The organism is Pseudomonas sp. o96-267 (genome assembly GCF_003935465.1).
GTDB classification, from domain to species: Bacteria; Pseudomonadota; Gammaproteobacteria; order Pseudomonadales; family Pseudomonadaceae; genus Aquipseudomonas; species Aquipseudomonas sediminis.
In genome coordinates this window covers 1-42,389 of record NZ_RHQP01000019.1, presented here as the reverse complement: position 1 = coordinate 42,389, position 42,389 = coordinate 1, and the positions used below count along the sequence as shown (strand labels likewise).

Genomic DNA, 42,389 nt, shown 5'->3' with positions numbered 1-42,389 from the left:
GGCCCGGGGGGCCTGCGGGTTGGGGCCTGTTGCCGGCGGCGGGTTGGGGGGCGCTGCGCCCCGGGCGGGTTTTGCTGGGGGGGGGCGGTGCGCACGGCGCACCCTACGTTCGGCGGTGGCGCTCAGCGCAGCGAGATCACCGGCCAGCCGCGCTCGACGGCGGTGGCGCGCAGCACGTCGTCCGGGTCGACTGCCACGGGGTTGGCGACTGCTTCGAGCAGCGGCAGGTCATTGCGTGAGTCGCTATAGAAGTAGGCCCCGTCGAGGTTGTACCCCGTCTCTGCCAGCCACTCGTTCAGCCGCGTCACCTTACCGCCCTGGTAGCACGGCGTACCGGTGATCTGCCCGGTATAGCGGCCGTCCTGCATGCCGCATTCGGTAGCGATCAGCGTCTCCACGCCCAGGCGTTCGGCGATGGGCGCGGTGACGAAACGGTTGGTGGCGGTGATGATCACCAGCTTGTCACCTGCGGCGCGGTGCTCGGCCAGCAGTGCCTCGCCCTTGGCAAGAATGATCGGCTCGATCACCTCGGCCATGAACTCGCGGTGCCACTGCGCGAGTTGCGCCATGTCGTGGCGGCCGAGAATGGCCTGGCTGAAATTCTGATAGGCCACCACGTCCAGTTTGCCGGCACAGTAATCGGCATAGAAGGCATCGTTGCGCGCGAGGTACTCGGCTGCGTCGACCAGGCCGCGCTGGCAGACGAATTCGCCCCAACTGTGGTCGCTGTCGCCAGCCAGCAGGGTGTTGTCGAGATCGAAAAGGGCCAAGCGCACGGTTCGTTACCTGTTCTGTGGAAAGGGGAGGCGCGCCAGAATAGCCGCTTTGCCGGGGCTTTCAAACTGCACCTAAACCCGCGTTGCTGCTGTCGCCGGCTTTGTGGAACAATGCCGGAACTTGCGTGTACGAGGTTGCTTGCCGTGATCGATTCTGATGGTTTCCGCCCGAATGTCGGCATCATCCTGACCAATGATTTCGGCCAGGTGCTCTGGGCCAGGCGTATCAACCAGGATGCGTGGCAGTTTCCCCAGGGCGGCATTAATGATCGTGAATCGCCGGAAGAGGCGCTTTACCGTGAACTGAATGAAGAGGTCGGGCTCGAAGAGCAGGATGTGAATATCCTCGCCTGCACCCGAGGCTGGTTGCGTTATCGTTTGCCGCAGCGTCTGGTGCGCACGCACAGCCAGCCGCTGTGTATCGGACAGAAGCAGAAGTGGTTTCTGCTGCGTCTGACTGGAGCTGAAGAGCGCGTACGCATGGACCTGACCGGCAAGCCCGAATTCGATGGTTGGCGCTGGGTCAGTTACTGGTACCCGTTGGGTCAGGTGGTCACATTCAAACGCGAGGTCTACCGCCGCGCGCTCAAGGAACTCGCCCCGCGCCTGATAGTGCGCGACTGATACGGACCCCAATCGAGCATGCTCAATACGCTGCGCAAGATCGTCCAGGAAGTAAACGCCGCCAAGGATCTCAAGGCGGCGCTGTCGATCATTGTGCAGCGGGTCAAGGAAGCGATGGGCAGCCAGGTCTGCTCGGTCTACCTGCTCGATGCGGAAACCAACCGTTTCGTATTGATGGCCACCAACGGCCTCAACAAGCGCTCCATCGGCAAGGTCAGCATGGCCCCCAGCGAGGGCCTGGTCGGCCTGGTCGGTAGCCGCGAAGAGCCGCTGAACCTCGAAGACGCCGCCAGCCATCCCCGTTACCGCTATTTCGCCGAGACTGGCGAGGAGCGCTACGCCTCCTTCCTCGGCGCGCCCATCATCCACCATCGCCGGGTGATGGGCGTTCTGGTTGTACAGCAGAAGGAGCGTCGCCAGTTCGACGAGGGCGAGGAAGCCTTCCTGGTCACCATGAGTGCGCAGCTCGCTGGCGTTATCGCCCATGCCGAGGCGACTGGCTCGATCCGCGGCTTGGGTCGCCAGGGCAAGGGCGTGCAGGAGGCCAAGTTCGTCGGCGTGCCGGGCGCGGCGGGGGCAGCGGTGGGTACCGCTGTCGTGGTGCTGCCCCCGGCCGATCTCAATGTAGTTCCAGACCGCAGCGTCGATGACATCACGGCGGAGCTGGAGCTGTTCGACAAGGCGCTCGGCTGGGTACGCGAGGACATGCAGGAGCTGTCCGAGAAACTCGCCACTCAGCTGCGCAAGGAAGAGCGCGCGCTGTTCGACGTCTACCTGATGATGCTCGAGGATGCTGCGCTGGGTAACGAGGTGCGCAAGGTCATCCGTACCGGCCAGTGGGCGCAGGGCGCCTTGCGCCAGGTGGTGCTCGACCACGTCAATCGCTTCGAACTGATGGACGATGCCTACCTGCGTGAGCGCGCCAGCGATGTACGCGACCTCGGTCGGCGCCTGCTTGCTTACCTGCAGGAAGAACGCAAAACCACGCTGGTCTACCCGGATAACACCATCCTGGTCAGCGAGGAGTTGTCGCCGGCGATGCTCGGCGAAGTGCCGGAAGGCAAGCTGGTCGGTCTGATCTCGGTGACCGGTTCGGGCAACTCTCACGTGGCGATTTTCGCCCGCGCCATGGGTATTCCCACGGTGATGGGCGTGGTCGATCTGCCGTACTCGAAGATTGACGGGATCAAGCTGATCGTCGATGGCTACCATGGCGAGGTCTTCACCAACCCCAGCGAGCTACTGAGCAAGCAGTACGCCGAGGTTGTCGAGGAGGAGCGCCAGCTCACCGAAGGGCTCGATGCCCTGCGTGCGTTGCCGTGTGAAACGCTCGACGGCCATCGCATGCCGCTGTGGGTCAACACCGGTCTGCTCGCCGATGTGGCGCGCGCCCAGCAGCGCGGCGCCGAGGGCGTCGGCCTGTACCGTACCGAAGTGCCGTTCATGATCAATGAGCGCTTCCCCAGCGAGAAGGAACAACTCGCCACCTATCGTGAGCAGTTGCAGGCCTTCCATCCGCTGCCGGTGACCATGCGCACTCTGGATATCGGTGGCGACAAGTCGCTGTCCTACTTCCCGATCAAGGAAGAGAACCCCTTCCTTGGCTGGCGCGGCATCCGCGTGACCCTCGATCACCCGGAAATCTTCCTGGTGCAGACTCGCGCCATGCTCAAAGCCAGTGAGGGGCTGAATAATCTGCGCATCCTGCTGCCGATGATTTCCGGTACGCAGGAGCTGGAAGAGGCGCTGCACCTGATTCACCGTGCCTGGGGCGAGGTACGTGACGAGGGCACCGATGTGCCGCTGCCGCCTATCGGCGTGATGATCGAGATCCCAGCAGCCGTTTATCAGACCCGCGAACTGGCGCGCCAGGTGGACTTCCTCTCGGTCGGCTCCAACGACCTGACCCAATATCTGCTGGCCGTAGACCGCAACAACCCGCGTGTGGCCGATCTCTACGACTTCCTCCATCCGGCGGTGCTGCAGGCGTTGCAGAAGGTGGTCAACGACGCACACCTCGAAGGCAAGCCGGTGAGCATCTGCGGCGAGATGGCGGGTGATCCGGCTGCGGCCGTGTTGCTGCTGGCGATGGGCTTCGATTCGCTGTCGATGAACGCCACCAACCTGCCCAAGGTGAAATGGCTGCTGCGCCAGGTGACCCAGAGCAAGGCCAAGGAGCTGCTCGGCCAGGTGATGACCATGGACAACCCGCACCTGATCTACAGCACCCTGCACCTGGCGCTGCGTAACCTGGGCCTGGGTCGGGTGATCAATCCGGCGTCCAATATCCAGGCCTGATTCGCCTGTGGAAGCGAGCTGACTACCTGCTAAAGGCGACCTCGCCCAGCACGGCGCCATGCGGGCCGAAGCTGCGCTCGATGATGCTCCAGCCGCCATTGCGCTCCAGGCTCAGCACCGTGCTGGCGCGGGTGCCATAGGCGGCGCTGGCGATGAAGACGCTCGACAGCAGCCGCTCCGTCGCCAATCCCACGCCCGTATCCGGCAGCAGCTGATCGTCCGGCTGGCTACTGTCGCTCAGCAACCCCAGTAGCGCTTCATCCCCGCTCTCGACTTGATCGCTCAAGGCATTCTTGGCACGCAGCAGCTTCGGCCAGGGCGTGTCGAGGGTAGCGTTGGACAGGCCATAAATGCCGCTCTGCAGTTGCCGGGGCCGGCCTTCCGCAGAGTTGAAGTGCCAGAGCTGGTGGCGGTCGCCAACCAGCAGGTTGAACCCGGCATGGGCTGCCGAGTCACGCATGATTCTGTCGAGATAGGCCGGTGCCGACTCCTGGCCCAGCAGGTAGTCAGCCGTCAGCGCGCCACGTGAGCGCGGCCCGGCTTTCTGCCTGGGGTCGCGGATGTTGGTCAGCGCCGCGAAGCGACCTTGCGCGGTAACGCCGAGCCAGGTGCCGCCGGCCTGCAGGTCGCGGCCAGCGAATACGCCAGGGGAGTCCTGCCATTCACCCAGTGCGGCGCTGGGGCGCTCGTAGAATTCGTCGCGATTGGCTGCAAGGCGCAGCACCGTCTGGTTTTCGGGCTGCCAGGCAAAGACGATCAGGCACATGCGGATTCCTCCGGTGGCGGAGTCTGGCAGGCTAGCGAGCTCAGCCAGGGGCGGCAACCGTTCCGTCGACCCGTGTGCCGTTGTTAGGGTCTGTTGCCGTTTCGCGCACGGCCGCGACGGAGCCAATTTTTGCGTGGAGCTAGGCGCGAGACGCGAAGTTTGGTCGCCCAAATGAGCCGTCGAGCAACGACGCACCACGCAAAAATTGGCCCGCCCCTTCGGGTTGCGCGGCAAATTGCGCCATGTGTCGTTGTGGGATTTGGCAAGGGAACGACCATTACCTGCATCCCACGCCTAACCTGGCGCAATTTGGCGCAGCAACGCGGCTCGCGTCGAAATGGCAACAGACCCTAGGGCATTTCCGCTACCATGCCGCTTTGTTTTTGGGGGTGTCGATGGAGCTGCTGCTCTACCTGGTACTGGGCTCGGCTGCAGGTGTGCTGGCCGGTCTTTTTGGCGTGGGCGGCGGTCTGATCATCGTGCCGGTGCTGGTGCTGAGTTTTACCGCTCAGGGCATGGCGCCGGAAATCCTCACGCACATGGCCGTGGGCACGTCTCTGGCGACCATCGTCTTCACCTCGATCAACTCGCTGCTCGAGCATCACCGCAAGGGAGCGGTACGCTGGCCGCTGTTTCGCTGGCTGACGCTGGGTATCCTGCTGGGTGCAGCGCTGGGTGCACTGACCGCAGCGCTGATCCAGGGGCCTTGGTTGCAGAAGATCATCGGTACCTTCGCCATCGTCGTGGCGGTGCAGATGGCGCTGGATCTGAAACCCAAGGCCAGCCGTGGTGTCCCAGGCAAGCCCACATTGACCGTGGCTGGCGGGGTAATCGGCTGGGCCTCGGCAATTTTCGGAATCGGTGGTGGTTCGCTGACAGTGCCCTATCTGGTCTGGCGCAGCGTGCCGATCCAGCAGGCGGTGGCGACCTCGGCCGCCTGTGGATTGCCGATCGCTATTGCCGGAGCGCTGAGTTTCATGTTCACCGGCTGGGGGAATGCGCATCTGCCGCCATGGAGCGTCGGTTTCGTCTACCTTCCGGCGTTGCTGGGTATTGCCGTGACCAGCATGTTCTTCGCCCGTTTTGGTGCGCGCCTGGCCCATCGCCTGTCGCCACTGTTGCTCAAGCGTCTGTTCGCCCTGCTGCTGTTCAGTGTGGGCCTGAGTTTTTTCATCTAAGGAGTCCTGGATGCTGCCTTATCCGCAGATCGACCCGGTGGCCATCGCCCTCGGTCCCCTGAAAATCCATTGGTACGGCCTGATGTATCTGGTCGGCATCGGTGGTGCCTGGCTACTGGCATCGCGCCGGCTGGAGCGTTTCGATGCGACCTGGACCAAGGACAAGCTGTCCGACCTGGTGTTCTGGGTGGCCATGGGGGTGATTCTCGGTGGGCGTCTGGGCTACGTATTTTTCTATGATTTTGCCGCCTATATCGCCGAACCGGCGAAAATCCTCCGAGTCTGGGAAGGTGGTATGTCCTTCCATGGCGGCCTGATCGGGGTGATGCTGGCGACCTGGTGGTTCGGCAAGCGCAATGGCAAGAGCTTCTTCGAGCTTATGGACTTTATCGCACCGCTGGTGCCGATCGGTCTGGGTGCCGGGCGCATCGGTAACTTCATCAACGCCGAGTTGTGGGGCAAGGCCAGCGACGTGCCTTGGGCGATGATCTTCCCTACCGACCCGCAGCAGTTGGCGCGTCATCCGTCGCAGCTGTATCAATTCGCCCTGGAAGGCGTGGCGCTGTTCACCATCCTCTGGTTCTATTCGCGCAAACCGCGGCCGACCATGGCCGTTTCCGGCATGTTCGCTGCCTGCTACGGCGTGTTCCGCTTCATCGTCGAGTTCGTCCGCGTGCCCGATGCCCAGCTGGGCTACCTGGCCTGGGGCTGGCTGACCATGGGGCAGATTCTCTGCCTGCCGATGATCCTTGGCGGTATCGGCCTGATCGCCTATGCCTACAAGCGCCAGCCCGTTCAAGGAGCCGTCTGATGAAACAGTACCTCGACCTGATGCGCCATGTGCGTGAGCACGGCACCTTCAAGGAGGACCGCACCGGCACCGGCACCTATAGCGTGTTCGGCTACCAGATGCGCTTCGACCTGGCCGACGGCTTCCCCATCGTTACCACCAAGAAGTGCCACCTGCGCTCGATCATCCACGAGCTGCTGTGGTTCCTGCAGGGTGACACCAACATCAAGTACCTCAAAGACAACGGCGTCAGCATCTGGGACGAGTGGGCCGACGAGAATGGCAACCTTGGCCCCGTCTACGGTTACCAGTGGCGCAGCTGGCCGGCGCCCAACGGCGAGTCCATCGATCAGATCGCCAAGCTGATCGAGATGATCAAGAAGAACCCGGACTCGCGTCGCCTGATCGTCTCGGCCTGGAACCCCGCGCTGGTCGAGCAGATGGCGCTGCCACCGTGCCACGCGCTGTTCCAGTTCTACGTCGCCGACGGCAAGCTCAGCTGTCAGCTCTATCAGCGCTCGGCCGACATCTTCCTCGGCGTGCCCTTCAACATCGCCAGCTACGCGCTGCTGACGCTGATGGTGGCGCAGGTCTGCGGCCTGCAGCCGGGCGAGTTCATTTGGACTGGCGGCGACTGTCATCTGTACGCCAACCACATCGAACAAACCGATCTGCAGCTCACTCGTGAGCCGCTGCCGCTGCCGACCATGAAGCTCAACCCCGAGGTGAAGGACCTGCTGGCCTTCAAATTCGAGGACTTCGAACTGGTGGGTTACGAAGCGCACCCGCATATCAAGGCGCCGGTGGCGGTATAGGGAAGCGGGGGCTGGGCGTTTTCCGCGTCAGCCCACCGGTTGCATGGAAAGGTCGCTGCGCAGGCGCTCTACCTGTTCGGCGCGTTCGGCCTCTTCCAGGCGTGCGCCTGGATTCAGTGACGACCATTGCGGGTGAGCGCGTGCCACGTTCAGTGGTGCGGGCAGCTTGCCCTGGCGCCACAGGGTTTCCTGCGGGGCGTTGAGGCTGATGGCATCCATCGCGGCGTGTCCGCGCACGTCCAGTGCGGCCAGCAGTTGCTGCTGACGCAGGGCGAGCAGGCGCAGCACGGCGTCGTCGACGGTCAGTTCGCGCTGGCCCCTGAGTTTTCCCTTCAAGCGCTCCCCGTAGTTACGCAGGGTCTGCGCGCTGCCGCCGATCACTGCGCCCAATGCGGCAGCTGCGCCCATGGTGAGACCGCCGACCAGCAGATCTACGCCGACGCCCGTGGCGGCGCCGGCTGCCATGCCGCCACCGACCTTGATGCCGAGCTGCTTCAGTGTTTCCGGGTTGAACAGGTCGTCGCCCCAGCGGCCGTCGAGCAGCGGCAGGTCAGCCGCTTTGGCGTCACTGCTGCGGAAGGCGTACAGGCGTAGCAGGGCCTCGACGCAACGCTGCTCGCGCTGGCGAATGGCCGTGCGCAGCTCGCTGATGGCGCCCTGTTCCAGCACGGGTTGGGCGGCGACGCTGCGGCGGCAGGCGGCGCAGTCGATCAGCAGCTCGGCGATCAGACGGTTGCCGGCCTGGCGCCGGGCCTGGCGCTGGGCTTCGTGATCCTCGATCAGTCGTTGCAGCTGCGGGCGCGAACGCTCCAGTAGCAGGGCCAGGCTTTCGTACAGACGTCGTTCGCCGTCTGCAGGTGGTGCCACGCTGTCGAACGCCACCAGGGCATGCAGGCCGAGGCGGGCCAGGGCTTCGCGCCACTCCGCTTCGCGGTGGCTGGCGCTGGCGACGAAGTTGAGTACCGGCAGCAGCGGTCGGCCGCACATGGTGAGTACTGCCAGCTCGTCGCGGTACTTGGCCAGTACCGGCTCGCGCACGTCGATCACGTAGAGACCGGCATCGGAGGCCTGCAACTGGCGCAGTACCTTGGCTTCCTGTTCGTAGCGCTGGCGTGCTTCGCTGCCTTCGAGAAAACGCGCCAGACGTGCCGGGCCGTCCAGCCGCTCGCCGGGGCGGTCGAGACGCTCCAGGTAGTCGAGCAGGGCGATGGCGTCTTCCAGGCCGGGGGTGTCGTACAGCTCCAGCAGCGCCTGGCCATCCACCGACAGGCGCGCACCTTCGACATGGCGGGTGGTGCTGGCGCGGGGCGAGACTTCGCCGAAGTCGACGTCGCGGGTCAGGGTGCGCAACAGCGAGGTTTTGCCGACGTTGGTGTGGCCGACCAGGGCCAGTTTCAGTGGCTCAGTCATGTCCGCTCTCCAGCCAGTTCAGCGGCGCCGTATCGCCATGCTGCAGCTCCAGGCTGGCGATCGCCTGATGCCAGTCCGTCAGGCGCGCACTGTCCAGGCTCTCACCGGGTGTCGGCGGCAGCAGCCAGATGCGCGTGGCCGAGGCCGAGCGCGCCAGTTCGCCGATCAGCGCCAAGGTGCCACGATCCGGTGAGCGGCGCGGGTCGCAGGCGATGGCCAGGCGTTCGGGCGGGAAGCGGGTCAGCTGTTCGAGTAACTGACGGCGCTGTTCGCGGCTGTCGATCACCCCGGCATCGGCCACACCCTTGGGCAGCGACGCAGGCGGCCAGGGGCGGCGCTCGTCCAGTTCGATGCCGAGCAGCAGCGCGCCGCTGCCAGGTTGCGCGCTGGCGCCGCCTTGCGGTTGGTGCAGGGCGGCGGGCGCCAGGTCGCAGATGCCCAGGCGTTCGCTGTCCGGTTGCAGGCGTTGGCGCAGCAGGCCATAGCCGGGCAGGTCGAGATCCAGGCGCAGCGCGCCTTTGCCGGACTGCCAGCGCCATAGGCACAGCAGCATCAGCAGCAGGCGTGGCAGCAGACCGTAGACCAACACCACGCCGACCAGCCAGCCGGCCCCGCTCTGCCGGGCTGCTTCGCTGGCGATAGCGGCAGCGCCGCTGGCGCGAATGACGTCGATGTCTGGCAAGCTGAAGCCGAGCAGCGCGGGCAGGGCGCCGATGGCCTGGGTCAGGGCGATGAAGGTGTCGCCACCAAGAATGGTGGTTTCCCAGACGAAGCCGTAGCGGCGCGTAGCGAGTAGCAATAGCAGGGTGGTCAGCGCCGCGAGCATGGCCAGCGCCCACAGACCGTTGATCATTAGGCCCAGTCCCCAGCGGGTCAGACGCTGGCGTTGCAGCATCAGCAGCAGAGCCGGGGCCAGTTGCGTAGCGCTGGCATCACGCGCCAGTTTTTCGCTGAGCCACAGCCACAGGCGACCCAGCGCGCCGGGGTTGTCACGGGTCAGCAGCAGGCCCAGCAGCCAGCCGAGCAGCATCAGCAGGTTGAGCCCAAGCAGACTGCCCAGTGCCCAGAACACATTGACCGGTTGGCGCCCGTCACCCAGTGCCGCGAAGGCCAGGCCGAAGCCGCTGAGCAGGGCCAGCAGTGCCAGCAGCACACCGGCCAGGCGTGCGCCCTGCAACCAGTGCAACAGCGCCTGCCACTGACCATCACGGCGGGCCAGGTGCAGGGCGCGATGCTGGATGCGCTCGGCCAGTTCAACCTGTTCGGCACGGGCCAGGCGATTGGCCTCGCTGTCTTCGAGCGGGCCGGCATGGTCCTCGCGCAGGCGAATGGTTTCGCTGAGCCAGAGGCGTTGGAAGGGGGTAGGGGAGGAGGCGTCTGTCACGCGGCGTCTCGTCATTCGGATCAGGGGTTGAGAATAACCCCTGATCCGCTTCGGTGCGAATCAGCGCTGCTCGCGCAAACGCACGGCGATATCCGGCTGGTCGATGAACAGGCCATCGATACCGGTGGCGAGGAAGGCACGCAGCTCGGCGTTGATATCGCCGCGCTCGCTCGGTTCGCTGCCGTTACGCAGACGGGTGGGCAGGAAGGCGTTTTCAGCGCGGAAGGTGTAGGGATGCACCTTGAGCCCGGCCGCATGGGCGTCACGTACCAGGCTGGTCGGCGCGGTCAGGTTACCGGCGGCATCACGCGGGATGATCATGCCTTTCTCCGGGCCGATGCCGCTGGCGTAGCTCGCGATGGTTTGCAGGCCTTCTGGCGTGATCATTTGCTGGTAGCCAAGGCCGCTGCCAAGCACCTGCTGATCGTAGGGTTGGCCTTCTACCCACAGCAGTTGCACCAGGCGGATCGGTGTCAGCGTGCTCAGCGCCTTGAGGTTTGCCACTTCGAAGGACTGGATGAAAACGGGCGCGTCGGCGCTGTCGTAGCCGTTGCGTTCGAGCACCGCCAGCAACGGTTTCTCCATGGCCAGGTCGAGTTGCTGGAAGTGGGTGGGGTGCTTGGTTTCCGGGTACAAACCCAGGGTTCGTTGCTGAAGGGCTTCCAGACGTTTCACCAGATCGATGATCTCTTGCAGCGTGGGAATCTCGAACTGGCCATCGAAGCGGGTATTGCCCGGTCGCTGCTGCGGGATACGTTCGATGGCGCGCAGGGTTTTCAGCTCGGCCAGGGTGAAGTCCTCACTGAACCAGCCTTCCAGGCTGCGCCCGTCGACGCTCTGGGTGCGTTTGCGGTCAGCGAATTCGGGGCGCTGCGCCACGTCGGTGGTCAGCCCCAATTCGTTGTCGTGGCGGGCGACCAACTGGCCATCGCGAGTCATCACCAAGTCGGGCTCGATGTAGTCGGCGCCTTGAAAGGCTGCCAGCGCGTAGGCCGCCAGTGTGTGCTCGGGCGCGTAACCGCTGGCGCCCCGGTGGGCGATCACCAGGGGAGCCTTGCTGTCCCAGTTCTGGGTTTGCCTGACGCTGGGTTGCTGCTGGGCCCAATCGATGGCGGCCTGTACTTTATCCGGGGCGGGGCTGGCGAAGACCGCCAGTGGCAGCAGAGTGACGCCCAATACCCAGGCAGAGAGTGATTTCGACATGATGCTGGCTCCTTGCTCGTAGAATCAGCCCTTAGCCTGCTACGGCGAATGTGACGATACGACGACAGCGCTGCTGCAGCCACTGATGGGCTGCGAGGCCGCTGGGGGCTCTGTTATGCTCGCGGCCATGAAAACGACTCTACCTCTTTCTCTGATCGCCGCGCTCGCGCACAACCGCGTGATTGGCCGCGACAACCAACTGCCCTGGCACCTGCCGGCGGATCTCAAGCACTTCAAGGCGATGACGCTCGGCAAGCCGATCATCATGGGGCGCAAGACCTGGGATTCGCTCGGGCGCCCGTTGCCGGGCAGGCTCAATATCGTGGTCAGCCGTCAGGCCGGCCTGACCCTGGAAGGTGCCGAGGTATTCGCGACGCTGGAAGAGGCTATCGAACGAGCTGACGCCTGGGCGCGTGAAGAGAATGCCGAGGAACTGATGCTGATCGGCGGCGCGCAGCTCTATGAGCTGGGCCTGGCCCAGGCTGATCGTCTTTACTTGACGCGTGTCGGCCTGGATCCCGAGGGTGATGCCTTCTTCCCCGAGGTCGACGAGGCCACCTGGCGTATGACCTCCAGCGTCGAGCACCCGGCTTCGGCCGAGACACCGTCTTACGCCTTCGAAGTGTGGGAGCGCCGCGGCGCATAATCCTGCCTGGCGTTCCGGCCATTTCTGCCGCCAGATTCTCCTGCGCGGCGGGACGGCCACTGCCTTGCCTCTGCCGTAATTTTCTTTCGTGCATCCTGATGCAGGTTTTTACATGTCTGAGCAATCGCCCGTCGACGAGCGCCCGAGCGCCGTCGCTGCACTCTTCGTACGCCACCCACTCTGGGAAGATGCGCTGGCCCTGCTGTTCGGCACCGCTCTGGTGGCGCTGGGCATCGCCTTCTACACGCATGCCGGCCTGCTCACCGGTGGCACTGTCGGCATCGCCTTTCTGGCCAACTACCAGGCCGGCTGGTCGTTCGGTCTGGTGTTCTGCCTGGTCAATCTGCCGTTCTACCTGCTCGGTATCTGGCGCATGGGCTGGGCTTTCACCTTGCGCACGGGCTGCGCGGTGATGCTGGTTTCGCTACTGGCCGAGCTGACGCCGCACTGGGTCGCCTTCGCCCACCTCAGCGCCGTGTATGCTGCGCTGTTCGGCGGCGCTGCGATGGGGCTGGGTTTGCTCATGCTGTTCCGCCACCGCGCCAGCCTGGGTGGGGTGAATATTCTCGCGCTGTATATGCAGGAGCGCTTCGGTTTCCGCGCTGGCACCGTGCAGATGGCTATCGACGCGAGCATCGTCCTGGCGGCGATTTTCGTGGTGTCGCCAGACAAGGTGCTGCTCTCGGTGCGGGGGGCGGTAGTGCTCAATCTGGTGCTGGCGATCAATCACCGGGCGGATCGCTACGTCGGCGTTAGTTGAACGCATCAACGAACGAGGGGCTGCCTCGCTGGAGACAGCCCCTCGTAGTTTCGTTTTTCGCGGAGGCGAGAATCAGATCACTTCAGTGAACTGGATGATCTCGACCCAGTAGCCGTCCGGGTCCTTGATGAAGGCGATATCGCGCATGCGGCCGTCGGTCAGACGTTTCTGGAAATCCACTCCGAGGTCTTCGAAGCGCTGGCAGGCCGCCTTGATGTCCGGCACCGACACGCACAGGTGGCCGAAGCCACGTGGGTCGCTGTTGCCGCTGTGGTAGGAAAATTCCGGGTCTTTCTCGGTGCCGTAGTTGTAGGTCAGCTCCAGCACGCCGGGGATCGACTTGCGCCATTGATGGCGAGCAGCCGGGTCAGCCGGGATCTGCGACTTGTCGTTGATCAGGGCGAGGAAGTACAGGCTGAACTCGGCGTCAGGGAAGTCCTTCTTCTCCAGCAGGGTGAAGCCCAGCACGCGGGTGTAGAAATCCAGCGATTTGGTCAGATCCTTCACGCGGATCATGGTGTGGTTGTAGATGAAGTCGGCGGTGGCAACGTCGGGCTTGGCGGTCACGCCGGGGATGGCGTTGAGCTCGTCGAGGGTCATGGGGTTCTCCATCAGGCGGGAAAAGGCTGTATCTACCTATATGGACGCGGTGGCCACGTTTTTCAAGGGCGTGACCTTGATCAGGCAGCGATGCCGGGGCGTTTGTAGGAGCGGCTTCAGCCGCGATTGGCTTGAGGGCGCGAAGCATCGCGGATGAAACGGACTGCCGCCTAGGGCTCCTCCGGTCCGTGTCAGCGCGAAGGTTGGCGGGGCGGTGGACGGGTGAAGCGTCGTCCACCCGATGGTCATCAGACCGGCAGCGTGATCAGCTCGGCCTGTACCCGCCCATCCTCGATATGCAGGATGCCCACGCCGATGGGCAGCTTGAAGCGCCGTGGCCCGGCGCTGCCGGGGTTGAGGTAGAGCACGCCGTTGCGCTCTTCGTGCAGTGGCTTGTGCGAATGGCCGGCGATTACTACATCGATTTCAAGCGCTCTGGGGTCGATGTTCAGTTGCTTCAGGTCGTGCAGGACATAGAGCGTGGTGTCTTCGAAGCGCAGCGTCAGCGTCTCGGGAATGTCATCGGCCCAAGCCTCCTGGTCGTTATTGCCGCGCACCACCGACAGCGGCGCGATGCGTTCCAGTTCGGTCAGGATGTGCGGCCCGCCGATATCGCCGGCATGGATCAGATGATCGACGCCTTGCAGCGCTGCCAGCGCTTCGGGGCGCAGCAGGTTGTGGGTGTCGGCGATCAGACCAATGCGCATGATGAGGTCCTGAGTATGAGATGTAGGAGCCAGCTTGCTGGCGATCAGCGTCAGGTGCAAACCCTCCGACAACAAAAAGCCCGGCAAACCAGGCCGGGCTTTTCGCTGCAGCAACGCTGACGAATCAGTCGTCGAGCATCGCCTTGTTGCGCACCGCGCCCTTGTCGGCGCTGGTGGCGAGCAGGGCGTAGGCCTTGAGCGCGGTGGTCACCTTGCGGGTGCGCGGTGCGGCCGGCTTCCAGCCTTTCTTGTCCTGCTCGGCACGGCGGGTGGCCAGTTCTTCGTCGCTGACCAGCAGGTTGATGCTGCGGTTGGGGATGTCGATGAGGATCTTGTCGCCGTCGTTGACCAGGCCAATGGCGCCGCCTGCTGCCGCTTCCGGCGAGGCGTGGCCGATGGACAGGCCGCTGGTGCCGCCGGAGAAACGCCCGTCGGTGAGCAGGGCGCAGGCCTTGCCCAGTCCTTTGGACTTCAGGTAGCTGGTCGGATAGAGCATTTCCTGCATGCCCGGGCCGCCTTTCGGACCTTCGTAGCGGATGATGACGATGTCACCTTCCTTCACTTCGTCATTGAGGATGCCGCGCACCGCGCTGTCCTGACTTTCAAAGACCTTGGCGGAGCCTTCGAAGACGTGGATGGATTCGTCCACGCCAGCGGTTTTCACCACACAGCCATCGAGGGCGATGTTGCCGTACAGCACCGCAAGTCCACCCTCTTGGGAATAAGCGTGCTCGACGCTGCGAATACAACCATTCTCTCGGTCATCATCCAGGCTGTCCCAGCGGGTGCTCTGGCTGAACGCGGTCTGGGTGGGGATACCGGCTGGACCTGCCTTGAAGAAGTGGTGAACCGCTTCGTCGTTGGTCTGGGTGATGTCCCACTGGGCGATGGCCTCAGCCATGTTCGGGCTATGGACGGTGGCTACATCGGTGTGCAGCAGGCCGCCACGGGCCAGTTCGCCGAGGATAGAGAAGATGCCGCCAGCGCGGTGCACGTCTTCCATGTGGTACTTCTGGATGTTCGGTGCGACTTTGCACAGCTGCGGCACCTTGCGCGACAGGCGGTCGATGTCGCGCAGGTCGAAGGCGACTTCACCTTCCTGGGCGGCGGCCAGCAGGTGCAGGATGGTGTTGGTCGAACCGCCCATGGCGATGTCGAGCATCATGGCGTTCTCGAACGCCTTGAAGTTGGCGATGTTGCGCGGCAGTACCGACTCGTCGCCTTCGCCGTAGTAGCGCTGGCACAGCTCGACGGCCAGGCGGCCGGCGCGCAGGAACAGCTGCTCGCGGTCGCTGTGGGTGGCCAGGGTCGAACCGTTGCCCGGCAGGGACAGGCCCAGTGCTTCGGTCAGGCAGTTCATCGAGTTGGCGGTGAACATGCCGGAGCAGCTGCCGCAGGTCGGGCAGGCGCTGCGCTCGTACTCGGCGACCTTTTCGTCGGAGGCGCTGGAGTCGGCGGCGATGACCATGGCATCGACCAGATCCAGGCCATGGCTGGCCAGCTTGGTTTTACCCGCTTCCATCGGCCCGCCGGAAACGAACACCACCGGGATGTTCAGGCGCAGGGCGGCCATCAGCATGCCGGGGGTGATCTTGTCGCAGTTGCTGATGCAGACGATGGCGTCGGCGCAGTGGGCGTTGACCATGTACTCCACGGAGTCGGCGATGATCTCGCGGCTCGGCAGCGAATAGAGCATGCCGTCGTGGCCCATGGCGATGCCGTCGTCGACGGCGATGGTGTTGAATTCCTTGGCCACGCCGCCGGCTTTCTCGATCTCGCGGGCGACCAGCTGACCCAGGTCCTTCAGGTGCACGTGGCCGGGCACGAACTGGGTGAAGGAGTTGGCGATGGCGATGATCGGTTTCTTGAAGTCTTCGTCCTTCATCCCTGTGGCGCGCCACAGGGCGCGGGCGCCGGCCATGTTGCGGCCGTGGGTGGAGGTCTTCGAGCGGTAATCGGGCATGACGGTATTCCTGCGACTAATTCGGTTGTGTGTGCGGTGAGCGTCGTCGAGCGGCAGATCGCCGCGGTGTCAGGAGGCTGCATGACGAAACGGGATCACCGTTCGTACGGCCGGGGCTCACAGGCCCGCCGGAGGATGCCGGGCGGGGAATGGGGCGATTCTACGCCCGCCAGGGCTGGCGGGGGAAGGTTGCCGGTCGTGCGCAGGTCCGTGACGGCTCAATGCGGTATTTCGATCCCGCGCATCCGCTCGGCACGTCGGCGTAGCAGTTCCAGGGTGACCAGAAGAGCGATGGACACCAGAATCAGCAGGGTGGCGATGGCCAGGATGCTCGGGTTGATCTGCTCGCGCAGGCCCGAGAACATCTGCCGCGGAATGGTGCGTTGCTGTGGCCCGGCCATGAACAGGATCACCACCACTTCATCGAACGAGGTGATGAAGGCGAACAGCGCGCCGGAAATCACCCCTGGGCGGATCAGCGGCATGATTACATCGAAGAACACGCGAATCGGCGTAGCGCCGAGGTTCAGCGCTGCGCGTGCCAGGCTGTAGTCGAAGCCGGTCAGCGTGGCGGTCACGGTGATGATGACGAACGGCGTACCGAGCGCGGCGTGGGCCAGGATCACCCCGAGGTAGCCACCGGCCAGACCCAGGTTGGAGTAGAAGAAGAACATCCCGGCGGCGGTGATGATCAGTGGCACGATCATCGGCGATAGCAGCAGGGCGGTGATGAAGCGGCGAAACGGCATCTCATCGCGGGCTAGGCCTATGGCGGCGCAGGTGCCCAGAATGGTGGCGAGGATGGTCGAGAGGATGCCGATGAAGAAGCTGTTCTTGATCGCCAGTATCCATTTCGGATCGTTGAATATCTCCCGGTACCAGCGCAGCGAATAGGCCTCGGGGTCGAGGGTGAGCATGCCTTCGGTGAAGCTGAAGAACGGCTCGGCGTTGAACGACAGCGGCACGATCACCAGGATCGGCAGGATCAGGAACAGCAACACCAGCCAGGAGCTGACCTTGAGTAGCCAGTGTCCAAGGTGGTGCCAGAAGCCGTAGTAGGCGGGGATCTTCATCGTCTCATCATCCCAACTTGATGTTGCTGGCGCCGACGAAGCGGTCGTACACCCAGTACAGCAACAGAATCAGCCCGAGCAGCAGCGAGCCCAGTGCGGCGGCCAGCTCCCAGTTGTTCGAACGCTGCATATGGAAGGCGATGATGTTGCTGATCATCTGTCCGTCGGTGCCACCGACCAGTGCCGGGGTGATGTAGTAGCCGACCGAGATGATGAACACCAGCAATGCTCCGGCGCTGAGCCCTGGCAAGGTCATCGGGAAGTAGATGCGGGCGAACGCAGGGATCGGTTTTTCGCCCAGGCTGAGTGCGGCGCGCATATAGCTTGGGTCGATGCCGCGCATCACGCTGTACAGCGGCAGGATCATGAACGGCAGCAGGATATGGGTCATCGCCACCACGGTGGCGAACGAGGTGTAGAGCATCTCGAAGGGCTGACTGATCAGGCCGATGCCCATGAGGAAGGAGTTGATCACGCCGTTGGTCTGCAGCAGCGCGATCCACGAGGTGGTACGCACCAGCAGCGAGGTCCAGAACGGCAGCAGCACCAGCACCAGCAGCAGGTTGGCGCGGTTCGACGGCAGGCCGGCGAGGTAGTAGGCCAGCGGGTAGCCGAGCAGGGCGCAGAGCAGGGTGATGACCAGTGCCATGTTCAGGGTCTTGGAATACAGCTGCAGATAGATCTGCGTGTCCTGGCGCACCTGGATGCCATCGTCGGGGTGCAGTTCCAGATCCAGAGCCGTCAGGTAGTAGTCGTAGGTGTAGACCTTGCCGGAACGCTCGATGGCGTACCACAGCTCGGGTTTGCTCCAGTTGCGATGGCTGGCGAGCAGGGCTTCGACGCCCTCGGAGGACAGCGCTTCGGCATCCATCCGGCCGATGCGCCGCGCGGTGGATTTGACCACGCTGGACATGCCCGTATAGGCGCGGTTGAACTCCTCGGACAGCTTGCCTGACAGGCGCTGCTCGTTGAGCGTGTGCAGTTCGCTGACGAATACCTGCAGGGTCTTCTCGTCTGGCAGTTGCTTGTGATCTTCCCAGCGTTCGAGCTCGGCCAGGGTCTGCGGAATCAGTTCGGCCACGGTCGGGTGATACACGCTGCGCCACAGCATGGTACCGATGGGGGCGACGAAGGTGACGATGATGAACAGCAGCAGCGGCACCACGAAGAGAAAGGCGGCGAGGCGTTTCTTGCGACGGGCGCTGGCGGCTTGGCCGGCTTCGCTGGGGGTCAGGGATGACAAGGTGTTACTCCGGTGGATTCAGCCCAACTGTTCCCCCCCGACTCCCGTAGGCGGTGCTTCAGCGGCGACGGTTGCGGCTAAAGCCCCTCCCACAGGTCGGGGGAGACAGGATGCTGGTGCTTTACTTCAACAGCCACTCGTTGAATTTCTCACCCAACGACTCGCCATAGTCAGCCCAGAACTCGGAGCCAGCCTGGATGCCTTTATCCAGGTGAGCGGTCGGCAGGTGCGGCGTCGCAGTCTGGTCTGCCAGCGGCATGGACGACTTGCGGGTCGGGCCGTAGGCGACGTCCGGCATGCCCGCCAGCGGCTTGGAGCTGGTGGCGTACTTGATGAACTCCATGGCCAGCTCTTTCTTCTTGGTGCCCTTGACGATGGCCCAGGCGTCGAGGTCGTAGACGTGGCCGTCCCAGACGATTTCGAAGGGTTTCTTCTCCTGCACGATGGCGTCGTAGAAGCGGCCGTTGGCCGATTGCACCAGTACCGCGCCACCGTCGTTGAGCAGTTGCGGCGCTTGCGACCAGGAGTCGAACCAGACGATGTCTTTCTTGATGCTGGCCAGCTTGTCGAAGGCGCGTTGTTGGCCTTCCGGCGTGGCCAGCACTTCGTAGACTTCCTCAGGCGCAACGCCATCGGCCATCAGCGCCCACTCCATGTTCACCTGCGGGCGTTTGCGCATGGCGCGCTTGCCCGGAATCTTGGCGGTGTCGAAGAAGTCGCCAATGCTGGTGGCCTTGGTGCCGCCGATGGTGTTGTCGTTGAAGGCGAACACCACCGACCAGACGATGTTGCCCACCGCGCACTCACTGGCCAGTGCTTCGGGAATGAAGTCCTGTGCTGCTGCGGTGCCGTCGATGCCGGCCGGCAGCACGCTGTGGTCGAGGGTTTCCAGCAAGCCTTCTGAGCAGGCGCGCTCGAGGTCGATCACTTCGAAGTCAACCACGTCCCACTGGATGTTGCCGGATTCGACCTGGGCCTTGATTTCGGCAACGCCACCCGAGTAGTCCTCGAACAGTACCTTGACGCCGGATTCCGCCTGGTACGGGTCGATGACGTGTTTCTTCTGCGCGGCGCCGTAGGACCCGCCCCAGGAAACCACGGTAAGGCTGTCCTGGGCGGTGGCGCTGCCCGTTGCCAGTCCCAGTGCCGCCACCAGGGCGAAGGTGGAAACGCTGGTAGTCAGTGATCTAGCCATTGCTGTGCTCCATTTGCTTCTACTAGTTGTGGGTGGGGACTTCCGATCGATCCAGGGCCTGGCTGTCTTCCGGCAGCCAGGCCAGGGCGACCTCTTCCTGAGTGCTGAGTTGCGGGGCTGAACTGTCGTTCAGGTTCTTCACCACCAGCTCGCTGCCGCTGGCGGTTTCGAAGTGGTAGCGGATGTATTCACCGACGTAGTGGCGGGTGACGAAGCGGGCCTTGACCTGATTGCCAGCGGCGCCAAGGCGGTCGGTGAAGTTGAGTTTTTCCGGGCGCACCGAGACGGTGGTGGCTTGGCCGATTTCCGTACAGTTGGCCTTCAGGGTGCTGACCAGGCCGCCATCCTGCAGGCGCACTTCGACGCGCTCTTCGCTGACGCTCTCGATCACGCCGGGCAGCTTGTTGCTTTCACCGATGAAGTCGGCGACGAACATGTTGGCCGGGCGCTCGTAAAGTACGTGGGGCGGCGCGCATTGCTGCACCACGCCGTTGTTGAACACGGCGATGCGGTCGCTCATGGTCAGCGCTTCGGTCTGGTCGTGGGTCACGTAGATCACAGTGAAACCGAGCTGCTCGTGCAGGCGCTTGATCTCGAACTGCATCTGCTCGCGCAGCTTCTTGTCCAACGCGCCGAGGGGCTCGTCCATCAACACGATGTCCGGGGCGAAGATCAGCGCGCGGGCCAGGGCCACACGCTGGCGCTGGCCACCGGAGAGCTGGCCGGGGTAGCGACCGCCAAAGGCCTGCAGTTCGACCAGGGCGAGGTACTCCTCGACCTTGGCGCGAATCTCGTCCTTGGGCAGTTTGCGGATCTTCAGCGGGTAGGCCAGGTTCTCGCGGATGGTCATGTGCGGGAACAGCGCGTACTGCTGGAAGACCATGCCGATGTTGCGATCGTAGGGGGCGATGCTGGTGACGTTGCGGCCGTTGATCAGGATCTCGCCGCTGGTCACGTCCTCGAAGCCGGCTAGCATCATCAGGCAGGTGGTCTTGCCGGAACCGGAGGGGCCGAGCAGGGTGATGAATTCGCCCTTGGCCACATTGAGGTTGAAGTCTTTGACCACCAGGGTCTTGTGATCGTAGGTCTTCTTGACGTTGGTGAATCGCAGGAACGCGTCGTTCCCAGCCTGCGCAGTCATAGTCCTCCCCGCTATCCGCAATGTGGAGTCAGCTCGTGGCCAAGGCTCCAACTTCTGAGTCGATTCACCCCCTTCGTGGGAGGCGATCGTTATGTCGATAGCTAAAAGCAATAAGCAAGCCAGATGACTGATGGCCGGCTGATAGCGCTCTGCTATGCAGGTTCAAGCCTAGTCGATGCTGGGAGAGATGCGAGGCGGGTGTGGGGGGAGGTAACAGCGCGGGAAGAGAGAGGGCACCTGCCGAAACGCACTCGGCAGGTGCAGGCTGCTCAACTGTTGGGCAGCAGGCGAACGGTGAGACTCTTGATGTAGCGAGTTTCAGCGATGGCCGGGTGTACCGGATGATCGGGGCCCTGGGCGCCGCGCTCGAGCAGCTGGATGTTGCGGTCCAAGTGACGCGCGCTGGTCAGCAGGATGTTCTGCAGGTTGTCTTCCTCCAGGTGCATGGAGCAACTGGCGCTGACCAGGATGCCGTCCTTGTTGAGCAGGCGCATGGCAGTTTCGTTGAGACGACGATAGGCCGCTTCGCCGTTCTTGATGTCTTTCTTGCGCTTGATGAAGGCGGGTGGATCGGCGATCACCACGTCGAAGCGCTCCTCTGCGGATTTCAGTTCGCGTAGCGCGGCGAACACATCACCTTCGACGCAGGTGACCTTCTCGGCGAAACCGTTGAGCGTGGCATTCCGTTCCACGCCGTCGAGGGCGAAGGCCGAGGCATCTACGCAGAACACTTCGCTGGCGCCAAAGGCCGCAGCCTGCACACCCCAGCCGCCGATGTAGCTGAACAGGTCGAGCACGCGCTTGCCTTTGACGTAGGGCGCCAGGCGCGCGCGGTTCATGCGGTGATCGTAGAACCAGCCGGTCTTCTGTCCTTCGATCACCGGGGCTTCGAACTTAACGCCGTTCTCTTCCAGCGCTACCCACTCCGGCACCACGCCGAAGGCGGTGTCGACGTAGCGCTCGAGGCCTTCGGCGTCACGCGCGGCGGAGTCGTTCTTGAACAGGATGCCGCTGGGCTTGCACACCTGGATCAGCGCGGCGAGCACGTCATCCTTGTGCGCCTCCATGGTGGCGGAAGCCAGTTGGACCACGAGGATGTCGAAGAAACGGTCGACCACCAGCCCCGGCAGCAGGTCGGAGTCGCCGTACACCAGGCGGTAGCAGGGCTGGTCGAACAGGCGCTCGCGCAGGCTCAGGGCGACGTTGAGGCGATGCACCAGCAGTGACTTGTCCAGCACATGCTTGACGTCGCGCGACAGCAGGCGGGCGCAGATCAGGTTGTTCGGACTCATGGCGACGATGCCCAGCGGCTTGCCGCCGGCCGCTTCCAGGACGGCCTGGTCGCCAGCAGCGAAACCATGCAGCGGGGTGGCAGCGACATCGATCTCGTTGCTGTATACCCACAGGTGGCCGGCGCGCAGGCGTCGGTCGGCGTTGGCTTTCAGGCGCAGACTGGGCAGGGACATGGTGGGCTCCGTCGGGCAAAAACGCGCATTCTAAACGAGCTGCTCGGTGGCTGCTTGCGAGGCGATGGAAAGTGCCTTGCCATCGGTCTGCTCGAATGAGTCTCCCCATGCAGATTTACCGTCGCAGGGATGGGCAAAACCTATTGCTTGCAGGGTAGACTGTGCGCTCCATCACCTTTCCCTTCCGCGCCCATGGACAAAGAACTTTCCGCCGAGCAGATCCAGAAATTTCTGCAGGGCATCAGTGTGCCGCCGCAGCCGCAGATCATGGTCGATCTGCAGTTCGAGCAGGTCATGCCTAACCCCGATCTCAAGGCCATCTCGCGCCTGATCAGCCAGGATCCAGGACTGTCCGGGGCACTGTTGAAGATCGTCAATTCGCCGTACTTCGGCCTAGTCAACAAGGTCAGTTCGATCCAGCGCGCGGTCAACCTGCTGGGCAGCAACTCGGTGATCAACATGGTCAACGCCTTGTCGATTCGCGGGGAAATGAGCGACGAGACCATCGTCACCCTGAACCGCTTCTGGGACACTGCCCAGGACGTGGCCATGACCTGCTTGACGCTGGCCAAGCGTATCGGTTGCGAGTCGATGGACGAGGCCTACACGCTGGGGTTGTTCCACAATTGCGGCATCCCGCTGATGCTCAAGCGCTTCCCCAACTACATGGACGTGCTCGAAGAGTCCTACGCCAGCGCCAGCCGTGAGCGGCGCGTGGTCGATACCGAGAATCGCCTGCTCAATACCAACCACGCGGTGGTCGGTTATTTCACCGCCAAGTCGTGGAATCTGCCGATGCACCTCTGTGAGGCGATCGCCAATCACCACAACGCCTTGGCCATCTTCAGCGATGACAATGGCCGCGATGCGCAACTGAAGAACCTTCTGGCCATCCTGAAGATGGCCGAGCATATCTGCCGCAGTTATCAGGTGCTGGGCAGCCAGAGTGAAGATCATGAGTGGGAGAGCATCGAAGCGCTGGTGCTGGACTACGTCGGCCTATCCGCATACGACTTCGAAAACCTGCGCGAGAGCATCCGTGACCTTGGTGCGAGCTGATGGTTGCGCTCGGTATCTACCGTTAGCCACATCCTGCCTGCTAAGGTTGCCCGTCGTTTCACGCCAGTAGTGCCGTCATGCCTGAATTACCCGAAGTCGAAACTACCCGCCGCGGTATCGCCCCCTATCTGGAGGGCCAACGCGTCAGCCGCGTGATCGTGCGTGAGCGCCGTCTGCGTTGGCCGATCCCCGAAGACCTGGACGTGCGTCTGTCCGGCCAGCGGATCGAGTGCGTCGAGCGGCGCGCCAAGTACCTGCTGATCAAGGCCGAAGTCGGCAGCCTGATCAGTCACCTGGGCATGTCCGGCAGTCTGCGCCTGGTCGAATGTGGCCTGGCTGCGGCCAAGCATGAGCATGTGGATATCGAGCTGGAGTCCGGCCTTGCCCTGCGTTACACCGATCCACGGCGTTTCGGTGCACTGCTGTGGAGTGAGGACCCGCTGACCCACGTATTGCTCAGCAAGCTCGGGCCGGAGCCACTGGGCGGGTTGTTTGACGGTGAGCGTCTGTTCCAGATGTCCCGTGGGCGCAGCATGGCGGTCAAGCCGTTCATCATGGATAACGCCGTGGTGGTGGGCGTGGGCAACATCTACGCCACCGAAGCGTTGTTCGCTGCCGGCATCGATCCACGCCGCGAGGCTGGCTCAGTCTCGCGTGCGCGTTACCTGCGCCTGGCCGAGGAGATCAAACGCATCCTCGCCCATGCCATCGAGCGTGGTGGTACTACGCTACGCGACTTCGTCGGTGGCGATGGTCAGCCCGGATACTTCCAGCAGGAACTGTTCGCCTACGGGCGTGGCGGCGAATTCTGCAAGATCTGTGGCAGCACGCTGCGTGAGGTCAAACTGGGCCAGCGTGCGAGTGTTTACTGTCCTAAGTGCCAGCGTTGAAAGGCTGCTGACGGACGACCCGTAGGGCGGGTGCAACCCGCCGGGATGCAATGGTGGGTTTCACCGGTTCTACGGCATAAAAACAAGAAAAACCGAAGGTGTTAGATGTCCGGTAACTATTTACCGCGCAATCCAGGGGCTGAATGGCTGGGGCGCAGCGTGCTGAAATTGATGGGCTGGCGTATCGAGGGGCAGTTGCCGAAGCTCGACAAGTTCGTTGCCATCGGGGCTCATCACACGTCCAACTGGGACTTCGTGATTTTCATCGCGCTGAAATTCGTGCTGCGGCTGAATGCTCGCTGGTTCGGCAAGCACAGCATCTTCAGCTGGCCTTTCGGTAGCTTGATGCGCAGTTGGGGCGGTATCGCGATTCGTCGGGATCGTCAGTTGAATACCGTCGAACAGGCCATTCAGGCTTTTCGCGAGCATGACGAGTTCATTCTGGTGCTCTCGCCCGAGGGCACACGCAAGAAGGTCGAGCGCTGGAAGATGGGCTTCTACCATATAGCTCTGGGCGCAGGCGTGCCCATCGTGCTCGGGGCGCTGGACTACCAGAACCGTCGCGTGGTGATCGGCCCGACTTTTCAGCCAACAGGTGACGAGAAGGCCGATCTGGCCACGATGCTGGCGTTCTTCCGTCCTTATGTACCGAAAAAGCCGGAATACGCCTTTCACGGCGATTGACGTCCGTCACGCTGACAATTATCAATGCGCTGTTATAGTTAATGGCACTCTAATCCAGAAACAAGCTGAAGGACCGCCCCATGAAACCCTTTCGCACGACCGCTGCTGTCCTGGCGTTGACCACCGGCATTTGCGCGCTGCCGGTTCATGCACAACACCCAGATGCTCCTCAGAATGTTAGTGGCGATCCTCTCTACACGGTCGAAGCGCCGCCAGCCTACGCGATGATCGGTGATCTGCTGATCGCCCGTCCTTTGCTTATCGGCGCCACAGTCATTGGTGCCGGGCTGTTCGTGGTATCGCTGCCGTTCACCGCTACAGGTGGGGGCATTGGTGCTACTGGTAAAGCGCTTGTAGTCGATCCAGGCAAGGCTGCGTTCGTACGCTGCCTGGGTTGTACCCAAACGGGCTACAACAATCGTCAGTAAGCGATTACCTTCACTTTACAGATAGTTTTTAGGCCCTGGCTCAGTGATGAGCCAGGGCCGTTTACGTTTGAACGCCGAGAAAAGGAAGAAACGGTGGTGATGAAGTACCTGCGCTGGGTGATGCTGCTGGTGGTGTCGGGGCTGATCGCCTCGTTCTGGTTCAGCCAGGGCTGGTTGCAACTCTGCGCCGGGCTGGCGATCTTCCTGTTCGGCATGCAGTGCCTGGAAGAAGGCTTGCGTCAGCTGGCAGGCAGCAAGCTGGAGCAGATACTTGGGCGCAGTACGTCCACGCCCTTCAAGAGCCTGTTGTTCGGTGTCGGCGGCACCCTGTTGCTGCAGTCCAGTACCCTGGTATCGCTGCTGACCATCGCCTTTATCAGTACCGGGTTGATCCAGCTGGCCGGCGGTATCGCCATTCTGTTCGGTGCCAATCTGGGCGCCACCAGTGGCATCTGGTTGTTGGCGCTGGCCGGGCAAAATCTCAGCCTGAGTCCGCTGGCCCTGCCGCTGCTGGTGTTCGGTGTGCTGGCCGGTTTCTTCGGGCCCAAGAGCAAGGCAGCCGGGCGCATCGTGCTGGGTATCGCTTTCATCTTTCTCGGCATCGACCAGATCAAGGAAGGTTTCGCCAGTTTCGGCGATGGTCTGGACATGACCGGCCTGCAGGAAGGCGGGCTGCGTGGGGCGCTGCTGTTCACCGCCATCGGCATGGCGATTACCGTGGTGCTGCAATCGAGCCACGCCACGTTGATGCTGACCCTGGCGGCATTGGCCAGTGGTCAGCTGGAGCTGGGGCAAAGCCTGGCCATCGCCATTGGCTCGAATATCGGCAGCAGCGTGACCACCGCCTTCGTCGGTTCCCTCGGCGGTAACCGCAACGGCCAGCGCCTGGCGTTGGCCCATGTGCTGTTCAACATCACCACCGGCGTTATCGCCTTCTGTTTGCTCGGTCCGCTGACCTGGCTGGTGCATGTCTTGGCCGAGCCGTTGGGCCTTGGCGAGAACAGCCTGATTCAGCTGGCGATGTTCCATACCCTGTTCAATGCCATGGGTGTGGCGCTGTTCTGGCCACTTCAGAGGCGCCTGGCTCAGTACCTGATTCGTTGGCTGCCGGACCGAGTCGAGCCGCAGGTATTGATTACCGAACTGGCGTCCGAGCAGGTGACCGAGCCCGAGCGTACCCGCGCCCGCTATCTGAACGAGCGCGCTCTGGATTCGGTCGATGCAGCATCCGGTGCGGTGGTGCAGGAGCTGGGGCATCTTGGCCGCTTGAGCCTGGAGGTGATCTGCCATGCCCTGTATCTGCCGGTCGATCAACTGGCGCAGGCCAAAGGGGATGAGCGGGTGTTGCAGGCCAAGCCCGCAGCGGGTGGCCTCGATGCCGAGCACCTGTATCAGTTTCACATCAAGGGTGTGTATGGCGATCTGTTGAGCTTCATGGGGCGCATGGACTTGCCCATGGATGAAGCGCACCAGCAGTTCTGGATCAGCTGCCAGCTGGCGGCGCTGCAACTGGTAGATGCGGTCAAGGATGCCAAGCACCTGCAGAAGAACCTTGGCCATTACCTCGATGCGCCACCGTCGGCGGCGCGTGAGGCTTATGTGGAACTACGCCGTCATTTGCTCGCCACTTTGCATGAGGTCCGCGAATTGGCGCGCTCTGACATGCCGGACGAGATGTGGCAGTCGCGCCTACGCTGGGTCGACGAGCAGGCGGCGAGCTTTGATGCGCAGTTCCGCCAACGGCTGTTCGCTGAGGTGCGTTACGGCCATCTCGACGGCCTGCAGACCAGCTCGCTGATGAATGACCTGGGCTACGTCAGTCGCATCTTCCAAAGCCTGCGCAACGTGCTGATGCTGGGCAGCGAGCAGGCCTTGTTCCGGGAACTGCGCAAGTTCGGTGACGAACAGGAGAGCCTGATCAGGCTCTCCTGATTCGGTCACTCCGAGCCTTTGTTCACAGCTTGTGGAAGTGCTGTGCCTATCCCGCGTGGATCGCTCGCCGCCTGTACCTCGCCGCTGACCTTGTCCCAGAACAGCACCTGCTGGTTGCCGTACTGCCGATCCAGGCTTTTGAGTTCGTAGCCGCGCCGTTGCAGCTCGGCGACTTGTTCATCGCTGAAGGTATCCGGCTCATGCTCGATCACGTCGGGCATGAACTGGTGGTGGTAGCGCGCCACCGCGGGCCAGCGCTCGATGGGCTTGTCGTCCAGGTACTCGAGCATCGACAGCAGCACCATGCTTGGAATACGGCTACCGCCGGGGGTGCCGAAGGCGGTGAATTCGTCGCTGCTTTCGATGAAGCTCGGGCTCATGGATGACAGCGGGCGTTTGCCGCCCGCGATGGTATTGGCCTGGCTGCCGGCCAGGCCATAGGCGTTGGCGCCCTGGACGTCTGCGGCGAAGTCGTCCATCTCGTCGTTGAGCAGCACGCCAGTGCCGGGCACAGTGAAGGCGGCGCCGAACGGCAGGTTGATCGACAGCGTTGCAGCGACAGCATTGCCCTCGGCATCGAGTACGGCAAAGTGAGTGGTGTGGTCGCCTTCGTGCCAGGTGCCGGCAGGCGGCAGACTGGAGCTGGGGGTCGCCTGCTCGGGGTCGATGCTGCCGGCGAGCACGGCCAGATGCCCTGGCGACAGCAACTGCTCTACGGGATTCTTGATGAAGTCGGGGTCGCCCAGCAGGCCACGGTCACGATAAGCGCGGCGCAGCGCCTCGACCACGTAATGCACGCGCTGCACGGGCTCGGCGTCGCGCCAGGGCAGTTGTTCGAGTATCGCCAGGCTTTGCGCCAGGGTTATGCCGCCAGCCGAGGGTGGCGGTGCGCTGATCAGCTCGCGGCCATCTTCCAGGGGGAAGCGCAGTGGCGCTCGGCGGGCAATACGGTACTCACGCAGGTCATCCTCGGACCAGATGCCGCCGGCATGGCGCACGCCTCTGACCAGGCGCTCGGCTATCGGGCCGGTATAGAAGCCCTCCCGGCCATGCTCGGCCAGTGCTTGCAGGGTGGCAGCCAGATCCGCCTGACGCAGCAGATGGCCCTCGGCGGGAATTTCGCCCTGGTCGAGAAATAGCTTGGCACTTTCGGCATCGTCACGCAGCGCAGCCAGGCGCCAGGTTGCGCGTTCGCGGTAGACACGGTCGACCGCGAAGCCTTCATTGGCTAGACGGATTGCCGGAGCCAAACTGGTTTTCAGCGGCAGGCGGCCGTGTTTTTCGGCCAGTTCGACCATCGCCGCCGGTAGCCCCGGAATGGCAGCGGCCAGCGCACCGTTGAGCGACAGCTCACGCTGTACCTTGCCATCGCGGACATAGAGGTCCGGTTTGGCCTCCAGGGGCGCGCGTTCGCGGGCATCGAGGAAGTCGTAGCCAGGCGTTTCGCCGGCAGTACGTAGCAGGAAGAAACCGCCGCCACCAAGCCCTGAGCCATAGGGTTCGACCACGGCGAGTGCGGCGCTGGCTGCCACGGCGGCATCGAAGGCGTTGCCGCCGGCATCGAGCATCTGCTGCGCTGCAGCGGTCGCTGCTGGGTGAGCGGTGGCAATGGCGGGTTGCTGCGGAGCGGCCTGGGCCAGGAGGCTGGCACCGAGCAGCAGGGTCGATAGCAGGAGTTTGCGCAACATGCGATCTACCAGAGGCGGCTGAGGGAGGCTGGAAGCTTAACAGCCTTGCTCAGAGGAGGGCAGAACGGCGCGGGGGAAACGGGAAGCCCGCAGCCTCCCGGGGTGGATCAGGCCTTGCCGGTGATGATGCGATACTTCTGCATCAGTTCATCCTTGCTCTCGACGTTGTTCTCGTCGAGCGGGATGCAGTCCACCGGGCACACCTGCTGGCATTGCGGCTCGTCATAGTGGCCGACGCATTCGGTGCACAGGTTGGGGTCGATCACGTAGATCTCCTCACCCTGGGAAATGGCACCGTTGGGGCACTCGGGTTCGCAGACGTCGCAGTTGATGCAATCGTCGGTGATGATCAGGGACATGGGGCAACTCCTGTCGAGGCGCTGGCTTCGACACTTTACGGGCAACGATGCTGCGAATTGTGCCGGATTGGCGAGCCTTGTGCCATGAGCCTGGTCAGTCAGTCGCTTTGCCCCCTCTCTCGTTTACGGGAGAGGGAAGGGGGAGAGGGTAATGAATCGTGGCGCCGCTTTTACCCTCTCCCGCCCTGCGGGCACCCTCTCCCATAAATGGGAGAGGGTCATCAGGCGGCCACGAGTGGCCGGCTTTTAATGCTTGCGGAAGCGCTCGTTCAGCGCGTCGGCCACGGCGGGGTGAACGAACTTGGTGATGTCACCACCCAGGGCGGCGATCTCGCGCACCAGGGTCGAGGAAATGAAGGAGTACTTCTCCGACGGTGTGAGGAACAGGCTCTCGACGTCCGGCGCCAGTTGGCGGTTCATGTTGGCCAGCTGGAATTCGTACTCGAAGTCCGACACCGCACGCAGGCCACGCAGAAACACATTGGCGTTCTGTTCCTTGACAAAGTGCGCCAGCAGCGAGGAAAAACCCACCACTTCGACGTTCGGCAGATGCTTGGTCACCTCTCGGGCCAGCTCGACACGTTGCTCCAGGGGGAACAGCGGGTTCTTCTTGGGGCTGGCGGCGACAGCGATGATGACGTGATCGAACAGCCGCGCGGCGCGCTCGACCAGATCGCCATGGCCTTTGGTGATGGGGTCGAAGGTACCCGGGTACAACACTCGATTCATCGCTTCGTCCTGTTCGAGGCGGCAAGAGTCGCGGATGGTAGCGCAGCGTTTCCCTCGCGGCCAAGCGTGACGAAAGCTCAGTGGCTGCGCAGGTGCAGCAGCAGCGCCGGTATCAGGCAGGCGAGGGCGATCCAGTCGGCGATTACCACGCGGCGCAAAGCCTCGTTGTAGACGGGCGCGCTCCACGCCAGCAGGAGGAACGCGAGCACGCTGATCAGTCCGCCGGTCAGGGCCGCGCTGCGTAGCGCCGGAACGAACGCCGCTGCCACCAGCAGGGCGCCGAGCAGGCCGAACAGCACTGCACGGTGGCGCATCAGGATCTGCAGGTTGGGCTCGTCGAGGGCGATGCCATACAGCGCATTGAGGCGTTCACCGCCGAGCACGCCGACCACTGGCAGCAGGTGGATGACCCCGGCTACCAGCAGCAAAAAGGCGATCAGCTTGCTCATCTCAGGCCCTCAGCCGTTCGGCCAGCAAGGTGGCCAGTTTCGAGGTCAGCCCGTAGATCGACAGCTGCGGGTTGGCGCCGATGCTGGTGGGGAACAGCGAACCGTCGTGGATCGACAGGTTACCTAGCTGATGGTGACGACCCAGGCTATCGACCACTGCCTGCTGCGGGTCTTCGCCCATGGCGCAACCGCCCATGACGTGGGCGCTGCCGAGGCGAGTGCGATACAGCGCTAGATCAAGGCGCTCGATCAGTTCTTTGGCCTCCTTCCACGTCTTCACGTAGCCGGCATCGGCGTGCATCGGCATCACCGCCTTGGCCCCGGCCGCGAACTGGATTTCGGCCATGGTCAGGAAGGCGCGGCGTACGCCGTCCCAGGTGTAGTCGGTCATCTGGTAGTCGAGCACCGGGCTGCCGTCGCCGCGCAGTTCCACACGGCCTTCGGCGCTGTCCGGATGGAAGCCGTCGCGCAGCAGGGCGAGCATCACGTTGGTATGCGGCAGTTGCTCCATGCGCAGGGCGTTCTCGCGGCCGAACTCTCCGAGCAGGGTGGCGGTCAGCGCCGGTTGCAGCGGTGGTACTTCCAGTTTGTAGGAGAGCCGCCCGCTGGTGCCGTCGTCCCACTGGAAATGATCGGAGTAGAGCGACTGCGGCGCACCGTAGAAGGGATTGATCACCTGCTCGAACTGCGCCGCGGAGAAATTCACCAGGTGCAGGTAGGTGCGCCGGCCGACGCGTTTGTGCGGGTCGGGCACCTCGGAGCGCAGCAGGATGCCGGGGGTGTTGATGCCGCCGCCGGCCAGCACGTAATGCCGCGCCTTGACCCGGATGCGCTTGCCGTTGGGTGCTACGCAGCGTTCGTCCATGCCCAGGCAGTCGATGCCGACGACCTTGTCACCTTCGATCACCAGCTTGTCGGCGCGCGCCAGGTACAGCAGCTCGCCGCCAGCATCCAGGGTCGCGGGGATGGTGGTGACCAGCATCGATTGTTTGGCGTTGGTCGGGCAGCCCATGCCGCAGTAGCCGAGGTTCCAGCAGCCGCGCACGTTGCGCGGGATCACTGCCCAGTGATAGCCGAGCTTGTCGCAGCCAGTGCGGATCACCTCGTTGTTGGCGTTCGGCGGCACCACCCAAGGCGCGACGCCCAGACGCTGCTCCATTTTCTCGAACCAGGGCGCCATGGACGCCACGTCATGGCCTTTCACACCATGTGCCTCGGCCCAGTGCGCCAGGGTTTGTGGCGGGGTACGGAAGCTGCTGGTCCAGTTGATCAGCGTCGTGCCGCCCACGGCGCGACCCTGCAGGATGGTGATGGCGCCGTCCTTGCTCATGCGGCCGATGCCTTCCTGATAGAGATTCGGATAGGCCTCGGCCTCCTGCATCTTGAAGTCGTCGCTGGTCTTGAGCGGACCTTCCTCGATCAGCAATACCTTGTAGCCGGCAGCGCTGAGAATCTCCGCCGTGGTGCCACCGCCGGCACCGCTACCGACGATGGCGACATCGGCTTCCAGCGTCAGGTCGTTTTCCAGGCGTGAACCGTCGTATGTCTTCCAGCCTTTGGCCAGGCCTTGTTTGAACAGATCGGGTACAGGCATTGTTTTTCCTCGGAGTCACTGAAACCTACTGCGCGATCCGATTGCGGCGTCAGGTTCTCGCCCGTGGCTCGGCGTACTTCAGTACAGCCTCGCCACGTGCTGCGAGCCTTCCTTGCACTCGAACCGCTCGCTACGGTTTCAGAGGCCTCATTCTGATAATCGCGGTTGGCTAAGTTCCAGTTGGTAGGGGGGGCTTAAGCGGATCGCCGGTCGGCCCACCCTACGAATCAGCCGTTATACGGTGGGCGGCCCTGGATAGCCGCAGTGCGCCCAGGCCTCCTGGCGGCTGTACCAGGCCATCATCACCAGTTGCAGCAGCGAGGCATGGCCCATGCGCAGCAGGCTCAGGCTGCTGTTTTGCCAGCGCTTGAGGAAGTTGCGCACGTCATCGCCGCTGGCTTTTTCCCAGCTGCCCCATACTCCGGTCAGCGGGCCCCGGGTGATGGGCAGCGCCAGCACGTCGAACAGCTGCACGGTGAGTTTCAGCATCTCCGGCGACAGGTGCGCCAGGCTGTTATCGAGGCTCTTCAGTGTGCCGTCGATAGCCTGTGGCATCTGCTCGGCGCTGACGGCGCCATCGAGCATCACCGGGATCAGCGCATGTAGAAACGGCAGGTCACTGCTGCGCAGGATCAGGTAGCCACTGGCCGGTGTGCTGGCCGAGCAGCCGCTGAGCGTAACGGTCAGCCCGGCAGTACCGAGCAGCGTCGTGCCCAGCAGGCCGACCTTGAGAAGGCTGCGCCGCGACAGCTGCGGCGCGTTCAGGGTGGTGTCGTTCATTGTTGTTATCACCAGGCGTAAAACGGGCGCTGCCCGCGTTGATCAGCGTACGAACAGCTTGTAGACCAGCTTCTGGATCGCCTTGCCATACGGCGGGTAGATCAGCCGCGCGGCGTTGAAACGCTGCTTGATGAACACGCCCTTGGCCTTGCTGAAGGTCAGGAAGCCTTCGTGGCCGTGGTAGTGGCCCATACCCGACGGGCCTACGCCGCCGAATGGCATGTCGTCTTGGGCCACGTGCAGCAAGGTGTCGTTGAGGCACACGCCGCCGGAGTGGGTTTCATGCAGCACGCGCTGCTGCTCGCGCTTGTCGTAGCCAAAGTAGTACAGCGCCAGTGGGCGTGGCCGGGCGTTGACGTAGGCGAAGGCGTCTTCGATGCGGTCATAGGGCACCACCGGCAGCAGCGGGCCGAAGATCTCGTCCTGCATCAGCTTCATATCGTCGTTGACGTCCAGCACCAGGCTTTGCGGCAGGCGCCGGCCTTGAGCTTCGGGGTACAGCGGGACGATACGCGCGCCCTTGGCCTCGGCATCCTGCAGGTAACCGTTGAGGCGGGTCAGCTGGCGCTCGTTGATGATCGCGGTGTAGTCCGGGTTGTCCTTGAGCTGCGGGTAGAAGCGCTGCACGGTGTCGCGGTAGGCGCTGACGAAACCGTCGACACGATCACGCGGCACCAGTACGTAGTCCGGCGCCACGCAGGTCTGCCCGGCGTTTAGCGTCTTGCCGAAGGCGATGCGTTCGGCGGCGTCCGCCAGCGGTACGTCGGCAGAGACGATGGCCGGAGACTTGCCGCCCAGCTCCAGGGTCACCGGGGTCAGGTTCTCCGCGGCGGCGCGCATCACGTGTTTGCCGATGCTGGTGGCGCCAGTGAACAGCAGGTGGTCGAACGGCAGCTTGGAGAAGGCCATGCCGACTTCCGCTTCACCCAGGGCGACGCTGACCAGGTCCTCGGGGAAGATGCGCGCCAGTAGATCCTTGACCAACTGCGAGGTGACCGGGGTGGACTCGCTCATCTTCATCATCACCCGGTTGCCGGCGGCCAGTGCGCCGGTCAGCGGACCGATGGCGAGAAACAGCGGGTAGTTCCACGGCACGATGATGCCGACCACGCCCAGCGGCTGGTAGATGACCTTGGCCGAGGCCGGCATGAACTGCATGCCGACGCTACGTCGTGAGGGTTTCATCCACTTCTTGATGCGCTTGGTCGCGAAATGGATGCCGTGCAGGCTGGGCATCAGTTCGGCGAGCAGGGTCTCGTCGGCCGAGCGGTTGCTGAAGTCCTCGGAGATCGCGCCTATCAGTGCGTCCTGCTGTTCGGTCAACAGCTCACTCAGGGATTTCAGCCACTGGATACGTTGCTCGGCCGATGGCATCGGATTGGCGGCAAAGGCAGAGCGTTGCTGGGCGAATGTGGCGTCCAGCTGGTTGATCTGCTGTTGACTGTGCTGCAGGTAGGCGATGTCGGCGACCATGGGTTTCTCCTCGACGTTCCAGCGGGCAGGCTGTTGAAAAACTATCTGCGTTGTCATCGCTGCGTTAAAAACAGGCTCAAAATGCTCATTTACAACTCGTAAACTCCGCTTTTTCGCCTGTTTTTGCCTTGCGCTGACTGCCTCGGCTCGGGCTTCCTGCTTCGCTCTAACTCCTGCATCCATGCAGTCGTCGCCGACGTTTTTAAACAGCCTGCTGGAGGCGGCTATAAGCCGCGATTAGGCTGCGCTAGATTTTTAGAGCAATTACTCTAATGTGTCAAATAGGATGCCGCGCCGCCGCCCTTGCTGCACTCTAACCAAAGGCCTGCTGCGGCTTATGCGGTGCATGTGGGGGTAACACTTCGGCGGATTCGCCTGTACCTTTGCCACTTTTGAAGACGAGATCGAGCTGCGTCATGGCGCCACCCAAGACCCGCGACCGCATCGTTGCCGAGAGCCTGGCCCTGTTCAACGGCCAGGGCGAGCGCAACGTCACCACCAACCACATCGCTGCGCACCTGGGCATGTCGCCGGGCAACCTGTATTACCACTTCCGTAACAAGCAGGTGATCATCGCCGAGCTGTTCGCCCAGTACGAAGCGCAGGTGGACAGCTTCCTGCGCCTGCCTGAAGGTCGTGCGCTGACGGTGGAGGACAAGACTTTCTACCTGGAGGCGTTGCTGGCCGCGATGTGGCACTACCGCTTTCTGCACCGCGATCTGGAGCACCTGTTGGATTCCGACGCCGAGCTGGCCGAGCGCTATCGTGCCTTCGCCCGACGCTGCCTGGTGGGCGCGCAATCGATTTATCAGGGCTTCGTCGAGGCGGGCATCCTGCTGATAAGTCCGGCGCAGATCGAGGCATTGACGCTCAACAGCTGGATCATCATGACCTCCTGGGTGCGCTTTCTCTGCACCACAGGCGCCAACCCGGACAACCTCAGCCAGGACATGCTGCGCCGCGGTATCTATCAGGTGCTGGCGTTGGAAGGGGGCTACCTGGCACCTGCGGCGCGCGAAGCGGTCGAGGCGCTGTATGGCCGGCTGCATGTGCCGCTGGAGCAGGTGCTGGGGTGATTGATCATGCAGTACTGCCTCTGTGGGAGGGGCTTTAGCCGCGATCTTTTCGCCGCTGAAGCGCCTCCCACAATCTGCAGCGACTGCCGTGCTCGCTTGCAATCCGCAAAGGCCTTTGTCGCGTTTTCCCGGATTTCATCCGGGCTAAGGCTCTTGCCGCCCGCGTAGGAGCGGCTTCAGCCGCGATTAGCCGAGGTCAGCCAACCACTGTGGAATACGCCGCTCCAGGTAATACACCGGTTTGCGCGGGCTGCCCTCGACGAAGCCGACATGGCCGCCCTTGGCATGCAGCTCGAACTCGGTGCCTGGGGCCAGTTCGCTGGCTTCGGGCAGGCTGTGACGGAAGATGAAGGGGTCGTCCTCGGCCTGGATCATCAGCGTGCGCGTACGGATTTCACCCAGGTAGAAACGGCTGGAGGCGCGGCGATAGTAGTCGTGGGCATCGGCGAACCCGTGCAGCGGCGCGGTGATGCGGCCGTCGAAGTCCCAGAAGGTGCGCATGCCATCCAGCGGGCCAAGGCGCTCCAGCACCGACAGGCGTTCGCCCTGGCCGCTCTCAACGAACAGGCGTTGCTTGTTGTTCACGTAGGCGACCATCTCGCGCATGAAGTGCGCCTGGTACACCCGCGAGAAGCCCAAACCGATGCGGTCGGCGCATTGGTCCAGACGAAACGGCACCGAGACCGCCACTGCGCCTTGCAGCTGGCTCTGCTCGCCGCTCTCACCCAGGTACTTGAGCAGCACGTTGCCGCCGAGCGAATAGCCGACGGCGTACAAGGGGGCCATTGGTCGTTGCGTGCGCAGATGCGCCACGGCCGAGGCCAGATCTTCGCTGGCGCCGGAGTGGTAGCCACGCGGCAGCAGATTGGGTTCACCTGAGCAGCCACGCCAGTTCAGCGCGGCACTGGCCCAGCCACGCGCGCCCAGCGCCTGCTGCAGGCCGAGCACGTAGAGCGAATTGGAACTGCCGGTCAGACCATGCAGTACCAGCACCAGCGGCGCATGGGCGTCATGCGGGCCATGCCAGTCGAGGTCGAGGAAGTCGCCATCGTCCAGCCACAGCCGTTCGCGCTGCCGTTCCAGTTGCGGCGGTTTGCGACAGAAGGGGTTCCACAGCGTCTGCAGATGCGGGCCGGGGAGCCACCAGGCGGGTTGGAACGTTGCGGGCATAGACTATCTGCGCGTCAGGAAACGTTGGTCAGGCCAACTCATTGGGATTGTGCTCGCCGCCACAGGCTCGCCGCAATGCCGGCATCTTAGCGGCGCCGTTTGCGCATCATCCGCCAGGCACACCAGATCAATACCAGCAGTGCGACGATGCGCTGACTGGTAAGCCCGATGGTGATACCGGCATTGGGATTGTGTGGTATCGCGCGTTGCAGGTTGAGCGCAATTTCCTGCTGGCTGAGCAACACCGGCAATGCCAGCATGATAAGCAGCAGGTAGGGTAGGTGGGTGTAGATGAAGTCCTTCATCCACGCTGCCACAGCGCGTAATGCACCTGGCCGGTGTGCTTCTCGCGATGCAGGCGCCAGTTGCCGGGCAGGCCCAGCGTCGAGGGCGCGGTTTCGCTTTCGGTGTAGATCCAGGCGTCGTCGGCCAGCCAGTTCTGAGCTTCCAGCAGTTCGCAGGCGTCCTGCAGCAGATCCTTGTGGAACGGCGGGTCGAGCAGAACGATATCGAAGCGCCGCGGCGCCGGGCGAGCCAGCAGTTGCAGGGCGTCGCCCAGCTGAATCTCGCCAGCGCTGCATTGCAGTGTCGCCAGGTGCCCACGCAATGCGCTCACCGCAGCCGGGTTGAGGTCGCAGGCCAGCCCACTGGCCGCCCCGCGCGACAGGGCTTCGAGTAGCAGCGCGCCGCTACCGGCGAAGGGGTCGAGCACGTGGGCGCCTTCGACATAAGGCGCGAGCCAGTTGAACAGCGTCTCGCGTACCCGGTCCGGAGTTGGGCGCAGGCCGGGGCCGTCGGGGAAGGCGAAGCGCCGCGAACGCCACTCGCCGCCGATGATACGCAGTTGGCCCTGCCCGCCGTGGGCGTTGCCCGCGGCGGGTTGCTGCGGCGCGCGACCACGCAGCAGTGCGGCACCGCACTGGGCTGCTCGGTCGGCCGGTCGGTGGGCGGCGGCAGCTCCTTCTGCGCTACCGTCGGGCCGGCGGTGACCACCACCAGTGCTTCGGGATCGAGGTGTTTGGCCATCGCCGCTTTCACCTGCTCGGTGCTCAGGCTTTGCACGTCGCGCATGAAGTCGTCCAGGTAGCTCAGCGGCAGGTCGTAGAAACCCATCGAGGCCAGTTGGCCGACGATGGCGGCATTGCTCGCGGTGGACAGTGGGAAGCTGCCGGCCAGTTCGCGCTTGGCATCATCCAGCTCTTGCTGGGTCGGACCATCACGCAGATAGTCGCCTAGCAGTTGCTTGACCAGCGCCAGGGTGCCTTCGCTGAGTTCGGCGCGGGTCTGCAGGTTGATCATGAATGGGCCGCGCGCCTGCATGGCACTGAAGCCGGAGTAGACGCCGTAGGTCAGGCCGCGCTTCTCGCGCACTTCACTCATCAACCGCGTGCCGAACCCGCCGCCGCCGAAGATCTGGTTGCCCAGGTACAGCGCCGCGTAGTCCGGATCACGGCGGTCGATGCCGAGCTGGGCGATCAGCAGATGGGTCTGGTTGGACGGATACTCGATATGGCTGGCGCTCGCCTTGGGCGTTTGCGGCTGGGCAATCTTCGCCAGTGCCGGGCCTTTCGGCAGGGCTGCGGAAACGCGGTTGGCGATGACCTCGGCCTCGGCGCGCGACAGGTCGCCGACCAGCGCGATCACCGCATTGCCGGCGCTGTAGGCACGAGCATGGAAAGCCAGCAGTTGCTGACGGCTGATCGCCGGAATCGATTGCGCGGTGCCGTCGCTCGGGTGAGCGTACGGGTGCTGGCCGTAAAGGCGCTCGAACAGCTCGAGGCTGGCCAGCTTGCCCGGGTTCTGCTTCTGGAACTCGAAACCGGCGAGCAGTTGGTTCTTGATCCGTGCCAGCGAGTCGGCCGGGAAGGTGGGCTTGCCCAGCACCTCGGCGAACAGCGCCAGAGCCGGCTCGCGCTGCTCCTGGGCGCTCAGGCTGCGCAGACTGGCCACCGCCATATCGCGATAAGCGCCGTTGCCGAACTCGGCGCCGAGGCCTTCGAAGCCAGCGGCGATGGCGCCAACGTCCTTGCCTGGTACGCCCTCGTTGAGCATGGCGTTGGTCAAGGTGGCAAGGCCTGGCACGCCGCCGTCCTGGCTGCTGCCGGCAGCGAAGGTCAGGCGCAGGTCGAACATCGGCAGCTCATGGGCTTCGACGAACAGCACTTTGGCACCCTGCGTGGTGTTCCAGGTCTGGATATCCAGGGTGCGGCGGGTCGGTGCCTTGCCGGCGAGCGCGGCCAGCGACTGCAGCTTGGCGGCATCGCCCGGCGGGGCATTGTCAGAGAGGTTGGCGCAGGCGCCCAGCAGCAGTGCACTGGACAGTACCAGGCCGAGCAGGCCCAGGCGGCGGTGCTCAGTCTTCATGGCGGGACTCCTCATGACGGGATGCTTCAGGCAGAACGTGGGCGGCGCTCAGGCGGTCGCGGACGAAGAAGGTGCGGGCAGCCTGCTGGATGTCGGCTGGGGTGACGGCCTGCAGTTCGTTCAGTTCCTGGTCGATCAGTTGCCAGGACAGGCCGACGGTTTCCAGTTGGCCGATGCTGGTGGCCTGGCTGGTGATCGAGTCGCGCTCGTAGACCAGACCAGCGATGACCTGAGCGCGTACGCGGGCCAGTTCGGCAGCGGACGGCGGGGCTTTCTTAAGCTCTTCCAGTTCGCGCCACAGGCCGGCTTCGGCCTGCTCCAGGGTCTTGCCCTTCTGCACGTTGGGCGTTGCCGAGAGGATGAACAGGCTGTCGCCGCGGGTGAAGGCGTTGTACCAGGCGCTGGCGCCGGAAACGAGCTCCTCGCCACGCTCCAGGCGAGTCGACAGACGCGCGCTGTAGCCGCCGTCGAGCAAGGCAGCGGCCAGGCGCAAGGCGTAGACCTGGCGTGGCGTTTCGGCGGTGGCCAGACCTGGCACGTTGAAGCCCATGATCAGGTTCGGCAGTTGGGTCTTGAGATACAGCGTGGTACGGCGTTCGCCCGGCGCGGCCAGCTCCAGCGGCAGCTTGGCGGTCGGCACTTCACCGCGCGCAATGCCGCCGAAGTAGCGCTGAACCTGGGTTTTCACCTCATCCACGCTGACGTCACCGACCACCACCAGGGTGGCGTTGTTCGGCGCGTACCACTTCTGGTGCCAGGCGCGCAGTTCGTCGATGTGCATGCGATCGAGGTCGGCCATCCAGCCGATGGTCGGGATGCTGTAGCCACTGGCCGGATAAGCCATGGCCTTGAAGCGTTCGTAGGCCAGCGAGGACGGGCGGTCGTCAGTGCGCAGGCGACGCTCCTCCTTGATTACCTCGATTTCCTTGCTGAACTCGTCGGCCGGCAGCGTCAGGCTGGCCAGGCGATCGGCTTCCAGCTCCAGGGCCACGCCCAGACGGTCACTGGCCAGCACCTGGTAATAAGCGGTGTAGTCATCGCTGGTGAAGGCGTTCTCCTCGGCGCCCAGTTCGCGCAGGATGCGCGAGGCTTCGCCGGGGCCGAACTTGCCGCTGCCCTTGAACATCATGTGTTCCAGTGCGTGGGACAGGCCGGTGGAGCCGGGCGTCTCGTAGCTGGAACCGACCTTGTACCAGATCTGCGAAACCACCACTGGTGCACGATGATCCTCGCGGACGATGACCTTGAGGCCGTTGTCCAGTTTGAATTCGTGGGTGGGTTGAGCGGGAGAAGCGAAGGCCGCGAGTGGCACGCATAGTGCGCCAAACAGCAGGCCGAGGGAACGGCGGGCAATGGCATTCATTGAAAGTCAGACCTGTCGGATAGCCTGGGCGGTCGTACCGCCGACGGGCGAAGAGGTGCTAGGATACCCCATCCTTTTCCGGGGCGGCGCGGCAAGGCTTTGCAGCCTGTTAGCGTCCGCTCCCCTGAGATGCAAGCGACCCATGTTTGGTTCCAATGACGACAAGAAGTCGCCGGCCGAGGCTGGCGCGCAGACCCCGCCTGTGACCGAAGAAAAGAAATCCCTGTTCAGTTGGTGGCGCAAGAAGCCTGCCGAACCCACTGCCGAGCCGGCTCAGCCCGCGCCTGTCGAGCAGTCTGAGTCTGCTCAACCACCTGCCGAGCCGTCGACACCTGAGCGCGCGCCCGAAGCCTTGCCGGCACTCGAGCCCGAAGTGGCTGAGGTCGCGCCTGCTCCAGTGCCTCACGCTGAGCCGCTGGTTGCCGAACCCTCGGTCGCCCCGCCTATTGCCGTTGAGCCGCCGCCGCTCGTGCCTGAGCCTGTTGCCGAAGCCTTGCCCGAAGTCGTTGTGCCAGCTCCCGTCGCTGTGCCGGCCACGCAGGAAAAGCCGAGTTTCTTCGCCCGCCTCAAGCAAGGCCTGTCCAAGACCAGCGCCAGCCTTGGCGAGGGCATGGCCAGCCTGTTCCTCGGCAAGAAGGCCATCGACGATGACCTGCTCGATGATCTGGAAACCCGCTTGCTGACTGCCGACGTCGGCGTCGAGGCGACCACCGCGATCATCGGCAACCTGACCAAACGCGTTGCGCGCAAGGAGCTGGCCGACAGCGGCGCGCTTTACAAGGCGCTGCAGGAAGAGCTGGTGACCCTGCTCAAACCGGTCGAGCAGTCGCTGGTCATCGACACTGCCAAACAGCCTTACGTGATTCTCGTCGTGGGCGTGAACGGTGTGGGCAAGACCACCACCATCGGCAAGCTGGCCAAGAAGCTGCAGCTCGAAGGCAAGAAGGTCATGCTCGCTGCGGGCGATACCTTCCGCGCCGCAGCGGTGGAGCAGCTGCAGGTCTGGGGTGAGCGCAACAATATCGCGGTGATCGCCCAGCACACTGGCGCCGACTCGGCTTCGGTGATCTTCGATGCGGTGCAGGCCGCCAAGTCGCGCGGCATCGACGTACTGATCGCTGACACCGCCGGGCGCCTGCACACCAAAGACAACCTGATGGAAGAGCTGAAGAAGGTGCGTCGGGTGATCGGCAAGCTGGACGACACCGCACCGCACGAAGTGCTGCTGGTACTCGACGCCGGCACCGGCCAGAACGCCATCAATCAGGCCAAGCAATTCAACCAGACAGTGAACCTCACTGGCCTGGCGCTGACCAAACTCGACGGTACCGCCAAGGGCGGCGTCATCTTCGCCCTGGCCAAGCAGTTCGGCCTGCCGATTCGCTACATCGGCGTGGGCGAGGGCATCGATGACCTGCGGCCGTTCGAGGCGCAGGCTTTCGTTCAGGCACTCTTCGAGGAGCGCGAGCGGGCATGATCCGATTCGAGCAGGTCGCCAAGCGTTATCCCAATGGCCATGTCGGGCTGCACGAGCTGAGTTTCCGCGTTCGCCCCGGCGAATTCCTCTTCGTCACCGGTCACTCCGGTGCCGGCAAGAGCACGCTGCTGCGCCTGCTGCTGGCGATGGAGCGGCCCACCAGCGGCAAGCTGCTGCTGGCCGGGCAGGATCTGTCGACCATCACCAATGCGCAGATTCCCTTCCTGCGCCGGCAGATCGGCGTGGTGTTCCAGAATCACCAACTGCTGTTCGATCGCACGGTCTACGACAACGTCGCCCTGCCGCTGCAGATTCTCGGTCTGTCCAAGCCAGAGATCGCCAAGCGCGTCGGCGCGGCGCTGGAGCGTGTCAGCCTCAGCGACAAGGCCGCGCAGGCGCCGGGGGATCTGTCCACCGGTCAGCAGCAGCGTGTCGGCATCGCTCGCGCCATCGTCCACCGGCCGGCTCTGCTGTTGGCGGACGAGCCCACCGGTAACCTCGACCCGCGCCTGGCTGCCGAGATCATGGGCGTGTTCGAAGACATCAACCAGTTGGGCACCACGGTACTGATCGCCAGCCACGACCTGGCGCTGATCGCGCGTATGCGCCAGCGCATGCTCCCCCTGCAACGCGGTCGCCTGATCGGTGACGGGGAGGCTGCCTGATGAGCGCATCGAAGATGCCCACGCCGCAACCGGCCGAACGTGTCGGCGCGGCGCCGCGCCACAAAGGGGGGGGGGGGCCCGCGGGGGGGGCCGCGTTTAGGACACAGCGAAAAGCCCGGGCGGGCAGCCCCCCCCCCCCCCAGGGGGGACACCGGCGCCGCCGGGCGCGCC

39 protein-coding genes and 1 pseudogene are annotated in these 42,389 nt (G+C 63.7%); 15 read left to right on the top strand and 25 right to left on the bottom strand.

Translation table 11 applies throughout. The annotated features are described in order from the left end of the window. Window positions 1-122: 122 nt before the first annotated feature. Window positions 123-776: an HAD family phosphatase gene (locus tag EGJ86_RS14375; RefSeq protein ID WP_125835562.1), complete on the bottom strand. Its 654-nt coding sequence runs from the start codon at window positions 774-776 to the stop codon at window positions 123-125. A gap of 144 nt (window positions 777-920) precedes the next feature. On the opposite strand from EGJ86_RS14375, the gene EGJ86_RS14370 reads away from it, so the two are divergent. Then, entirely contained in the window at window positions 921-1,400 is a 480-nt protein-coding gene (locus tag EGJ86_RS14370) for an RNA pyrophosphohydrolase (protein WP_125835561.1), read from the top strand. A gap of 18 nt (window positions 1,401-1,418) precedes the next feature. Beyond that, on the top strand, window positions 1,419-3,698 hold the full coding sequence (gene ptsP / locus EGJ86_RS14365; protein ID WP_125835560.1) for a phosphoenolpyruvate--protein phosphotransferase: 2,280 nt from the start codon (window positions 1,419-1,421) through the stop codon (window positions 3,696-3,698). 22 nt (window positions 3,699-3,720) lie between these two features. On the opposite strand, the gene EGJ86_RS14360 is transcribed toward ptsP, so the two are convergent. Next, a complete protein-coding gene (locus tag EGJ86_RS14360) occupies window positions 3,721-4,464 on the bottom strand; it encodes an NRDE family protein (protein WP_125835559.1) in 744 nt (247 codons plus the stop codon). A gap of 395 nt (window positions 4,465-4,859) precedes the next feature. Here EGJ86_RS14360 and EGJ86_RS14355 point away from each other — a divergent pair, with 395 nt between their 5' ends. Genes EGJ86_RS14355 through EGJ86_RS14345 form a run of 3 tightly spaced genes read left to right on the top strand, consistent with a single transcriptional unit; the run spans window position 4,860 to window position 7,247 of the window. After that, the gene (locus tag EGJ86_RS14355; protein ID WP_125835558.1) at window positions 4,860-5,642 is read left to right on the top strand and encodes a sulfite exporter TauE/SafE family protein; all 783 of its coding nucleotides are present in this window, start codon (window positions 4,860-4,862) and stop codon (window positions 5,640-5,642) included. A 10-nt stretch (window positions 5,643-5,652) separates the two neighbouring features. Continuing rightward, window positions 5,653-6,453 carry a prolipoprotein diacylglyceryl transferase gene (gene lgt, locus EGJ86_RS14350; protein WP_099525990.1) on the top strand — a complete coding sequence of 267 codons (801 nt, stop codon included), beginning with the start codon at window positions 5,653-5,655 and terminating at the stop codon, window positions 6,451-6,453. After that, window positions 6,453-7,247 (top strand): thymidylate synthase, encoded by a 795-nt coding sequence (locus EGJ86_RS14345; protein WP_106733351.1) that lies wholly within the window; start codon window positions 6,453-6,455, stop codon window positions 7,245-7,247. The genes lgt and EGJ86_RS14345 overlap by 1 nt, the downstream gene beginning before the upstream one ends. A 27-nt stretch (window positions 7,248-7,274) precedes the next feature. Here the strand turns inward: EGJ86_RS14345 and EGJ86_RS14340 are convergent, their stop codons facing one another. Genes EGJ86_RS14340 through EGJ86_RS14330 form a run of 3 tightly spaced genes read right to left on the bottom strand, consistent with a single transcriptional unit; the run spans window position 7,275 to window position 11,244 of the window. After that, complete coding sequence (locus EGJ86_RS14340; RefSeq protein ID WP_125835557.1) at window positions 7,275-8,657, bottom strand: GTPase/DUF3482 domain-containing protein; 1,383 nt, start codon at window positions 8,655-8,657, stop codon at window positions 7,275-7,277. Beyond that, window positions 8,650-10,056 carry a DUF2868 domain-containing protein gene (locus tag EGJ86_RS14335; protein WP_177432847.1) on the bottom strand — a complete coding sequence of 469 codons (1,407 nt, stop codon included), beginning with the start codon at window positions 10,054-10,056 and terminating at the stop codon, window positions 8,650-8,652. Before EGJ86_RS14335 ends, EGJ86_RS14340 begins: the two co-directional genes overlap by 8 nt. Window positions 10,057-10,101: 45 nt before the next feature. Continuing rightward, the gene (locus EGJ86_RS14330; protein ID WP_177432846.1) at window positions 10,102-11,244 is read right to left on the bottom strand and encodes a glycerophosphodiester phosphodiesterase; all 1,143 of its coding nucleotides are present in this window, start codon (window positions 11,242-11,244) and stop codon (window positions 10,102-10,104) included. 115 nt (window positions 11,245-11,359) lie between these two features. On the opposite strand from EGJ86_RS14330, the gene EGJ86_RS14325 reads away from it, so the two are divergent. Together EGJ86_RS14325 and EGJ86_RS14320 are read left to right on the top strand one after the other, a co-directional pair. Beyond that, on the top strand, window positions 11,360-11,890 hold the full coding sequence (locus EGJ86_RS14325) for a dihydrofolate reductase (RefSeq protein WP_092378346.1): 531 nt from the start codon (window positions 11,360-11,362) through the stop codon (window positions 11,888-11,890). Between the two features lie 112 nt (window positions 11,891-12,002). Beyond that, complete coding sequence (locus EGJ86_RS14320; RefSeq protein WP_125835554.1) at window positions 12,003-12,650, top strand: YitT family protein; 648 nt, start codon at window positions 12,003-12,005, stop codon at window positions 12,648-12,650. Window positions 12,651-12,722: 72 nt separating this feature from the next. On the opposite strand, the gene gloA is transcribed toward EGJ86_RS14320, so the two are convergent. The 8 genes from gloA to EGJ86_RS14280 form a co-directional block, all read right to left on the bottom strand. Further along, entirely contained in the window at window positions 12,723-13,250 is a 528-nt protein-coding gene (gene gloA, locus EGJ86_RS14315) for a lactoylglutathione lyase (protein ID WP_125835553.1), read from the bottom strand. A gap of 248 nt (window positions 13,251-13,498) precedes the next feature. Beyond that, on the bottom strand, window positions 13,499-13,957 hold the full coding sequence (locus EGJ86_RS14310; RefSeq protein WP_125835552.1) for a metallophosphoesterase family protein: 459 nt from the start codon (window positions 13,955-13,957) through the stop codon (window positions 13,499-13,501). A gap of 124 nt (window positions 13,958-14,081) precedes the next feature. Beyond that, window positions 14,082-15,920: a dihydroxy-acid dehydratase gene (ilvD, locus tag EGJ86_RS14305; protein WP_125835551.1), complete on the bottom strand. Its 1,839-nt coding sequence runs from the start codon at window positions 15,918-15,920 to the stop codon at window positions 14,082-14,084. 218 nt (window positions 15,921-16,138) lie between these two features. Beyond that, a complete protein-coding gene (locus EGJ86_RS14300; RefSeq protein ID WP_125835550.1) occupies window positions 16,139-16,993 on the bottom strand; it encodes an ABC transporter permease in 855 nt (284 codons plus the stop codon). A 7-nt stretch (window positions 16,994-17,000) separates the two neighbouring features. Further along, window positions 17,001-18,236, bottom strand: a complete 1,236-nt coding sequence (locus tag EGJ86_RS14295) for an ABC transporter permease (protein ID WP_125835549.1) — start codon at window positions 18,234-18,236, stop codon at window positions 17,001-17,003. A 121-nt stretch (window positions 18,237-18,357) separates the two neighbouring features. Then, window positions 18,358-19,431: an ABC transporter substrate-binding protein gene (locus tag EGJ86_RS14290; RefSeq protein WP_125835548.1), complete on the bottom strand. Its 1,074-nt coding sequence runs from the start codon at window positions 19,429-19,431 to the stop codon at window positions 18,358-18,360. 22 nt (window positions 19,432-19,453) lie between these two features. After that, window positions 19,454-20,572: an ABC transporter ATP-binding protein gene (locus EGJ86_RS14285; protein ID WP_099525967.1), complete on the bottom strand. Its 1,119-nt coding sequence runs from the start codon at window positions 20,570-20,572 to the stop codon at window positions 19,454-19,456. Between the two features lie 269 nt (window positions 20,573-20,841). Next, window positions 20,842-22,038: a class I SAM-dependent rRNA methyltransferase gene (locus tag EGJ86_RS14280; protein ID WP_125835547.1), complete on the bottom strand. Its 1,197-nt coding sequence runs from the start codon at window positions 22,036-22,038 to the stop codon at window positions 20,842-20,844. A 246-nt stretch (window positions 22,039-22,284) separates the two neighbouring features. Here EGJ86_RS14280 and EGJ86_RS14275 point away from each other — a divergent pair, with 246 nt between their 5' ends. From EGJ86_RS14275 to EGJ86_RS14255, 5 genes are all read left to right on the top strand, one after another. Further along, complete coding sequence (locus EGJ86_RS14275; protein WP_177432852.1) at window positions 22,285-23,097, top strand: HDOD domain-containing protein; 813 nt, start codon at window positions 22,285-22,287, stop codon at window positions 23,095-23,097. A gap of 77 nt (window positions 23,098-23,174) precedes the next feature. Next, window positions 23,175-23,987 carry a bifunctional DNA-formamidopyrimidine glycosylase/DNA-(apurinic or apyrimidinic site) lyase gene (gene mutM / locus EGJ86_RS14270; protein WP_125835545.1) on the top strand — a complete coding sequence of 271 codons (813 nt, stop codon included), beginning with the start codon at window positions 23,175-23,177 and terminating at the stop codon, window positions 23,985-23,987. 105 nt (window positions 23,988-24,092) lie between these two features. Beyond that, window positions 24,093-24,671 carry a lysophospholipid acyltransferase family protein gene (locus tag EGJ86_RS14265; RefSeq protein WP_125835544.1) on the top strand — a complete coding sequence of 193 codons (579 nt, stop codon included), beginning with the start codon at window positions 24,093-24,095 and terminating at the stop codon, window positions 24,669-24,671. Window positions 24,672-24,751: 80 nt separating this feature from the next. After that, entirely contained in the window at window positions 24,752-25,099 is a 348-nt protein-coding gene (locus EGJ86_RS14260) for a multidrug transporter (protein WP_106733338.1), read from the top strand. A 99-nt stretch (window positions 25,100-25,198) separates the two neighbouring features. Continuing rightward, window positions 25,199-27,031 carry a Na/Pi cotransporter family protein gene (locus EGJ86_RS14255; protein WP_125835599.1) on the top strand — a complete coding sequence of 611 codons (1,833 nt, stop codon included), beginning with the start codon at window positions 25,199-25,201 and terminating at the stop codon, window positions 27,029-27,031. Between the two features lie 5 nt (window positions 27,032-27,036). Here EGJ86_RS14255 and ggt read toward each other — a convergent pair whose 3' ends face one another. From ggt to EGJ86_RS14220, 7 genes are all read right to left on the bottom strand, one after another. Further along, window positions 27,037-28,719, bottom strand: coding sequence for a gamma-glutamyltransferase (gene ggt, locus EGJ86_RS14250; protein ID WP_125835543.1), 1,683 nt, complete (start codon window positions 28,717-28,719; stop codon window positions 27,037-27,039). 107 nt (window positions 28,720-28,826) lie between these two features. Then, entirely contained in the window at window positions 28,827-29,078 is a 252-nt protein-coding gene (locus EGJ86_RS14245; protein WP_004373873.1) for a YfhL family 4Fe-4S dicluster ferredoxin, read from the bottom strand. A 246-nt stretch (window positions 29,079-29,324) separates the two neighbouring features. Further along, the gene (coaD, locus tag EGJ86_RS14240; RefSeq protein ID WP_099525961.1) at window positions 29,325-29,807 is read right to left on the bottom strand and encodes a pantetheine-phosphate adenylyltransferase; all 483 of its coding nucleotides are present in this window, start codon (window positions 29,805-29,807) and stop codon (window positions 29,325-29,327) included. Window positions 29,808-29,884: 77 nt separating this feature from the next. Next, window positions 29,885-30,256, bottom strand: a complete 372-nt coding sequence (locus tag EGJ86_RS14235; RefSeq protein ID WP_125835542.1) for a phosphopantetheine adenylyltransferase — start codon at window positions 30,254-30,256, stop codon at window positions 29,885-29,887. A 1-nt stretch (window position 30,257) separates the two neighbouring features. After that, window positions 30,258-31,850 (bottom strand): GMC family oxidoreductase, encoded by a 1,593-nt coding sequence (locus tag EGJ86_RS14230; protein ID WP_125835541.1) that lies wholly within the window; start codon window positions 31,848-31,850, stop codon window positions 30,258-30,260. A gap of 234 nt (window positions 31,851-32,084) precedes the next feature. Beyond that, the gene (locus tag EGJ86_RS14225; protein WP_125835540.1) at window positions 32,085-32,630 is read right to left on the bottom strand and encodes a twin-arginine translocation pathway signal protein; all 546 of its coding nucleotides are present in this window, start codon (window positions 32,628-32,630) and stop codon (window positions 32,085-32,087) included. Window positions 32,631-32,672: 42 nt separating this feature from the next. Further along, a complete protein-coding gene (locus EGJ86_RS14220; protein WP_125835539.1) occupies window positions 32,673-34,103 on the bottom strand; it encodes a coniferyl aldehyde dehydrogenase in 1,431 nt (476 codons plus the stop codon). 416 nt (window positions 34,104-34,519) lie between these two features. Between EGJ86_RS14220 and EGJ86_RS14215 the strand changes: the two genes are divergently transcribed. After that, a complete protein-coding gene (locus tag EGJ86_RS14215; RefSeq protein WP_125835538.1) occupies window positions 34,520-35,179 on the top strand; it encodes a TetR/AcrR family transcriptional regulator in 660 nt (219 codons plus the stop codon). Window positions 35,180-35,365: 186 nt separating this feature from the next. Here the strand turns inward: EGJ86_RS14215 and EGJ86_RS14210 are convergent, their stop codons facing one another. The 5 genes and pseudogenes from EGJ86_RS14210 to EGJ86_RS14190 form a co-directional block, all read right to left on the bottom strand. Further along, the gene (locus EGJ86_RS14210; RefSeq protein ID WP_125835537.1) at window positions 35,366-36,349 is read right to left on the bottom strand and encodes a hydrolase; all 984 of its coding nucleotides are present in this window, start codon (window positions 36,347-36,349) and stop codon (window positions 35,366-35,368) included. An 86-nt stretch (window positions 36,350-36,435) separates the two neighbouring features. Continuing rightward, on the bottom strand, window positions 36,436-36,654 hold the full coding sequence (locus tag EGJ86_RS14205) for a hypothetical protein (protein WP_099525954.1): 219 nt from the start codon (window positions 36,652-36,654) through the stop codon (window positions 36,436-36,438). Beyond that, window positions 36,651-37,253 carry a 16S rRNA (guanine(966)-N(2))-methyltransferase RsmD gene (gene rsmD / locus EGJ86_RS14200; protein WP_125835536.1) on the bottom strand — a complete coding sequence of 201 codons (603 nt, stop codon included), beginning with the start codon at window positions 37,251-37,253 and terminating at the stop codon, window positions 36,651-36,653. The genes EGJ86_RS14205 and rsmD overlap by 4 nt, the downstream gene beginning before the upstream one ends. Window positions 37,254-37,258: 5 nt before the next feature. Then, window positions 37,259-38,713 (bottom strand): annotated as a pseudogene (locus tag EGJ86_RS14195) (M16 family metallopeptidase); the annotation flags it as partial. Then, entirely contained in the window at window positions 38,703-40,076 is a 1,374-nt protein-coding gene (locus EGJ86_RS14190) for a pitrilysin family protein (protein WP_125835535.1), read from the bottom strand. The gene EGJ86_RS14190 and the pseudogene EGJ86_RS14195, both read right to left, overlap by 11 nt. Before the next feature lie 142 nt (window positions 40,077-40,218). Here EGJ86_RS14190 and ftsY point away from each other — a divergent pair, with 142 nt between their 5' ends. Both ftsY and ftsE read left to right on the top strand, forming a co-directional pair. Beyond that, window positions 40,219-41,553: a signal recognition particle-docking protein FtsY gene (gene ftsY / locus EGJ86_RS14185; RefSeq protein WP_125835534.1), complete on the top strand. Its 1,335-nt coding sequence runs from the start codon at window positions 40,219-40,221 to the stop codon at window positions 41,551-41,553. Continuing rightward, the gene (gene ftsE, locus EGJ86_RS14180) at window positions 41,550-42,218 is read left to right on the top strand and encodes a cell division ATP-binding protein FtsE (RefSeq protein WP_125835533.1); all 669 of its coding nucleotides are present in this window, start codon (window positions 41,550-41,552) and stop codon (window positions 42,216-42,218) included. The genes ftsY and ftsE overlap by 4 nt, the downstream gene beginning before the upstream one ends. The last annotated feature ends 171 nt before the right edge of the window (window positions 42,219-42,389 follow it).

Excerpts from the sequence above, each read along its gene's own strand:
- ptsP (WP_125835560.1), top strand. The coding sequence starts at position 1,419 with ATGCTCAATACGCTGCGCAAGATCGTCCAGGAAGTAAACGCCGCCAAG.
- EGJ86_RS14360 (WP_125835559.1), bottom strand. The coding sequence starts at position 4,464 with ATGTGCCTGATCGTCTTTGCCTGGCAGCCCGAAAACCAGACGGTGCTG.
- EGJ86_RS14355 (WP_125835558.1), top strand. The coding sequence starts at position 4,860 with ATGGAGCTGCTGCTCTACCTGGTACTGGGCTCGGCTGCAGGTGTGCTG.
- lgt (WP_099525990.1), top strand. The coding sequence starts at position 5,653 with ATGCTGCCTTATCCGCAGATCGACCCGGTGGCCATCGCCCTCGGTCCC.
- EGJ86_RS14345 (WP_106733351.1), top strand. The coding sequence starts at position 6,453 with ATGAAACAGTACCTCGACCTGATGCGCCATGTGCGTGAGCACGGCACC.
- EGJ86_RS14340 (WP_125835557.1), bottom strand. The coding sequence starts at position 8,657 with ATGACTGAGCCACTGAAACTGGCCCTGGTCGGCCACACCAACGTCGGC.
- EGJ86_RS14335 (WP_177432847.1), bottom strand. The coding sequence starts at position 10,056 with ATGACGAGACGCCGCGTGACAGACGCCTCCTCCCCTACCCCCTTCCAA.
- EGJ86_RS14330 (WP_177432846.1), bottom strand. The coding sequence starts at position 11,244 with ATGTCGAAATCACTCTCTGCCTGGGTATTGGGCGTCACTCTGCTGCCA.
- EGJ86_RS14325 (WP_092378346.1), top strand. The coding sequence starts at position 11,360 with ATGCTCGCGGCCATGAAAACGACTCTACCTCTTTCTCTGATCGCCGCG.
- EGJ86_RS14320 (WP_125835554.1), top strand. The coding sequence starts at position 12,003 with ATGTCTGAGCAATCGCCCGTCGACGAGCGCCCGAGCGCCGTCGCTGCA.
- gloA (WP_125835553.1), bottom strand. The coding sequence starts at position 13,250 with ATGACCCTCGACGAGCTCAACGCCATCCCCGGCGTGACCGCCAAGCCC.
- EGJ86_RS14310 (WP_125835552.1), bottom strand. The coding sequence starts at position 13,957 with ATGCGCATTGGTCTGATCGCCGACACCCACAACCTGCTGCGCCCCGAA.
- ilvD (WP_125835551.1), bottom strand. The coding sequence starts at position 15,920 with ATGCCCGATTACCGCTCGAAGACCTCCACCCACGGCCGCAACATGGCC.
- EGJ86_RS14300 (WP_125835550.1), bottom strand. The coding sequence starts at position 16,993 with ATGAAGATCCCCGCCTACTACGGCTTCTGGCACCACCTTGGACACTGG.
- EGJ86_RS14290 (WP_125835548.1), bottom strand. The coding sequence starts at position 19,431 with ATGGCTAGATCACTGACTACCAGCGTTTCCACCTTCGCCCTGGTGGCG.
- EGJ86_RS14285 (WP_099525967.1), bottom strand. The coding sequence starts at position 20,572 with ATGACTGCGCAGGCTGGGAACGACGCGTTCCTGCGATTCACCAACGTC.
- EGJ86_RS14280 (WP_125835547.1), bottom strand. The coding sequence starts at position 22,038 with ATGTCCCTGCCCAGTCTGCGCCTGAAAGCCAACGCCGACCGACGCCTG.
- mutM (WP_125835545.1), top strand. The coding sequence starts at position 23,175 with ATGCCTGAATTACCCGAAGTCGAAACTACCCGCCGCGGTATCGCCCCC.
- EGJ86_RS14265 (WP_125835544.1), top strand. The coding sequence starts at position 24,093 with ATGTCCGGTAACTATTTACCGCGCAATCCAGGGGCTGAATGGCTGGGG.
- EGJ86_RS14260 (WP_106733338.1), top strand. The coding sequence starts at position 24,752 with ATGAAACCCTTTCGCACGACCGCTGCTGTCCTGGCGTTGACCACCGGC.
- EGJ86_RS14255 (WP_125835599.1), top strand. The coding sequence starts at position 25,199 with ATGAAGTACCTGCGCTGGGTGATGCTGCTGGTGGTGTCGGGGCTGATC.
- ggt (WP_125835543.1), bottom strand. The coding sequence starts at position 28,719 with ATGTTGCGCAAACTCCTGCTATCGACCCTGCTGCTCGGTGCCAGCCTC.
- EGJ86_RS14245 (WP_004373873.1), bottom strand. The coding sequence starts at position 29,078 with ATGTCCCTGATCATCACCGACGATTGCATCAACTGCGACGTCTGCGAA.
- coaD (WP_099525961.1), bottom strand. The coding sequence starts at position 29,807 with ATGAATCGAGTGTTGTACCCGGGTACCTTCGACCCCATCACCAAAGGC.
- EGJ86_RS14235 (WP_125835542.1), bottom strand. The coding sequence starts at position 30,256 with ATGAGCAAGCTGATCGCCTTTTTGCTGCTGGTAGCCGGGGTCATCCAC.
- EGJ86_RS14230 (WP_125835541.1), bottom strand. The coding sequence starts at position 31,850 with ATGCCTGTACCCGATCTGTTCAAACAAGGCCTGGCCAAAGGCTGGAAG.
- EGJ86_RS14225 (WP_125835540.1), bottom strand. The coding sequence starts at position 32,630 with ATGAACGACACCACCCTGAACGCGCCGCAGCTGTCGCGGCGCAGCCTT.
- EGJ86_RS14220 (WP_125835539.1), bottom strand. The coding sequence starts at position 34,103 with ATGGTCGCCGACATCGCCTACCTGCAGCACAGTCAACAGCAGATCAAC.
- EGJ86_RS14215 (WP_125835538.1), top strand. The coding sequence starts at position 34,520 with ATGGCGCCACCCAAGACCCGCGACCGCATCGTTGCCGAGAGCCTGGCC.
- EGJ86_RS14210 (WP_125835537.1), bottom strand. The coding sequence starts at position 36,349 with ATGCCCGCAACGTTCCAACCCGCCTGGTGGCTCCCCGGCCCGCATCTG.
- EGJ86_RS14205 (WP_099525954.1), bottom strand. The coding sequence starts at position 36,654 with ATGAAGGACTTCATCTACACCCACCTACCCTACCTGCTGCTTATCATG.
- EGJ86_RS14190 (WP_125835535.1), bottom strand. The coding sequence starts at position 40,076 with ATGAATGCCATTGCCCGCCGTTCCCTCGGCCTGCTGTTTGGCGCACTA.
- ftsY (WP_125835534.1), top strand. The coding sequence starts at position 40,219 with ATGTTTGGTTCCAATGACGACAAGAAGTCGCCGGCCGAGGCTGGCGCG.
- ftsE (WP_125835533.1), top strand. The coding sequence starts at position 41,550 with ATGATCCGATTCGAGCAGGTCGCCAAGCGTTATCCCAATGGCCATGTC.